37 protein-coding genes are annotated in these 40,914 nt (G+C 68.3%); 22 read left to right on the plus strand and 15 right to left on the minus strand.

Going from position 1 to position 40,914, the window contains the following annotated elements:
• The first annotated feature begins 236 nt into the window (after window positions 1-236).
• Together FXO19_RS16785 and tkt are read left to right on the plus strand one after the other, a co-directional pair.
• Window positions 237-1,544 (plus strand): dicarboxylate/amino acid:cation symporter, encoded by a 1,308-nt coding sequence (locus FXO19_RS16785; RefSeq protein WP_223115531.1) that lies wholly within the window; start codon window positions 237-239, stop codon window positions 1,542-1,544.
• 224 nt (window positions 1,545-1,768) lie between these two features.
• Window positions 1,769-3,772: a transketolase gene (gene tkt / locus FXO19_RS16790; RefSeq protein WP_149196266.1), complete on the plus strand. Its 2,004-nt coding sequence runs from the start codon at window positions 1,769-1,771 to the stop codon at window positions 3,770-3,772.
• 60 nt (window positions 3,773-3,832) lie between these two features.
• Here the strand turns inward: tkt and FXO19_RS16795 are convergent, their stop codons facing one another.
• The 4 genes from FXO19_RS16795 to FXO19_RS16805 form a co-directional block, all read right to left on the minus strand.
• Window positions 3,833-5,788 (minus strand): acetyl-CoA hydrolase/transferase C-terminal domain-containing protein, encoded by a 1,956-nt coding sequence (locus FXO19_RS16795; protein ID WP_149196267.1) that lies wholly within the window; start codon window positions 5,786-5,788, stop codon window positions 3,833-3,835.
• A gap of 87 nt (window positions 5,789-5,875) precedes the next feature.
• A complete protein-coding gene (locus tag FXO19_RS16800) occupies window positions 5,876-6,628 on the minus strand; it encodes a sulfite exporter TauE/SafE family protein (protein WP_187775822.1) in 753 nt (250 codons plus the stop codon).
• A gap of 87 nt (window positions 6,629-6,715) precedes the next feature.
• Window positions 6,716-6,880: a hypothetical protein gene (locus tag FXO19_RS19320; protein WP_187775823.1), complete on the minus strand. Its 165-nt coding sequence runs from the start codon at window positions 6,878-6,880 to the stop codon at window positions 6,716-6,718.
• A gap of 135 nt (window positions 6,881-7,015) precedes the next feature.
• Window positions 7,016-7,813 (minus strand): S1/P1 nuclease, encoded by a 798-nt coding sequence (locus FXO19_RS16805; RefSeq protein WP_149196269.1) that lies wholly within the window; start codon window positions 7,811-7,813, stop codon window positions 7,016-7,018.
• A 203-nt stretch (window positions 7,814-8,016) separates the two neighbouring features.
• On the opposite strand from FXO19_RS16805, the gene gap reads away from it, so the two are divergent.
• The 5 genes from gap (at window position 8,017) to FXO19_RS16830 (ending at window position 13,524) form a co-directional block, all read left to right on the plus strand.
• Window positions 8,017-9,021 carry a type I glyceraldehyde-3-phosphate dehydrogenase gene (gap, locus tag FXO19_RS16810; RefSeq protein WP_149196270.1) on the plus strand — a complete coding sequence of 335 codons (1,005 nt, stop codon included), beginning with the start codon at window positions 8,017-8,019 and terminating at the stop codon, window positions 9,019-9,021.
• 191 nt (window positions 9,022-9,212) lie between these two features.
• On the plus strand, window positions 9,213-9,710 hold the full coding sequence (locus FXO19_RS16815; RefSeq protein ID WP_149196271.1) for a Cif family virulence factor: 498 nt from the start codon (window positions 9,213-9,215) through the stop codon (window positions 9,708-9,710).
• A gap of 168 nt (window positions 9,711-9,878) precedes the next feature.
• Window positions 9,879-11,876: a protein-L-isoaspartate(D-aspartate) O-methyltransferase gene (locus tag FXO19_RS16820; RefSeq protein ID WP_149196272.1), complete on the plus strand. Its 1,998-nt coding sequence runs from the start codon at window positions 9,879-9,881 to the stop codon at window positions 11,874-11,876.
• 503 nt (window positions 11,877-12,379) lie between these two features.
• Window positions 12,380-13,102, plus strand: a complete 723-nt coding sequence (locus FXO19_RS16825; RefSeq protein WP_149196273.1) for a Crp/Fnr family transcriptional regulator — start codon at window positions 12,380-12,382, stop codon at window positions 13,100-13,102.
• 152 nt (window positions 13,103-13,254) lie between these two features.
• A complete protein-coding gene (locus FXO19_RS16830) occupies window positions 13,255-13,524 on the plus strand; it encodes a hypothetical protein (protein WP_149196274.1) in 270 nt (89 codons plus the stop codon).
• A gap of 40 nt (window positions 13,525-13,564) precedes the next feature.
• On the opposite strand, the gene FXO19_RS16835 is transcribed toward FXO19_RS16830, so the two are convergent.
• The 3 genes from FXO19_RS16835 to FXO19_RS16845 all read right to left on the minus strand — a co-directional run bounded on the left by FXO19_RS16835 (window position 13,565) and on the right by FXO19_RS16845 (window position 17,456).
• Window positions 13,565-16,459, minus strand: a complete 2,895-nt coding sequence (locus FXO19_RS16835; protein ID WP_149196275.1) for a type 2 lanthipeptide synthetase LanM family protein — start codon at window positions 16,457-16,459, stop codon at window positions 13,565-13,567.
• Between the two features lie 12 nt (window positions 16,460-16,471).
• Window positions 16,472-16,672, minus strand: a complete 201-nt coding sequence (locus FXO19_RS16840; RefSeq protein ID WP_149196276.1) for a DUF6229 family protein — start codon at window positions 16,670-16,672, stop codon at window positions 16,472-16,474.
• Window positions 16,673-16,946: 274 nt separating this feature from the next.
• Window positions 16,947-17,456, minus strand: a complete 510-nt coding sequence (locus tag FXO19_RS16845) for a DUF1697 domain-containing protein (protein ID WP_149196277.1) — start codon at window positions 17,454-17,456, stop codon at window positions 16,947-16,949.
• Window positions 17,457-17,682: 226 nt separating this feature from the next.
• Between FXO19_RS16845 and FXO19_RS16850 the strand changes: the two genes are divergently transcribed.
• The 5 genes from FXO19_RS16850 (at window position 17,683) to FXO19_RS16870 (ending at window position 22,613) form a co-directional block, all read left to right on the plus strand.
• Window positions 17,683-17,871, plus strand: a complete 189-nt coding sequence (locus FXO19_RS16850) for a hypothetical protein (RefSeq protein WP_149196278.1) — start codon at window positions 17,683-17,685, stop codon at window positions 17,869-17,871.
• Window positions 17,872-17,958: 87 nt separating this feature from the next.
• Window positions 17,959-18,213 (plus strand): hypothetical protein, encoded by a 255-nt coding sequence (locus FXO19_RS16855; RefSeq protein WP_149196279.1) that lies wholly within the window; start codon window positions 17,959-17,961, stop codon window positions 18,211-18,213.
• Between the two features lie 593 nt (window positions 18,214-18,806).
• On the plus strand, window positions 18,807-19,289 hold the full coding sequence (locus FXO19_RS16860; protein ID WP_187775824.1) for an Hsp20/alpha crystallin family protein: 483 nt from the start codon (window positions 18,807-18,809) through the stop codon (window positions 19,287-19,289).
• A gap of 52 nt (window positions 19,290-19,341) precedes the next feature.
• Entirely contained in the window at window positions 19,342-20,505 is a 1,164-nt protein-coding gene (locus FXO19_RS16865; protein ID WP_149196280.1) for a glycosyltransferase family 4 protein, read from the plus strand.
• Window positions 20,502-22,613 carry an amylo-alpha-1,6-glucosidase gene (locus tag FXO19_RS16870; RefSeq protein ID WP_149196281.1) on the plus strand — a complete coding sequence of 704 codons (2,112 nt, stop codon included), beginning with the start codon at window positions 20,502-20,504 and terminating at the stop codon, window positions 22,611-22,613. The genes FXO19_RS16865 and FXO19_RS16870 overlap by 4 nt, the downstream gene beginning before the upstream one ends.
• 29 nt (window positions 22,614-22,642) lie before the next feature.
• Here FXO19_RS16870 and FXO19_RS16875 read toward each other — a convergent pair whose 3' ends face one another.
• Complete coding sequence (locus tag FXO19_RS16875) at window positions 22,643-23,122, minus strand: GNAT family N-acetyltransferase (protein WP_223115532.1); 480 nt, start codon at window positions 23,120-23,122, stop codon at window positions 22,643-22,645.
• A gap of 183 nt (window positions 23,123-23,305) precedes the next feature.
• A complete protein-coding gene (locus FXO19_RS16880) occupies window positions 23,306-25,537 on the minus strand; it encodes a DUF5916 domain-containing protein (RefSeq protein ID WP_149196282.1) in 2,232 nt (743 codons plus the stop codon).
• A 541-nt stretch (window positions 25,538-26,078) separates the two neighbouring features.
• Between FXO19_RS16880 and ada the strand changes: the two genes are divergently transcribed.
• The 6 genes from ada (at window position 26,079) to FXO19_RS16905 (ending at window position 32,428) form a co-directional block, all read left to right on the plus strand.
• Window positions 26,079-27,167 (plus strand): bifunctional DNA-binding transcriptional regulator/O6-methylguanine-DNA methyltransferase Ada, encoded by a 1,089-nt coding sequence (gene ada, locus FXO19_RS16885; RefSeq protein WP_149196283.1) that lies wholly within the window; start codon window positions 26,079-26,081, stop codon window positions 27,165-27,167.
• A complete protein-coding gene (locus FXO19_RS16890; RefSeq protein ID WP_149196284.1) occupies window positions 27,164-27,862 on the plus strand; it encodes a 2OG-Fe(II) oxygenase in 699 nt (232 codons plus the stop codon). The genes ada and FXO19_RS16890 overlap by 4 nt, the downstream gene beginning before the upstream one ends.
• A 328-nt stretch (window positions 27,863-28,190) precedes the next feature.
• The gene (gene htpG, locus FXO19_RS16895; protein WP_149196285.1) at window positions 28,191-30,083 is read left to right on the plus strand and encodes a molecular chaperone HtpG; all 1,893 of its coding nucleotides are present in this window, start codon (window positions 28,191-28,193) and stop codon (window positions 30,081-30,083) included.
• Window positions 30,084-30,130: 47 nt separating this feature from the next.
• Complete coding sequence (locus FXO19_RS19325; protein WP_187775825.1) at window positions 30,131-30,304, plus strand: hypothetical protein; 174 nt, start codon at window positions 30,131-30,133, stop codon at window positions 30,302-30,304.
• Between the two features lie 102 nt (window positions 30,305-30,406).
• Window positions 30,407-31,756 carry a DHA2 family efflux MFS transporter permease subunit gene (locus FXO19_RS16900; RefSeq protein ID WP_149196286.1) on the plus strand — a complete coding sequence of 450 codons (1,350 nt, stop codon included), beginning with the start codon at window positions 30,407-30,409 and terminating at the stop codon, window positions 31,754-31,756.
• 306 nt (window positions 31,757-32,062) lie between these two features.
• Window positions 32,063-32,428, plus strand: a complete 366-nt coding sequence (locus tag FXO19_RS16905) for a DUF1428 domain-containing protein (RefSeq protein ID WP_149196287.1) — start codon at window positions 32,063-32,065, stop codon at window positions 32,426-32,428.
• A gap of 105 nt (window positions 32,429-32,533) precedes the next feature.
• On the opposite strand, the gene FXO19_RS16910 is transcribed toward FXO19_RS16905, so the two are convergent.
• From FXO19_RS16910 to FXO19_RS16920, 3 genes are all read right to left on the minus strand, one after another.
• On the minus strand, window positions 32,534-33,112 hold the full coding sequence (locus FXO19_RS16910) for an OmpA family protein (RefSeq protein ID WP_149196288.1): 579 nt from the start codon (window positions 33,110-33,112) through the stop codon (window positions 32,534-32,536).
• 253 nt (window positions 33,113-33,365) lie between these two features.
• A complete protein-coding gene (locus FXO19_RS16915) occupies window positions 33,366-34,133 on the minus strand; it encodes a MauE/DoxX family redox-associated membrane protein (RefSeq protein ID WP_223115533.1) in 768 nt (255 codons plus the stop codon).
• Between the two features lie 192 nt (window positions 34,134-34,325).
• Entirely contained in the window at window positions 34,326-35,228 is a 903-nt protein-coding gene (locus tag FXO19_RS16920) for a hypothetical protein (protein WP_149196289.1), read from the minus strand.
• 132 nt (window positions 35,229-35,360) lie between these two features.
• Here FXO19_RS16920 and FXO19_RS16925 point away from each other — a divergent pair, with 132 nt between their 5' ends.
• On the plus strand, window positions 35,361-35,879 hold the full coding sequence (locus FXO19_RS16925) for a hypothetical protein (RefSeq protein WP_149196290.1): 519 nt from the start codon (window positions 35,361-35,363) through the stop codon (window positions 35,877-35,879).
• Between the two features lie 9 nt (window positions 35,880-35,888).
• On the opposite strand, the gene FXO19_RS16930 is transcribed toward FXO19_RS16925, so the two are convergent.
• Window positions 35,889-37,328, minus strand: coding sequence for an MATE family efflux transporter (locus FXO19_RS16930; protein ID WP_149196291.1), 1,440 nt, complete (start codon window positions 37,326-37,328; stop codon window positions 35,889-35,891).
• A gap of 353 nt (window positions 37,329-37,681) precedes the next feature.
• Between FXO19_RS16930 and FXO19_RS16935 the strand changes: the two genes are divergently transcribed.
• The 3 genes from FXO19_RS16935 (at window position 37,682) to FXO19_RS16945 (ending at window position 39,540) form a co-directional block, all read left to right on the plus strand.
• Window positions 37,682-38,086, plus strand: a complete 405-nt coding sequence (locus tag FXO19_RS16935; protein WP_149196292.1) for a GFA family protein — start codon at window positions 37,682-37,684, stop codon at window positions 38,084-38,086.
• A gap of 72 nt (window positions 38,087-38,158) precedes the next feature.
• Window positions 38,159-38,860, plus strand: coding sequence for a hypothetical protein (locus tag FXO19_RS16940; RefSeq protein ID WP_149196293.1), 702 nt, complete (start codon window positions 38,159-38,161; stop codon window positions 38,858-38,860).
• 83 nt (window positions 38,861-38,943) lie between these two features.
• Window positions 38,944-39,540, plus strand: a complete 597-nt coding sequence (locus FXO19_RS16945) for a YceI family protein (RefSeq protein WP_149196294.1) — start codon at window positions 38,944-38,946, stop codon at window positions 39,538-39,540.
• Between the two features lie 55 nt (window positions 39,541-39,595).
• Here FXO19_RS16945 and FXO19_RS16950 read toward each other — a convergent pair whose 3' ends face one another.
• Window positions 39,596-40,003, minus strand: coding sequence for a putative quinol monooxygenase (locus FXO19_RS16950; RefSeq protein WP_223115535.1), 408 nt, complete (start codon window positions 40,001-40,003; stop codon window positions 39,596-39,598).
• A gap of 281 nt (window positions 40,004-40,284) precedes the next feature.
• Window positions 40,285-40,605, minus strand: a complete 321-nt coding sequence (gene sugE, locus FXO19_RS16955; RefSeq protein ID WP_149196295.1) for a quaternary ammonium compound efflux SMR transporter SugE — start codon at window positions 40,603-40,605, stop codon at window positions 40,285-40,287.
• Window positions 40,606-40,914 lie beyond the last annotated feature (309 nt).

Below are 40,914 nucleotides of genomic sequence, written 5' to 3' on the forward strand. Positions count from 1 at the left end.
CCAGGGCGGTCGTAGGAGCGCGCCATGCGCGCGATACCGCGGGCATCGCGCCGCCCAGAAATGCCGGTGACCGGCGCGCCTGCCGGTCCAGAATCGCGGCGTCCACCGGATCCTGCCGGCACCCGCGGCATCGCGCGCATGGCGCGCTCCTACGGGAGAGGTGGCCGCGGCGCCACGGCGCCGGTCCGGCCGGGGCGCTTTGCTAAGCTGCGCGCTGTCCCACCGGAACCGCCCGCATGACCGAGCCGACCGTGACCGCTCCGCGCCGGATGCCGCTGCATACCAAGATGCTGATCGGCTTCGTCGTCGGCACCACTGCCGGCATCGCCGCCAACCTGCTGGTCGGCGAGGCGGCCTGGCTCGAGGGCCTGATCGCCTACGTCACCGACCCGATCGGCCAGCTGTTCCTGCGCCTGCTGTTCATGCTGGTCATGCCGCTGGTGTTCTCGGCGCTGGTGCTGGGCGTGGTGGAGATCGGCGATCCGCGCTCGCTCGGCCGCATCGGCATCAAGACCCTGCTGTGGGTGCTGACGGTCACCGCGATCGCCGTCACCATCGGCCTGGTGCTGGTGAACCTGCTGCAGCCGGGCACCGGCCTGCCGCCGGAAGTCGGGGAGGGGCTGCTTGCCGCATCGTCGGATCGCGCCGTCGAGATCGCCAACGCGCGCCAGGGGGTGTCCGGCATCGACGTCCTGCTCAATATCGTGCCGCGCAATCCGGTCCAGGCCGCCGCCAATGGCGACCTGATCGCGGTGATGTTCTTCGCGCTGATGTTTGGTATCGCCGCCACCGTGATCCGCAGCGATGGCACTCGCAGCTTCGTCGACGCGGTGCAGGGCGTGTACGACATCTGCCTGAAGCTGATCGGCTGGGTGATCGCGCTGGCGCCGTACGCGGTAGCCGCGCTGCTGTTCTCGATCACCGCCAAGCTCGGTATCGACGTGCTGTTGCAGCTGGCGCGCTTCGTCGGCACCGTGCTGGCGGCGTTGGCGATCCATTTCTTCGTGGTGTTTCCGCTGCTGCTGCGCCTGTTCGGCGGCATGGGGCCGATGACGTTCCTCCGCGGCGCGGAACCGGCGCTGCTGACCGCGTTCTCCACCTCGTCCTCGAGCGCGACGTTGCCGACCACGCTCAAGGTCACGGTGGACAACCTCGGCGTGCCAAGCCGCGTCGCCCGCTTCGTCTGTACCCTCGGCGCCACCGCCAACATGAACGGCACCGCGCTGTTCGAGGGCATCACCGTGCTGTTCCTGGCGCAGTTCTTCGGCGTGGAGCTCAGCCTCGTGCAGCAGGTGACGATCCTGGTGCTGTGCATCCTCGGTTCGGTCGGCGCCGCCGGCGTGCCCGGCGGTTCGCTGCCGGTGATCGCGATGATCCTGGCGATGTTCGGCATTCCGCCCGAGGGCATCGGCCTGATCCTGGGCGTCGACCGCTTGCTCGACATGTGCCGCACCGTGGTCAACGTCGGCGGCGACATGGCCGGTTCGGTGGTGATCGGGCGCAGCGAGACGAAAGCCGAGGCCCTGCGGGAGGCGGCCCGGTAGGAGGGGCTTCAGCCCCGGCATGCAGCGCAACCGGAACGAGCCTGGCGCCCCTCATCGCTACCCGTGGCGGCGGTGTTCGTATTCGCGGCTTCCTGGGATGCGTCTGGCGCGGTCGGGACTGAAGCCCCTCCTGCAGGGGAGACGGATGTTGGGGCTCCGGCAAACCGCCGGCGCTCATGGGACAATGCGCATCCCGCCCGCTGCCGCCAACGCCCCCGGACTCCATGACCAAGCCGACCCGTCGCGACCTCGCCAACGCCATCCGCTTCCTCGCCGCCGACGCGGTGGAAGCCGCCAAATCCGGGCATCCGGGCATGCCGATGGGCATGGCCGACATCGCCGAGGTGCTGTGGAACGACTATCTGAGCCATAACCCCGGCAACCCGAAGTGGTTCAACCGCGATCGCTTCCTGCTGTCCAACGGCCATGGCTCGATGCTGCAGTACGCGCTGCTGCATCTGTCCGGCTACGACCTGCCGCTGGAGGACCTGAAGCACTTCCGCCAGCTCGGCTACAAGACCCCGGGCCATCCGGAGAACTTCGTCACCACCGGCGTCGAGACCACCACCGGCCCGCTCGGCCAGGGTTTCGCCAATGCGGTCGGGTTCGCCCTGGCGGAGAAGCTGCTGGCACAGCGCTACAACCGTCCGGAATATGCCGTCGTCGACCATCGCACCTGGGTGTTCATGGGCGACGGCTGCATGATGGAGGGCATTTCGCACGAGGCCGCCTCGCTCGCCGGCACCCTCAAGCTGGGCAAGCTGGTGGCGTTCTGGGACGACAACGGCATTTCGATCGACGGCGAAGTCGCCGGCTGGTTCACCGACGACACCCCGGCGCGCTTCGAGGCCTACGGCTGGCAGGTGATCCGCGGCGTCGACGGCCATGACGCGGACGAGGTCCGGACCGCGATCGACACCGCGTTGGCGCAGGACGAGCGGCCCACGCTGATCTGCTGCCGCACCACGATCGGCTTCGGCGCGCCGACTAAGGCCGGCAAGGAGTCCTCGCACGGCGCGCCGCTCGGCGCCGACGAGATCGCCGCCGCGCGCAAGGCGCTGGACTGGCCGCACGGCGCGTTCGAGATCCCGCAGGAGATCTACGACGGCTGGCGCGCCAACAGCGCCGGTACCGTGCGCGAGGACCAGTGGAACCGGCTGTTCGACGGCTACGCACAGCGCCATCCGCAGCTGGCCGACGAACTGACGCGACGCTCGCACGGTGAGCTGCCGGGCGACTTCGCCGCCGCCGCCGATGCCTATATCGCCAAGCTGCAGACCGACGGCCCGAGCATCGCATCGCGCAAGGCCTCGCAGATGGCGATCGAGGCGTTCGCGCCGCAGCTGCCGGAACTGCTCGGCGGTTCCGCCGACCTCGCCGGCTCCAATCTGACGCTATGGAGCGGCAGCAAGACCGCGGCCAGCGATGATCCGGACGCGAACTACGTCTATTACGGCGTACGCGAGTTCGCGATGACCGCGATCGGCAACGGCTTGGCGTTGCACGGCGGCTTCATCCCCTACGACGCGACCTTCCTGGTGTTCAGCGACTACGCCCGCAACGCCGTGCGCATGGGTGCGCTGATGGGCGCGCACGTGATCCATGTCTACACCCACGATTCGATCGGCCTGGGTGAGGACGGCCCGACCCACCAGCCGGTCGAGCATCTGGCGAGCCTGCGTTACATCCCGCACAACGACGTCTGGCGCCCCTGCGACGCGGTCGAGTCGGCGGTGGCGTGGAAAGCCGCGATCGAGCGCAACGACGGCCCCAGCTGCCTGGTGTTCTCGCGCCAGAGCTTGCCGCACCAGGCGCGCGACGAAGCACAGGTGGCCGCGATCGCGCGCGGCGGCTACGTGCTGGCCGACGCCGAGGGCGGCGTGCCCGACGCGATCCTGATCGCCACCGGCTCCGAGGTCGGCCTCGCGATGGAGGCGAAGACGGCGCTGGATGCCGATGGCGTGCGCACGCGCGTGGTGTCGATGCCCTCGACCGACGTGTTCGACCGCCAGGATGCGGACTATCGCGAGTCGGTCCTGCCCGATGCCTGCCGTCGGCGCGTGGCGGTCGAGGCCGGCGTCACCGACTTCTGGCGCAAATATGTCGGCCTGGATGGCGCCGTGGTCGGCCTCGACCGTTTCGGTGCGTCGGCGCCGGCAGGCGTGCTGTTCGAGCACTTCGGGTTCACCGCCGACAAGGTCGCCGCCGCTGTGAAGGCGATCGTCTGATCGGCTGGCGGGGTCGGGGCTGAAGCCCCTCCTACAGCCGTCCTCATTGTAGGAGGGGCTTCAGCCCCGACCCGACGCGCGCAGCGCGTACCCCAGCAGCCGCGCCTGGATCCATTCGCCGGCGCCTTGTGGAGCCTCCAGGTCCATCCGCTGCAACGCGCCACGGTCGTCGCTGTCGCCGGCCAGCGACGCGCGGACCAGGATGCCGAGTTTGCCGCTCGTGGTCCCGGTCCGTTCCTTCAACCAGGCCAGCGCCTTGACCAGCCGCTGCTCGACCTCGGTGAAGTCGCTGCCGAGCGGATAGTCGGGCAAGGTGCCGTCGGTACGCAGCGGCGCCAGCGCCTCGCGCAACCGCTGCGGCGTGTTGCGCCGCCAGGCCTCCGGCGCGGCGAAGTCCCCACGCAGCTTCTTCGATCGTTTCGCTTCCTCCAGCAGCGCCTGCTGGAAGCGTGCGTCGGCGATGCCGGCCATCGCGACCACGCAACCCTCGTCGACCTTGCCGCGCACATCGGCGATGCCGTATTCGGTGATGTAGAGGTCGCGCAGGTGGCGGGGGATGGTGACGTGGCCGTAGTTCCAGCGGATGTTCGATGCGGTCTTGCCGCCGCTGTCGCGCGCCGCGCGCAGCAGCAGCGCGGAACGGCCGTCCGGCAGCGCGTGCGCCATCGCCACGAAGTTGTACTGGCCGCCGACGCCGGAAACCACGCGCCCGTCTTCCAGCCCGTCCGAAACCGCTGCGCCGAGCGCCGTGGCCATCATGCAGGTGTTGAAGAAGCGGCCGTCGCGGCGCTGCAGCTGTTCCAGGCCCTCGTCCAGGCCGTACAGCTCGTTGACCTCGCCGACGCGCTTCATGCCGATGCCGCGGCGGGTGTCGTCGTCGAGCGTGCGCAGCCAGGCGTAGAAATCGGGCGAGCCGAGATAGAACGCGCCGTGCAGGAACTCGCCGTCGCGCTCGAGCAGTTCCCGATCCAGGTCACTGGCGTCGCCGTCGTTGATCCGCCGCATCAGCGCCGCCTTGTCGACCACCTTGCGCCGGATCACCCCGGCTTCGACCAGGCGCTTGAAGCCCTCGTTGAGCATTTCGCTGCAGCCGTACAGCCCCTGCGCGAACGGCGCCAGCCCGCCGGAGGCGCGCACCGCGGGATGCGATTCCAGCTCCGGATCGAGCGCCGCCAGCACCCGGCGGTAGGCGGCGTTGTCGGTATGTCGCAATGCCAGCGCGTGGCACAGCGCATCGGCCAGGGCGCCGATGCCGATCTGCAGGGTGCCGCCGTCGCGCACCAGCGCGCTGGCATAAAAGCCGATCGCGTACTCGGCATCGCCCACCGGCTGCCGTGGCAGTCCGAACAGCTGCGGGTACGGCGGCGGCGGTGCGATCACAGCGTCGAAGTACGACGCGTCCACCGCGGCGGTGCCGTCCAGCCACGGCAGCCGCGGATCGATCTCCGCCACCAGCAGCGGGCGCGGCAATCCACGCGCCATCACCGCGTCCACGGCGTCGAACGTCAGGTCGGTATTCGACGACAGCGACAGCCGCGTGCCGTCGTCGTTCGCCGCCACTTTCTGCACGATGCAGTTGAGGCCGCGCTCGGCCAGCGCGCGGGCGACGTGGGTGTAGTTGAGGCTGGCGTAGCGCCGCTGCGCCTGCGCCGAGCCGAGCAGGGCGCCGGACTGCAGGTAGAACTCCTCGATGCTGACATGCACCGGCAGGGCGTCGCGGCGCATCGCGGCGACGTAGGCCAGGCGCGGGAAATCCTCGCCGAAATGCCGGGCGACGAACGGCGCCAGGAAGCGCTTCTCCAGCCCGGCGCCGCCCGGCGGCGGATCCAGCGACAGCGCCGTGTACAGCGTCAGCGGATGCGATGGGTCCTGCTCCACCCGCGCGTACAGCGCGTTGAGCAGCCGGTGCGGCTTGCCGAGGCCGAGCGGGGCGCCCACGTGCAACGGGCCGGGAATGCGTTCGAGCAGGAAATCGACGGCGCTTTCGAGATCCTCGAACAGACGTGGCGTATTCATGGCATGAGTATCGCACTGGCGGCGATTGCAGCTCGACAATGGCGATGATTAGCCGATTCGTGGCGGCCCGCCGGGCTTCCGGCCCGCCTACGCCGCGAACAGCAGTTTGCCGGCCGCGACCAGCAGCACCACGCCCAGCGCGTGCCGCAGCCCCTTGGCCGGCAACCATTTCAGCCCGAGTTGGGTGCCGATCAGGGCGCCGACGGCCACGGCACAGAGCCACAGCGGCAGCGCCGTGGGCAGGGTGCCGGTGGCGCGCAGCAGGCCGGCCAGGGCGGTGAGCGAGTTGATCCATACAAAGGCGACCGAGGTGCCGCTGGCCTCACGGGTGGGCATCCAGCGGGCGAACAGCAGCAGTGGAGTGAGGAAGATCGCGCCGCCGGTGCCCGTCAGGCCGGACAGGACGCCGATCGCGCCACCGGTGAGCAAGCCGGGAATCCAGGGCACGCGGCGGTCGACGGCGACCGCATCTTCCTCCTCGGCATGCGCGGCGTGGCGGAACACGCCGGCGGCGGCGGCCAGCAGCACCAGGCCGAGCAGGACCGAATAACTTTCCTTCGGCAGGGTGACGCCGGCGGCCAGGAACGCGGCCGGCGCCGAGGCGACCACGAACGGCAGCACGTTGCGCCAGCGCACGTGGCCGGCGCGCCAGAAGCGGAACAGGCCGATGCCGCCGACCAGCAGGTTGAGCGCGAGCGCGGTGGGCCGGATCTGTTCCGGCGCCAGGCTCAGCAACGCCATCGCCGCGATATAGCCGCTGGCGCCGGCGTGGCCGACCGAGGAATACAGCGTGGCGACCAGCAGGAACAGCAGCGCCAGCAGCAATATGGTTTCGTTCATCGCGCCGAATGGTAGCGGGTCCGACCTTCCGTCGCGGCTTCCCGCGTGGCGCATGCGACGATCCGGCCGGCGTCGCGGGCATTCCCTTCAGTGAGTGTCGAGCGAGATCTCCAGATAGCGGCTGCCATTGCTTTCCGGTTCCGGAAGCGCACCGGCGCCGATGCTGGTCTGCACCGCGGGGAGGATCAGCGTCGGCGTCGCCAGGATGGCGTCGCGTGCCTCACGCAGCTGCACGAGCTGCGCCTCGTCCATGCTCTCGCGCAATGGATGTCGTGGCGCTTGTGTGCGCGATGGCGTGCGGCTGCGCGGATGGCCGCGTGATGAATGCGCCGGAGCGATACTCGCTTGCTGTGGACGCAATGACCGGAGGCAACCGGCCGGTTGCGTTCAGTCGCCCAGCGCGTCGTTGAGCAGCGCCGCCAGGCGCCGGCCGCCCAGCGCGATCTGCCGTTCGGCGACCGGCCGCCACGTGTCGACGTAGCCCGGATCCAGCTTGGCGCGCGGTGGGTAGACGCCCGGCTGCAGCACGATCGCGCAGGATTCCCGTGCCCAGTCGGTGGGATCGGCGCTGCCGGCGGTGATCCCCGGCAGCGCCTGCAGGCGTGCCGCATGCCGGGCTTCCGATTCGCCCAGGTCGCGGAACAGGCCGCTGTCCCAGAGCGCGTGCAGGTTGCTGCCGCGGCCGCCGCGACTGCCGCCGGGAATGGCGAGCTGCACGGTATTGCCGCCCTTGTCGTGGGCATGGCCGGCATGCATCGGTTGGTGCACGTCGCCGACGAAATGCACCACGAACTTCAGCGCCTGCCGCCGGACAGGCAGTGGCTGCGTGCGGTCGCCAAGGATCGCCGCCTGGGTGCGGATCGCCTCGATCACGCAGTCGCCATTCGGGCAGTCGCGCGTGGCGCTGTATTCGCAGCCGGACTCGCCGATGTTGACGTAGTGCCACTTCGCGCTTCTGCGGCCGAGATCGGGATCGTTCGCGCGCAGTTCGTCGGCCCAGTTGGCGACGCCGGCCAGGGTCGGCTCCGCCTCGCCCCGCAGCAGCAGGTCGACCTGCGCGCGCGCCGCGGGCGTGAGCGCGGCGGCCGCCAGTTCGGCCACCAGGCGATGCCCGCGCGGGCCCCAGGCGGAGGCCGGTGCGGCGACGAAGACAAGCGCGAGGACAAGCAGAAACGATCGGGTCATGCGGCAATTCTAGCGGTGCGGCGCGGCTGTCGTTCGATCGCCACGCGCCGGACGGGGGCGATCCGGCGCTGCGCGGCCGGCATGCGGCCCGGACGCCGGGTGCCGATCAAGGCCGCGTCGGCGGCTCCGGGCCGCTGCCTGCTAAAATCATCGGCCCGTCCCCACCACCGCGCCCCCCCGGCGCGCCTGCAGGAGTCCGATTCATGGCGATCAAGGTTGGCATCAACGGTTTCGGCCGCATCGGCCGCAACGTGCTGCGCTCGGCGTTCCAGAACTTCGGCGACGATATCGAGATCGTGGCCATCAACGACCTGCTGGAGCCGGACTACCTGGCCTACATGCTGCGCTACGATTCGGTGCACGGCCGCTTCAAGGGCGAGGTGTCGGTCGACGGAGCCACGCTGGTGGTGAACGGCAAGCGTATCCGCCTGACTCAGGAGCGCGATCCTGCCAGCCTCAAGTGGGACGAAGTGGGCGCCGAGGTGGTGATCGAATCCACCGGCCTGTTCCTGACCAAGGACACCTGCCAGAAGCACCTCGACGCGGGCGCGAAGAAGGTCATCCAGTCGGCGCCGTCGAAGGACGACACGCCGATGTTCGTGTTCGGCGTCAATCACGACAAGTACGCCGGCGAGGCGATCATCTCGAATGCCAGCTGCACCACCAATTGCCTGGCGCCGCTGGCCAAGGTGCTCAACGACAAGTGGGGCATCAAGCGCGGCCTGATGACCACCGTGCACGCGACCACCGCCACCCAGAAGACCGTCGACGGCCCTTCCAACAAGGACTGGCGCGGCGGCCGCGGCATCCTGGAGAACATCATTCCGTCCTCCACCGGCGCCGCCAAGGCGGTCGGCAAGGTGATCCCGGAGCTCAACAAGAAGCTGACCGGCATGTCGTTCCGCGTGCCGACCTCGGACGTGTCGGTGGTCGACCTCACCGTCGAGTTGGAGAAGGACGCCAGTTACGAGGAGATCTGTGCCGAGATGAAGGCGCAGTCCGAGGGCGCACTGAAGGGCATCCTCGGCTACACCGAGGATAAGGTGGTCGCCACCGACTTTCGTGGCGAGACCTGCACGTCGGTATTCGACGCCGAGGCCGGCATCCAGCTCGATCCGACCTTCGTCAAGCTGGTGAGCTGGTACGACAACGAGTGGGGCTACTCCAGCAAGTGCCTGGAGATGGTGCGCGTGGTGGCGGCGAAGTAGGCCCATCGCTCAGACGCCCCGCAAGGCCCCGCCCCGCCCAGGCGGGGCCTTTTCATTGTGCGCGGCATCGGCATCGGCACGCCGTCGCATCTCGACGCCTGGATTGGCTCCGGCCCGGCAACGTGGATTGGCGCTTCCGGGCGCCTCGCCGCGTGGTTACGGTCGATGGGCATTTTCCCGGGAGAGACACGATGACGACTATCGGTTGCGAATCGCCGCGAACATTGTCCGCGCTGGCATGGGTTCTCGTATTGGGGGCGTCGGTTGCGCCGGCCTTCGCCAGCGACGTCGAGAGCGCGCACGCGAATCGACACTGCGAACGCCAGTTCGAGGTCGCGCAGCGGATCGACATGGAGTCTTTCCGCGACTACGACGCCGAGACGTTCCGCGCCGTCCACACCGATGATGCGGTCACCGTCTTCGCCAGCGGCGCCGCGTTCTATGGCATCGACGCGATCATGGGCGCGCTGGCCAGCCATTTCGAGAACCGGGAAGCGGTCTGGGAATGGACCGAACGCTATCGCAAGGTGGAGGGCTGCAGGACGGCCTTCATCCTGTACGAGACCACGTACACGATTCCCTCCGTCGGCTTCTCCCAGCGCGCACTCACCGGTGTCAGCTACACACGCCATCGCGGCGTCTGGCTGGCGAACGCCGACCAGGGCACGTTGCTGCCGCCGGCGCCGTAACGGAGCGGGAATCCGCCGGAGCCCGCCGGACCAGAGCCGCAATATTCCGGGAGATTCCCCGGAAAACGCGTTCGCGCGTAGAGAGCGCACACCCTGATGCGGGCGTCGTGACGCCACATGGACGCCGTACCTGATAGAAGGGGCGCGTCGCCCGCTCGTACGGCAGGTATGCGCGATCTGGAACGCGCCCGCGAACGCATGGTCGAAACGCACATCGCGGGCCGCGGCGTGCGCGACCGCGCCTTGCTCGACGCGATGCGCACGGTGCCACGCGAGCGGTTCGTGGACGCGGGCATGGCCGAGTTCGCCTACGAGGACAGTCCGCTGCCGATCGGCGCCGGACAGACCATCTCGCAGCCCTACATCGTCGCGCTGATGATCGAGGCGGGCGGGATCGCCGCCGGCGATCGCGTGCTCGAAGTCGGCGCCGGTTCCGGCTATGCGGCCGCGGTGATGAGCCGGATCGCCGGACACGTGCATGCCATCGAGCGCCATGCCTCGCTCGCCGAAGCGGCGCAGCGCCGTTTCGATGCGCTCGGCTACGACAACATCGAGCTGCGCACCGGCGACGGCAGCCGCGGCTGGCCGGAGGCGGCGCCGTTCGACGCGATCCTGGTGGCCGCCGGCGCACCGGAACCGCCGCGCGCGCTGCGCGAGCAGCTGACGACCGGCGGCCGGCTGGTGGTGCCGGTCGGCGACGACGAGTACGGGCAGCGGCTGCGCCGGATCACCCGCGTCGGCGAGGACGACTACGACGAGGAGGACCTGGGCGGGGTGCGGTTCGTGCCCTTGATCGGCGAGCAGGGCTGGGCCGAGGACGGTAGCCGCGCCGCCAGCAACCACAGTGCCGGCCATGCCTGCGGGCGTTCGCTGCCGCAGCTGATCGCCGAGGCCGCCGAGCCTCTGCCGGCGCCGGACGCACCGGCGTTCTCCGCCGCCTTCGACCGCTTCGCCGACTGCCGCGTGGTGCTGCTGGGCGAATGCAGTCACGGCACGTCCGAGTTCTACCGCGCGCGCGACGCCATCACCCGGCACCTGATCGCGCATCACGGCTTCCGCTTCGTCGCCGTGGAGGCGGATTGGCCTGACGCCGTGGCGGTCAACCGCCACGTGCGGCACCTGCCACAGCCGGCCGATGCCGAGCCGGTGTTCCGGCGCTTTCCGACCTGGATGTGGCGCAACGCCGAGGTGGCCGCGTTGGTCGACTGGCTGCGCACGCACAACCGCGGCCGCGACGCGGCCCGGCAGGCGGGCTTCTATGGCCTGGACATCTACAACATGAGCGCCTCGATCGCCGCGGTGCTCGCCTACCTCGACGAGGTCGATCCGGAGGCCGCGGCGATCGCGCGCGAACGCTACGGCTGCCTGACGCCGTGGCAGAACGATCCCGCCACCTACGGCCGCGCCGTGCTGCGCGAGGGCCATCGCAAGTGCGAGCAGGCGGTGGTGCGGCAGTGTCGCGACCTGCTGGAGAGCCGCCTGCGATACGCCGCCGCCGATGGCGAGCGTTTCCTCGATGCGGCGCAGAGCGCGCGCCTGGTCGCATCCGCGGAGCGCTACTACCGGGTGATGTACTACGGCGGCGCCGAAAGCTGGAACCTGCGCGACACCCACATGTTCGAGACGCTGGAGCATCTGTTGCACGCGCACGGCGACGGTGCCAAGGCCGTGGTCTGGGCGCACAACTCCCACATCGGCGATGCGCGCCATACCGAGATGGGCGCCGCGCGCGACGAACTGAATATCGGCCAGCTGTGCCGCGAACGCTTCGGCGGTGCGGCGGCGCTGATCGGGTTCGGCACCCATGCCGGCAGCGTGGCCGCGGCCGACGACTGGGGGGGTGACATGCAGGTCAAGCGTGTGCGTCCCTCGCGCCGCGACAGCGTCGAGCGTCTGTGCCACGACGCCGGCGTGCCGCGCTGCCTGCTCGACCTGCGTGCCGGGCGCCACGAAGCGTTGCGGCGCGGCCTGTTGCCGCCCAGGCTGGAGCGCTTCATCGGCGTCATCTACCGCCCGGAGTCCGAACTGCAAAGCCACTACGCGCAGGTCTCGTTGCCGCAGCAGTTCGACGCCTACGTGTGGTTCGACGAGACCAGCGCGGTCACCCCGCTCGGCCCGCAGCACCCTGCGCCCGGCGCACCGGAAACCTTCCCGTTCGGCGTGTAGGGCGCGACCGCATAGCGCGTGTCTCGCCGGGAACTCGCGACCTGTGGAGCCGAATCCGGCTTGGGGTGGCCCAACTTCGGTGACAATCAGTCGCGACTTCCATCGCTCCCATCGGCGCCGGACAAAATCGTCTCCAGGTCGGGCGACGTGTCGACGTGCCCGCCATCGCTGCGCGACGGCTCTGTCTAGGGCGATCTCAACCGCCTGTCCGTACATGAACGAATGGCTTGATATGGCGCTTTGCAGGTATCGCGCCAGTGATAGGGGCGAATAACCGGCGACTGGCCTTGTATATCCCGCAGATTGCGCGCAGGCTGTCCGTGGACCGCTCCCTGATGGCGACCCGGTAGCGCCTGATCAGGCAATGCCGGTCCTTCTTCCCGCGCGGTTTTCGGGCGAAATCGTACCGGTGCGTGGCGGATCATCGCCAATGTGCGTTTCCGTACATACGTACCCGGAGCTGCGGCCGACAATGTCCGGCTGGACGGAGGCCGCCTACCCGAATGAAGAGTCCCACGCCTTGGCGGCCTAACAATGGCCTGCTGGCCGATCTGCCCGCGGATGTCTGCGAGCGCCTTTCGCCCGATCTGCACCCGGTGGAGTTGCCGGTCGGCAAGGTGCTGTACGAATCGCACGCGCAGCAGCACCTCATGTACTTTCCGCGCAGCGGCATCGTATCGCTGCTGCATGTCACCAAGAGCGGCGACAGCGCCGAGATCGCCATGGTCGGCAACGAAGGCATGGTCGGGACGGCAGTGCTGGTCGACAGCAGGAGCACGCCGTCGACCGCCATGGTGCAGGTCGCCGGAGAAGCGCTGGTGCTGAAGGCCGACGCGGTCGATCGCGAGTTCAAGCGCGCCGGTGCCTTCCAGTTCGTGATCCTGCGCTACACGCAGGCGGTCATCGCGCAGATGGCGCAGATGGCGATCTGCAACCGACACCATACCGTCGAGCAGCAACTCTCGCGCCGCCTGCTGCTGTGCGTGGACCGGCTCGGCAGCAACGAACTGCGGATGACGCAGGAAGCGATCGCCCACATGCTCGGGGTACGCCGCGAGGGCGTGACCGAGGCGGCCGGGCGACTGCAGGAGGCTGGGCTCATCCGCTACAGTCGCGGCAGGATCATGGTGGTCGACCGCAAGGGACTGGAGCGGCGCTCCTGCGAGTGCTACGAGACGATCAAGGAAGAGTACGACCGCTTGTTGACCAAGCCGATTCCGCAATAGCTTCGGAGACGCAGCGTCCGGAACGATTCCTTCACTAAGATGAAGTTATTCATGTTCGTCGTGCTTGCGCGGTCGTATGTACGGCAGCGAACTGAATTGGTACCTCCCCGGACGTAGCGTTTGAGCCTTCCAGCCAACTACGGCGTATACCGATGGATATCACGGTTTATAGCTGCGGGGAGAACGAGCTGGTCATTGTGCCGAAGTGCGTGCAGCCGTCCGTGGAGGCACTTTCCCGCTTCGGCCCGCTGATGCCCTGCGGATCGGCGACGGTGGCAGACGATGCGACGACGTGGGCGCGAGTGGTCGCCGACATGGAGCGGCACACCTATGCGGTCGTCAGCCTCTCCGATGCCCGGCAGCTGCTCGGGTTGATGCACCCGGCCCTGCGTTCGCGGCGTCGTGTCGTGAGCGGCGGCTGAGCCGGGCGAGGGTCGCCGGCGTTGCGCGCGGCAGGGCGCGTCATTCCCACCGGCCAGGCAGCATGACCGACGGCAAGCCGCTGTCAGGGTGTGCCCGAAGCAGCTGATAGGCGATCCCGCCGACGCCGGGCAGCAGGCCAGGGACAAAAGCGTCTCGCGTGATTCCGCAGGATGCTCCGTGCGTTTCCAGGCTGGTCAGGATCCGGTCGAGCAGCTGACGCGGGTCGAGGCCGCCCGGAGCTTCGCCGGCGGTCGCCGCTCGGCTTAGCAACTCCCAGGCCCCCAGGTCGCCATGGCAGATGCAGTGATTCCAGCCGAGTCCGCGCCGGTAGGTTGCCGCGGCGGCCCGGCGGAGTGTTTGCCGCGTCGAGGACAATTCCGCCTCCGGATCCAGGTCCAGGTGCGCAAGGCCGATACCGACCGACCCGTGGCACCAGGCGGCCGACGTCGTCTGCCCGCCGGGGAGGTTGCGCAGATCGCGCCAGTTCTGCTCTTGCGCATCGAACAGGGCCTCCTCGAAAGCGAAGGCGGCTTCCGCAGTCTGTCGATGACGCGTTTCACTGGTCTGCCGGGCAAGCCTGGCCAGCGCCCAGCCGATACCGGTGACGCCATGCGCGAAGCCGCCGATGCCGTCCGGCCATCGGTCCTGAGGCCAGCACGCACGCCCTTCCCGAAGCTTGGCGCTCTCGCACAAACGATCGCCGAGCGTGGCGGCCATGTCGATGAAGCCCGCCTGGCCGCTTCTTTCGGACAGGGCAAGCAACGGCGCGATCGCGCCCGCCGCACCGGAGAGCAGGTCCAGCGCGCCATCGGCTTGCACTGCGCCAGGCACGTGTCCAGCGAGCGCCAGGGCGCGGGCAAGCCCTTCCCCATCGTCCATGCCCCAATCCGCCAGCAGCAGATATGTCCAGATCTGCGAGCCAAGCCCGATGAATCCTCCAAGGGCGGGCGGACGGATCTTCATTCCTTCCGCCGATCGCGCCGAGCGTTCCAGTTCCCTGTCGAACATCCCCAAGGAACGAAATGTCGCCGCGAACGTTTCCTCGAGCCCGGCCACGGGATCGGCACGCCCGGCGGCCGACTCGCGCAGATAGGCGGCCGTCAGTAGCGCTATGCCGGAAAGGCCGGTATAGAGATCGGGCGGCAGGGGCTGCACCGTCCAGCCACTCGGGCCCAGGACAGGAGCAATCCAGCTGATGCTGCCGTCCTCGCCGCGAATCGCGCTGGACACGAGTTCTCCGACGATCAGGGCAGCCTGCCGTCTGCGGCGCGCGTCCAGATCACCGCCGCTTCCGTGCCGAGGCAGCAGGGACGTGTCCTCGGGCCTCCATCCGTCGTTGATGTAGGCACTCACCAGCGATGCGCGGATCATGCTGCGGTCCAGGGCGTGGTCCGCCGAACGCCAGCGCGCCAACGCGCCCTCGATCGGGTCGGGCAAGGCCCTCCAGGTCGTTTCCCGCGGGCCTTCGATCGCGCCTTCCCGGACCCGCGCCGAGAAGAAGGGAACGTCTCCCGTCAGCAGGTCGTCTATCTCGGCTTCAATCGTCTCCGCCTCGTCCGGGGCGAAGGCGATGTTGGCCGCCATCTTCTGCAGAAGGTCGAATGCGCGCCGCCTTGCGGGTTCCGGATTGTGCAGCGACACCGGATGCCACAGCATGCGGCCGATCTCCGCGTAGGTCTCCGAGGCCCTGGGAACGATGCGGACGTGGCAGCCTGAGAACACCTCCATGCGGACGCGCAACTGCCCGTCCGCATCGAGGCGTCGCAGTGCGCCGGTCAGATCCTCAAAGCCGCGCAGGACTTCCGGCCAGTAGTCGGCCAGGGCCGGATGCCGGCTCGGATGGTTCTGCGCCTCGGGCACTGCTTTCAACGATGTTCCGATACGGGCCTCGTCCGTGCCGATGTCGAGGATGTCGGGGTGCGGAAGAACGGGTTGCTGATCCGACAACATGCCGACGGCGGAGCTGTCGATGCCGCGCCAGCCCAGGCCGATCCCGCGCCCCGGAAGCAATCCCATGTTGAGCACCGTTCCGGCCAGCAGTTCGGCGGCGCGATCCAGCGCCCGGCCGAAGCCGAACTCGACCGCGGGAGCAGCGGGCGTAAACAGCGTCTCGCAGTCGACGATGACCGGACTGCCGCCATGGGCGATCAGGTTCTCGGCATGCAGGTCGCTCCCGCCCAGCAAGCGCATGATCGCGAGCCAATGTCCGATTCCCCGGTAGAAATCACGAAGCTCGGCCTTTCCGGCCGCATGGCGGTGTTCTACGAATTCGCTCCAGCCGTGATGGGCGAGTCCCGCCGCCTTCGGCACGCCGATCGTCATGTCGTCGCGATCCCTGGCAATTTCGTCGACGAAGTGCCGCAGGGCGACATCGATTCCGAGCGGGCGCGGTTTGTAGACGATCCGCCCGTGCTTGCCTTGCGCGATCGCCACGGTACGTCCGTGGCGGTGGCTGTCTCCGGCTCCGAAGCTCAATCCCTCGAGGTCGCCGAGTTTCCGCCCATGCAGCGCGTCGATATGCTCGCGATCCGAAGCCCAGTGTCCCGCGAACTCCAGCGAGGCGGCGCAGCGATTGCGGACGATGGTTTCGACGCGGTCAAGCAGCGGGGGATAGTGCACCGCGAGTCCCGCCCAGAACTCTCTCCGGGACGACATCGAGACGAACTGGATCCACCGGTGCTTCGGATCGTTCCCGCTCAAGCGTCCGGTGACACGCGCCGCGTTGAGCTCCAGCACGAGCAGCCGGCTGAGTTTCGCGTGCAGGACGAAACAGAGCGACGTCTCGGTAGCGGAGAGTACGACGTCGCGTTCCTTGGGATTCAATCGGGGGATGGAAACGAGCTGGGTTGCCAATTCCTCCAAAAACGGAGAGATCAGGCAACCCAGCGACGCTTTGAAATTACCGGCATCCAATTGGCTTTCCGCGGATGCCATCGCGTAACGGCATCAGCAGCAATGGAGCGTCTGGGAACCCGTGCACGCCGTACCGCATCCGCAAAGCGTAAAGATCGTAGCCCGTTGCTTGTCCGAAACGATATCGGCCTCGGCATAGTCGCCGGAGACGAACAGCGGCCCGGCCGGGTTGTCGGCGTCCGCGCTGTTGCGCCACTTCGCCACGACGTCCGCTTGTTGCGTTGCACCGTTCATTTTCCTCTCCTTATTCAACGATTGAGGTAAACCGCGTACCGGAGCGCGGGAACGACGGCGCATCACGAACGATAATGGTCAGGCGCGTCTGCGGACTCCTGGTACCTGGCCGAATCTAGTGGGCCGCCAAACTGGATTCAGGAACCTGCATCACGTTTCTTGGAAGGGGATCGGCTGGAAGCGCGGATATGTACGGGTAGAGGGAATGAAGCTCTCGGCGGAAACGGCCGAAACGGAGGAGCGATCACGACCATCACCGCATGGCCGTGACCGGTCAGCCGTCCGCAATCTCGAGAAGCCTGGTGATGGTGTTGATGTTGCGTGCGGTGCCGTTTTTTGCCGCCGGGATCTTGAGTTTCGAGTCGGCCATGCCGTCGCCGTAGTGCACGTAGATCTCGCGCTTGCCCAGGGCGAGCCGTTCGCTCTTGCGGCCGGTGACGCTCTCCAGTGCGTCGGAGGGCGGCGCCCCGCCCAGGAAAATCGCCACCACCCGGTTGGGCGCTGCCTTCGGGAACGGATTGTCGGCAAGCACCTGTCTCAATTCCGCGGCACTGCGCACCAGCACGCCGACCTGCCTGCCGGTGTGGCGCGCCAGCGCTTCCTGCAGCGTTTCCTGTACCTGCCGCGCCGTGGATGCGCTGCTCAGCACCACGTTGCCGCTGGCGATATAGGTGCGCATCCGGGCGAAGCCCGCGCTCCCGCAAAGCGCGCGCAACTCCGCCATCGGCAGCTTTCCCGTGCCGCCGACGTTGACGGCACGCAGCAGGACGATCCAGGCCTTCATGGGTGCAGCATAGCGCCACGGCCTGGCGCGGGCTGCCGGCTACCCGCGCGCGATGCGCCACACGCCTGGCTCCGGGGCCGTCACGGATGCCGTCTTCATCCGCGGCGGCAATCCAAGGTCCTCCCGCGTCGCCCCGGAATGGGTCCGGGCGGGGCGACAGGCGTTCACGCGGCCGCACGATGCTGCTTCGTAGCGTGTGCAGGATCCGGCTGGCAGGAGAACCACCATGGTCACGCAGCACCCGCAGGACCCCGGCCCGCGCGACCGGCCCGACCGCGGCGGGCAAGATAACCCGCCCGACATCAATAATCCCGACCGCAACCCCGACGATCCTTCCCGGCAGCCGCCCGACCACCCGGGTCGCGACGACGACCGGGAGCGGGACGCGCCCGGCGTGGACCACCCGCACCGATGAGCCGGGCGTGCGTGCGAACGTCCGGCGGCCGGAGAGTCGGCGGTATGGCGTCCGGTCGCGCGGTTTCCGCCAGGCGCGTGCGGTGCCATGTCGCCTGACGTTCTCGGTTGGAGCGCATCTGCGGTGCTTCTGCTGACGCTGTCGCGCCAGATCGTCATCCAGGCGCGCGACCCGGATCCGAAGGGCGTGTCGAAATGGCTGTTCGCCGGACAGATGCTGGCGTCCGGCGGATTCATCGCCTACAGCTGGCTGCTCGACAATTGGGTCTTCATCGTGACCAACACTGCGATTCTGTTGACCGCGATCGTCGGGCAGGTGGTCATCATGGTGAAGAAGCGCTGATCGAATGCCGCGAAGTCGCCCCGCACTGCCGCTGCGACGGACATGGCACGTGCCCGTTTCCAAGCTGTCAGGGTGTCTCCGGGGAGCGAAGATGCGGCACCGGCAACGGCCCCGGGCTGCTGCGCGACTTCATCAGCTCTCGCGCAGATCGCCGAGCCAGCAAGGCTGGAGACGTCGGCGCGACGCTCCTGCGTTTCGCGAAGCCAGCCCGTGGAGCCACCCAGCGCGAGCACGATTTTCAGGCTCATACGGTCCGCATGCGCCTGCCTGGCGAGACCGGGCCGTCTGCCAGCCGGTCGAGGCGTGAAGTAGCCGGAGACAGTACTTCACCGGCGCTTCCCCGCCGCGGGCCTATGCTCCAGGCATCGCTTTTTTCGAAGACCACCGCGGCGGTGGAGGTGCCGGAGCCGGACCCGGAGCGGTTACGCGGAAGGCCGGTGTCAAGACTCGCTGAACGACCGGTTGGCCGCCTCTTGAAACCGGTTCGGAGAATTCCATCGTGCCTGTCCCGATGCCGCACGGCGTGCGCCGGGCCGGATGACCAGCCGGCCGGCCGACGGCGGCTCGGTCATCGAGACTTAGGAGGAAAAATCATGAGCCTGATGAACGACCTGATTCCCTGGTCCCGGTCTCGTGGCACGGACCTGGAGCGCCAGGGACGCGATCCTTTCTTCAACCTGCAGCGCGAGGTCAACCGGATCTTCGACGACACCCTGCGTGGCATGGGGACGCCGTTCGACGGCGGCCGCGGCGACTATGGCTGGCCGAATATCGAGGTGCGCCAGGAGGACCGGCAGTTGACGGTGATGGCCGACCTGCCCGGCATGAGCGAGAAGGAGATCGAAGTGCTGCTCGAGGAAGACGCGCTCGTGCTTCGCGGCGAGCGCGAGGGCCGGCGCGAACGTGGCCAGTTCAGCGAGCGTTTCTACGGCCGTTTCGAACGCCGCATCCCGCTGCCGCCGATCCAGGCGGACGGCGTGTCGGCGACGTTCAAGGACGGGCTGCTCACGGTGACGCTGCCGAAGGAACCCGAGGCAGCGCCACGCGGACGTCGCATCACCGTCAACCATCGATGACCCCCGGCACCGGCGGCAAGTCCGCCGGTGCTTTCCTTTAGAGAGCCTCCTCATGCATATCGCCCAGATCGCGCCGCTTTACGAGACGGTGCCGCCGCGCCTGTACGGCGGTACCGAGCGCGTCGTCGCCCATCTGACGGATGCGTTGGTCGAACTCGGTCACGACGTGACGCTGTTCGCCGCAGGCCAGACCGATACCCGCGCCCGCGTCGTTTCGGTGCGGCGGCAGGCCATCCGGCTCGACCCGGCGCCGCTCAAGTCCGACCTCGCCGCCCACCTGGTGCAGCTCGAGGAGGTGCGGCGCAGCGCGCATCTGTTCGATGTGCTGCATTTCCATCTCGACCTGCTGCACTTTCCGATGTTCGAGTCACTGGCCGCGCGCACGCTGACCACGCTGCACGGCCGCCTCGACCTGGTGGACCTGCCGATGTGCTATCGGCGCTGGTCGCAGTTCCCGCTGGTGTCGATCTCCGACGACCAGCGCCGGCCGCTGCCTGCGGCCAATTGGCTCGGCACGGTGCATCACGGCCTGCCGCCGTCGCTGTACCGGTTCTCGCCGCGCGCCGAAAGCGACTATCTGGCGTTCCTCGGTCGCATCTCTCCGGAGAAGCGGCCCGACCGCGCCATCGCCATCGCCCGCGCCGCCGGACTGCCGCTGAAGATCGCGGCCAAGGTGGACACTGTCGACCGCGCCTACTTCCAGGACTGCATTGCGCCGTTGCTGGACGATCCGTCGATCGAGTTCATCGGCGAGATCGGCGATCACCAGAAATCGGAATTCCTGGGGAATGCGCGTGCGCTGCTGTTCCCGATCGACTGGCCCGAGCCGTTCGGACTGGTCATGATCGAGGCGATGGCCTGCGGAACCCCGGTGATCGCCTGGCGTTGCGGCGCGGTGCCGGAGATCATCGACGACGGCATCACCGGGCGCATCGTCGACAGCGAGGCGGAAGCGGTGGCGGCGGTGTCCGAGGTCGCGACGTTCGATCGCGCCCGGATCCGTGCCACCTTCGAGCGCCGCTTCTCGTCGAGGGCGATGGCCGAGGCCTACGTTGCCCTGTACCAGCGACTGACCGGCGGCGTGGTCAGGCACCTGCCGACGGCCGTCGCGCCGTGTCCGCGGCCCGGGCTGGCGCCGGCAATCGCCGGTGACAACATGCCGCTCCCGCAGTCGACACACGGAGCGGCCGTGACAGCCGGTCGGGACATGCGGTGAATGGGCCAAAGCAGCCTGCTGCGCGGCAGGTGCTCAAGGATGGCGACAGCTACCTGGTCGCTGATACCGCGGGCGATATCCACGGCGGCGCCGACGGCCTGTTCCACAACGATACCCGCCTGCTGTCGGTTTTCCGGCTGTCGTTGAACGAAGGCCGCCCGGAGCTGCTCAGCGGTTCCATCGTCAGCGACAACGTGCGGTTCATCGCGCACCTGGGCAGCCGGCCGTTGCCCGAGATCGGGAATGCGGCGTCCACGCGCCCCGGCGTCCACGTCGAGCGCATGCGGCTGCTGTTCGGCGAGCGCCTGTACGAGCGGCTGGTGTGCACCAACTATGGCCAGCAGGACGAGCCGCTGCTGCTGCGCCTGGAGTACGCGGCGGATTTCCGCGACATGTTTGAGGTCCGTGGCAGCGTGCGCGCGGCGCGCGGACAGATCCTGCCGCCGCGGATGCTGGACGAACCCGGCGTGGCGCTGCGTTACCGCGGCCTCGACGGCGGCCTGCGCGAATCGCTCATCGCCTTCTCGCGTGCGCCGCAGCGGCTGGCGCCCGATCACGCCGAGTTCGAGTTCGTGTTGCCGGCGGGCGGGAACGAGACCATCTACCTCGAAGTGGGACCGACATCCGGGAACCCTTCGAAACAAGGCTTCGACGAGGCGCTGGTGCGCGCCCGCCTGGGGATGCGCGCGCGTCGTCGTCGCGGCGCGCACGCGCGCAGCAGCGCGCGCTCGTTCAACGACTGGCTGGAGCAGTCGCGCAGCGACCTGGCGCTGCTGACCAGCGAACTCGACAGCGGCCCGTATCCGTTCGCGGGCATTCCGTGGTTCTCCACGCCGTTCGGCCGCGACGCGGTGATCACGGCGCTGCAGACGTTGTGGCTGGATCCGGCGCTGTCGCGCGGCGTGCTCGAGTTCCTGGCGCGCCACCAGGCGCAGGAGGAGTCGACGTTCCGCGACGCGGTGCCGGGCAAAATCATGCACGAAACCCGCAAGGGCGAGATGGCGGCGCTGCGGGAGCTGCCGTTCGGGCTGTACTACGGCGGCGTCGACACCACGCCGCTGTTCGTCGTGCTGGCCGGCGCATACGCCGACCGCACCGGCGACCTTGAATTCATCGAGCACCTGTGGCCCGCGCTGCTGGCGGCGACGGCGCTGATGGAGCGCGTCTGCGACAGCCATCCGGCGAGTCTGCTGGATTACGCGCGCGGCGAGTCCAGTGGCCTGTCCAACCAGGGATGGAAGGACAGTGACGACTCGGTGTTCCATGCCGATGGCCGCATGCCGGACGGGCCGATCGCGCTGGTCGAGGTGCAGGGCTATGTCTTCGCCGGATTGCGCATGATGGCCGGATTGGCGCTGCGGTTCGGCGACAACGCGCTCGCTGAGCGACTGCGGCAACGCGCGCAGACGCTGCGCCGCACCGTGGAGAAGCGCTTCTGGATGCCGGAGCACGGGTTCTACGGCCTGGCGCTTGACGGCGAGCAGGCGCTGTGCCGCGTTCGCGCCAGCAATGCCGGCCATCTGCTGTACGTCGGGTTGCCCGGCCGCAGGCGTGCCGAGGCGGTGGCCCGGACGCTGCTGTCGCCGGCCTTCGACACCGGATGGGGGATCCGCACCCTTGCCGAGGGCGAGGCGCGCTACAACCCGATGTCCTACCACAACGGTTCGATCTGGCCGCACGATACCGCGCTGGTTGCCGCCGGCATTGCCCGCTACGGCCATCGCGAAGGGGCCGAGCGCCTGTTGCAGGGCATGTTCGCAGCGGCCACCCACTTCGATTTCCGCCTGCCGGAGCTGTTCTGCGGCTTCGCCCGTACCGGCGGCATCGCGCCGGTGCCGTATCCGGTCGCCTGTCTGCCGCAGGCATGGGCCGCGGGCTCGGTGTTCATGCTGCTGCAGAGTTGCCTCGGCCTGAGCATCGATGCCCGGCGCGGACGCGTCATCGTCGACCGTCCGCGATTGCCGTCCGGTGTCGACCAGGTCCTGATCCGCGGGCTGGCCCTGGGCCCGCGCAAGGTCGACCTGCGGGTGCAGCGCGTCGGCGACCGGATCGGGGTGTTCAGCGAAGGCCGCGATGCCGAGGCGGTGCCGGTGCTGTTGCGCGGGTAGGGTGCCGCGCGCGTCGCGGACCTAGGCCCTCAGAGGGCGCGGGTCATGAACACGCTGTACGGATCTTCGACGTAGTCGGCGAACGGACCACACGGCTCGAATCCGAAGCGTGTGTACAGCGTCCGCGCCGGTGCGAACACCGCCATCGAGCCCGTTTCCAGGCTGAGCCGGCGGTATCCGCGGTGGGTTGCCTGCTCCAGCACATGGCGCATCAGCGCTGCAGCGACGCCCTGGCGCAGATGCGCCGCCGCCGTGCGCATCGACTTGACCTCGCCGTGCCGCAGATCGAGTTCGCGGAGGGCGACACAGCCGGCCAGTGCGCCGTCCAGCCGCGCGCTCCAGAAGGTGATGGCGGGGTGCCGCAGTTTCGCCAGGTCGAGCGCGTGCACGCTTTCGGGCGGCGAGTGCCGGGCCACGTCGTCCAGGTGTGCGCGCAGCAGGTCGGCGATCTCGGGACCGGTCAGGGGATCGACGTGGATCTGCAGGGCGGGTTCGGGCCGGCGGTTCATGGGCGTGCAGTTTACCGGCGTGGAGGTCTCCCGTAGGAGCGCGCCATGCGCGCGATGCCGCGGGTGCTGGCAGGATCCGGTGGATGCCACGATTCTGGACCGGCAGGCGCGCCGGTCACCGAATTCGCGGGCGGCGGAATGCCCGCGGCATCGCGCGCATGGCGCGCTCCTACGGGAGAATCGTCAGAGCTCGAAGCGATAGCTGAGCTTGACCAGCAACTGCTCGTCGTCGCGCAGCCGGAAGCTGTCGCGGAGCAGGCGGCCGGTGCCGTCGGCGAGTGGTTCCTCCTCGTAGCCGCCGCGGCCGTAGACGACGTACAGGTACGACAGCGGCGCCAGCTCGTAGCGGTAGCGCACCTGGACACCGAGGTTGCGCACGCTGAAATCGTCGACCGGCTCCTCGCTGGCGACGGCATTGCCCGCCGGATCGATGCGGTAGCCCTGGCGCAGGCGCGCGTTGATCGCGATGGCCTGCAGCTTGAGCCGCAGCTCCTGGCGGCTGCCGATCGCCCAGTTGAACCCGGTATTGAGGTTCACCTCGCGCCCGTCGAAGCTGCCGATCAGGTTGTCGCGCTGCCACACCAGCCAGTCCGGCGTGCGTTCGGCGTACAGCCCGACATAGACATTGAAGGCGTCGCTGACGAAGTAGCTGGGTTCGAACTCGACGCTGTAGCCGATCCGGTCGTTGCCGGAAAGGCCGCCGCTGAACGCTTCCGCTTCCAGCTGGTAGGCCCAGTTGCCCTTGCGCGGCCGCTCGTATTCCGCATAGGCGCCGAAGTTGGGCGGTAGCTTCACCACGCCGTTGCCGCGGGTCAGCAGGTCGTCGATGCGGGCGCTGTTGACGTTGATCTGCGCGTATTCGACGCTGCCGTTGCGCAGCCTGCTGTCCCGGCTCATGCGGAACTGGTGGTTGAGCCGTTGTCCATGATCGTTGTAGTTGCCGCTGACGCGCCAGCGCCAGTCCTTGGAGGCGTAGCGCGATCCGGCCGGCAGGTCGGTGAAGCGGCGCTGCAGCTGCCAGTGCCCGTAGTTGGTGCTGTTGCGCGACAGGAAACCGGCGTCGTTGATCTGCAGCTCGTCGCCGAAGTGCATGCCGATCCATTGCTGGCGCCAGCCATTGTCCATTTCGTAGTCGGCCCAGACGGTGGCGCCGGTATCGCTGCTGCGCTCGCCCGCCTGCGTGATCCGGCTACCGAGCAGCCGCGTGCGCACGTTCCAGCGTGCGGTCGGGCGCCAGTTGTGGTCGACGCCGAGCACGGTCGCTTCGCGATCCAGGAACGGCCGCTCCACCTGGGTCAACATGGCGCCGAGGTTCTGGGTGCTGAAATCGTGCACCAGGCGCAGCGCGCGAAACGAACGCCCGACCTCGTCGGCCTCCTCGGCGGCGAAAATCCCGTACTGGGTCGCGCCCAGGCTGCCGTTGAGCTTGATCGCCGCGTCGATGTCGCCGGAACCGTCGCCGTCGTCGGCCGGGCCGCCAATGCGGCGGGTATACAGCAGCTGGCTGTAGTCGGACGGCGTGGTGAACTCGAACAGGCCCTGGTTCTCGGTGAAGAATGGGCGCTTGTCGCTGACGAAGGTCTCGGTGGCGTCGAAATTGACCACCAGGTCGTCGCTTTCCACTTGGCCGAAATCCGGGTTCACGGTGGCGGTCAGCTGGAACTGGCCGTTGGGTTTCCAGAACACGTCCAGTCCGCCGTCGGCCTCGCCGCGCCCGTCGACGTTGTCGTACAGCCCGGAAACGTACGGCGTCAACGCCAGCAGTGACTGGCTGTACACGGCGACCTCGATCGGCGCGAACTCGGACAGGAAGCGCGGACGCTCGTAGCTCGCCAGCGGCCAGGCGGCGCGTTCGCCGGTGGCGCCGACCACGCGGTCGAGATAGATCCGGAGGGTGCGGGTATCGCCGCCGGCCTCGCGCATCGGCGCGATGTGCCAGGGGATCAACAGCTCCGCCGTCCAGCCGGCGTCGTCCTCGCCCACGGCATGGCGCCAGTTGCCGTCCCAGTCGTCGTTGAACTCGGACTCGTTGCTGATGATCGCGTCGTAGATGCCGTCGGTGGAGCTGACGGTGAAGTTGTAGCCGGTGCGGCCGCCGCCGTCGAAGTCGACCATCACGTTGACGCGGTCGACCTGGGCATCGAAATCCCGCTGCACGCGCTGGCGGGTGCGCGGGACCGAGGGCGGCTGGGTGTTGCGGAAAGCCACCGCCAGGCCGTCCGGCGTGGCCAGGATCCAGGCCTCGGTGGGCAGCGACGCCGGCTCGCCGTTGAGCGGCTGCACCTTGCGAAACTCGGTGACCGTGCGCGCGTCCTGCCACTCCTCCGGATCGATGCGGCCGTCGATCTCGACCGCGTGTGCAGGCGCGGCGGCGGCAGCGAGGAGGGTCGGAAGCAGGCAGGAGAGGGGACGCATCGGTGATTCCGGCTGGCGGGGAGTGTGCCCGGTGCCTGGCACGGTAGCGGCGACCATGGCCATCTCCGACTGCCATCGGTCATTGCAACCATTTCACGCCGATGTGCAACGACGGCGTCGGCCTGGCGCCGCCGATCCGCGGCCTGGATCAGCTGTGTGAAGTGGCGCCCCTTGTGCGGGTAGCACCTTTGTAGAAGCGATACCGTGATGGAGCAACCTCATGTGGGAGCGACGGAAGTCGCGACCCCACGTGCCGGAAAGGCCCAACCACGTCGGCGCCGATAGTCCTGTCGCGACTTCCATCGCTCCCACAAGGGCCAGTGCGTCGTGGTTTTCCGGCGGCACGCCGCCGCCACTTCTGAGTGGCGGGAATACTGAATCCGGGGCGACGACGGGATCATTTCCTGCCCCCGACTGGCCATACGTCGGTGCCGTAGCTGACTGCCCGCAGCATGGCCGGATTTGAAAGCAAGCACCGGAGTGTGGTGCCCAGAGGGTTGCGGCATGGTGACTCCACACCCATTTCACAGGAGTCCCGGTGATGACCATGACCCAGAAGCACAGAGCAGACTACGCGACACCGCCCGCACGGCGCGACCCGCGCTGGGCGCGCATCGTGGCGCGCGACCGCAGCGCCGACGGCCAGTTCTGGTACTCGGTGGCGACCACCGGCGTCTATTGCCGGCCGTCCTGCCCGTCCAGGACCGCCAATCCGGGAAACGTCGCCATCCACGACACCCTGGAGGCGGCGCGGGCGACCGGCTTCCGACCGTGCCGGCGCTGCAATCCGGAAGGCGCCTCGACCGAAGCGGAGAACGCGGCGATCGTCGCCAAGGCCTGCCGCCTGATCGAACAGGCCGAACGACCGCCGTCGCTGGCGGAGCTGGCCGGTGCGGTGGAGCTGAGTCCCGGCTATTTCCACCGCATGTTCAAGGCCGCTACCGGCCTCACGCCGAGGGCCTATGCCGCCGCGCACCGGGCGAGTCGGGTGCGCGATGGACTGGCCAGCGGGCAGACGGTGACTAACGCGATCTACGACGCCGGTTTCGGCTCCAATGGCCGCTTCTACGAGACAGCCAACGCCATGCTCGGCATGACGCCGACGCGCTACCGCGCCGGCGGCGCCGAGGAGGCGATCCGTTTCGCCGTCGGCCAGTGCTCGCTGGGCGCGATCCTGGTCGCCTCGAGCGAGAAGGGCATCGCGGCGATCCTGCTCGGCGACGCCCCGGAGACGCTGCTGCACAACCTGCAGGACCAGTTTCCCAAGGCGCAGCTCATCGGCGGCGATCGCGCATACGAATCGCTGGTCGCCCGCGTGGTCGGTGTCGTCGAGGCGCCGGGTCTGGGCCTGGACCTGCCGCTCGACATCCGCGGCACGGCGTTCCAGCAGCGGGTGTGGCAGGCGTTGCGGGACATTCCCGCCGGCCGCACCGCCACCTATGCCGAAGTCGCCCGCCGGATCGGCACGCCCAAGTCGGTCCGGGCCGTTGCCGGCGCCTGCGCCGCCAACGCGCTCGCGGTGGCGATTCCCTGCCATCGGGTGGTGCGCAGCGACGGCGCACTCTCCGGCTATCGCTGGGGCGTGGAGCGCAAGCGCGCCCTGCTCGAGCGCGAGGCGGCGGCGACATGAGCGGCGTGGACCGGATCGACTGGCCGACGGTCGCCGCCGACCTGGATGCACGGGGCTGGGCACGCCTGCCGCGACTGTTGACCGCAGCCCAGTGCGATGCCACCGCCCGGCTCTATGGTCGCGATGCGGGTTTCCGCAGTCGCGTCGTCATGGCCCGGCACGGCTTCGGGCGCGGCGAGTACCGTTACTTCGCCTATCCGCTGCCGCCGCTGGTCGAGCGTCTGCGCACCGCGTTGTATCCGCCGCTGGTCCCGATCGCCAACCGCTGGCACGAGCGGATGGCGATCGACGTCCGCTTCCCGGCCGAGCATGCCGACTTCGTCGACCGCTGCCACCGCGCCGGCCAGACGCGTCCGACGCCCCTGCTGCTGCAATATGGCGAGGGCGACTACAACTGCCTGCATCAGGACCTCTACGGCGAGCACGTCTTCCCGCTGCAGGTGGCGGTGCTGTTGTCGGAGCCAGGTGTCGACTTCGAGGGCGGCGAGTTCGTGCTGACCGAGCAGCGGCCGCGGATGCAGTCGCGCGCCGAGGTGGTGCCGCTGCGCAAGGGCGACGCGGTGGTGTTCGCCGTCAACATGCGGCCGGTGCAGGGAACCCGTGGCGATTACCGGGTGAAACTGCGCCACGGCGTCGGCACGGTGCGCGCCGGGCATCGGCACACGCTTGGGGTGATCTTCCACGAGGCGGCTTGACGCGGACCTGTGCCGCGTGGACGCCGGCTTGTCCTTCGGCACGCCTTTCTCGACCGCACGGACCGCCGCGTCGGTGCGATCCGCGGCATCGCGCGCATGGCGCGCTCCTACGAAAATCCGGTGCCGCCCACGGGCCCCTCCGTAGGAGCGCGCCATGCGCGCGATGCCCCCGCCGCCGCCGACAGCGCGAACCCCGATCTTCGCCGCGGCCCCGTCCGCGCCGGCACCACGCGGATGGCGCCCCCCGGGCCGGGCGGGCTTGAATTCCCGCCACCCACACCCATAGTCGACGTTCGCATCCAGCCCCAGCGCGGAACAAAACGCCCGTATGAATACCTCTCCCGAAACCCGCAAGTTCGAAGCCGAAGTCGCCCAGGTCCTGCACCTGGTCACCCATTCGCTGTACTCGCACAAGGAGATCTTCCTGCGCGAGCTGGTCTCCAACGCCTCCGATGCCTGCGACAAGCTGCGTTTCGAGGCCATCGCCCATCCGGAGCTGATGGCCGACGACGGTGAGTTGCGCATCGACGTCAGCTGGGACAAGGACGCGCGTACCGTGACCGTGCGCGACAACGGCATCGGCATGAGCCGCGACGAGGTCGTCGCCAACATCGGCTCCATCGCCAGCTCCGGCACGCGCCGCTTCCTGGAGGCGATGAGCGGTGAACAGAAGGCCGATGCGCGCCTGATCGGGCAGTTCGGCGTCGGCTTCTATTCGGCCTTCGTCGTGGCCGACCGGGTCACGGTGCTCAGCCGCCGCGCCGGCGCGCCGGCCGGCGAGGGCGTGAAGTGGGAGAGCGACGGCAAGGGCGAGTACACCCTCGAGGCGGCCGAACTGACCGAGCGCGGCACCACGGTGGTGCTGCACCTCAAGCCCGAGGAGGACACCTTCCTTGAAGGCTGGCATCTGCGCTCGCTGATCAACCGCTATTCCGACCACGTCGCTTTCCCGATCCGGATGCCGAAAGAGGCTGCGGACAAGGAAGACGACGACAAGGCCGCGCCCGCGGACGAGTGGGAGACCGTCAACGCCGCCTCCGCGCTGTGGACCAAGCCGAAGGCGGAGATCTCCGACGAGGACTACCAGGGCTTCTACAAGTCGCTCGGCCACGACTTCAACGACGCGCTGGCCTGGAGCCACAACCGCGTCGAGGGCAGCCAGAGCTTCACCACGCTGCTGTACCTGCCCTCGCGCCCGCCGTTCGACCTGATGATGGGCGGCCGCGACGAGCGCAAGGGGCTCAAGCTCTACATCAAGCGCGTGTTCGTGATGGACGCCGCCGAGGAGCTGCTGCCCAACTACCTGCGCTTCGTGCGCGGCGTTGTCGATGCCGACGACCTGCCGCTCAACGTCAGCCGCGAACTGCTGCAGCAGAACCGCCAGCTCGAGCGCATCAAGGGCGCTTGCGTCAAGCGCGTGCTCGACCTGATCGAAAAACTCGCGCGCGACGAGCCCGACAAGTTCGCCACCTTCTACAAGGCCTTCGGCAGTACCCTGAAGGAAGGCGTGGCCGAGGACGTCGGCAACCGCGAGCGCATCGCCAAGCTGCTGCGCTTCGCCTCGACCAAGGGCGAGGGCGCGAAGCAGGCCGTCTCGCTCGACGACTACATCGGCCGCATGGCTGTGGGCCAGGACACCATCTGGTACGTCACCGCGGACAGCTACGCCGCCGCGGCCGGCAGTCCGCAGCTGGAGGCGTTCAAGGCCAAGGACATCGAAGTGCTGCTGATGTCCGACCGCATCGACGAGTGGATGCTGGGATCGCTGCGCGAATACGGCGGCAAGAGCCTGCAGCACGTGGCCAAGGGCGAATTGCCGCTGGACGCGGCCGACAAGCAGAAGCAGGACGAGGCGACCCAGGCCGCCAAGCCGCTGCTGGAGAAGCTCAAGAGCCTGCTGGGCGACCGCGTCGCCGACGTACGTGTTTCCGCGCGCCTCACCGATTCGCCGTCGTGCCTGGCCCTGGCCGATTACGACATGGCCCCGCATTTTGCCCGATTGCTGCGCGAAGCCGGCCAGGAGATCCCCGAGAGCAAGCCCACCCTGGAGGTCAACCCGCAGCACGCACTGCTCAAGCGGGTGGAGGCGGAGAGCGACGAGGCGAAGTCGAAGGATCTGGCCACGTTGCTGCTGGAGCAGGCCGAGATCGCCGCCGGCGCCCCGCTGCCGGATCCTGCGGCCTTCGTGCGGCGCATGAACCGGGTGCTGCTGGGCGCATAGGTACCGCCCGGAGGGCCGGGCGTATGCATCCTCCGTAGGAGCGCGCCATGCGCGCGATACCGGCGCGGCTTGACGAGGGAAGCGCGCCGCGGCTGATCCTCGGCTTCGCGGGCTTCGCGGGCTTCGCGGGCATGGCGCGCTCCTACGAAGAGCCGACGGCGTCGCAACGTCAGGGCCAGCACGCACCCTCCGCAGGAACGTGCGATACCGGCGTGGCTTGAGCGTGGTGAGGAGACCGCCTTCAGCCAACGCCGGATTCGCAAGCATCGCGTGCGAGCCGGGCAAGGCCAGCGGACGCCGTGGGCATCGGCGAGAATGCCCCCATGCCATCGTCAGCCCCGCCAAGAATTCCCGGCCGCATCTGGGCGCTGGCGGCGATCACCGGCGCCGGGGCCTTCATGGCGATGCTGGACGCCACCGTCGCCAACCTGGCGCTGGAATCGATCCGACGCGACCTCGACACCACGCTCCCGCGCATCCAGTGGGTGGTCACCGGCTACCTGGTGGCGCTGGCGGTCTCGCTGCCGGCGCAGGGATTCCTGGTCGCCCGTTTCGGCGCCGGTCGCGTGTGGCGCGCGAGCACGCTCGCCTTCGCCGCAGCATCGGTGTTGTGCGCGATGGCGCCCGGGCCGGGCTGGCTGATCGCCGCGCGCGTGCTGCAGGGCCTGGCCGGAGGTTTGATGGTGCCGGCGGGGCAGACGGTGATCGCGCAGGCGGCCGATCGTCGGCAACTGGGGCGGCTGATGGGCGTGCTGGGCCTGGTGGTCGCGTTGGGGCCGGCGATTGGACCGGCGGTCGGCGGCCTGCTGCTGGAAGTCGCCTCCTGGCGCTGGCTGTTCTGGATCAACGTGCCGGTCGCAGTCGCCGCGCTCGCGCTCGCGCCCGGTCGGGTGCCGCCCGGCGAACCCGATGGCACACGCCGTCTCGATGTGGGCGGCCTGTTGCTGGCCGGATTGGGCCTGCCGTTGCTGCTGCTCGGCGCCACCGAGGCGGGCGCCAGCGGGCCCGGCACCAGTGGCAGTGGCTTGGCCGCCTGCGCCGCAGGCGCGGCGCTGTTGGGGACATTCGCCTGGCGCAGTCTGCGGCGGCTGCAGCCGTTGATCGATCTCCGTCTGCTGCGTAACCGCGTCTTCACCCGCGCCACGCTCGTGACCGGCCTCGCCGGCGCCAACCTGTATGCCGGATTGTTGCTGCTGCCCCTGTACCTGCGGGCACTGGGCATGCAGTTGGGCGTGATCGGCGGGATGTTGCTGGCCATGGGCCTGGGCAGCGCGCTGGCACTGCCGCTCGCCGGCAGGTTGACCGATCGGCATGGCGCCGGCCCCGTGGTGCTCGCCGGTGCCGGCCTGCTGGTGGCGACCACGTTGGCCCTGTTGACGTCCGTCGTCCACGACCCGCGCCTGCTCGCCTTCGTGCTTGCCGTGCGCGGCGTCGGCCTGGCCTGGGCGCAGATGCCGGCGATGACCGCCGCTTACGGCGCCACCGACGCGGCGCGCATGGGAGACGCGACCACGCTGGTCAATATCGTGCAGCGGACCGGCGGCGCGCTGGGCGCGGTGGCGGTGGTGGTGGCGCTGGTGCGGAGCGAGGAGGGAGGATACGCGCCGGCGATCGTGGTGCTGCTCGCGCTCTCGGCACTGGCGCTCTGGCCGGCGCGGGGAATGCGGCCGTAATTGGGGGCGGTCGCCTTCCCCGGGTTGAAGCGATTCCGGTCGGCCAGCGGGTCGGGATCGTCGAGCGTAATCTCGTGTCCGGGCGCATACAGCTCCATGGCGGCGCCACTCCGTGCGGGGTCGAACACGGTGGCGGCGCATGTCGATTTCCGGTGCGCTGATTCGTCGCTCGACAGGACCACCGCAGTGGCTGTCCGGCAATGTCCTCTCCCCGGTTGATCCGCGGGTTTCCGGCACCCGGAGCGGCCCGGGCAGTGCCGGCCACTGCAGGTCCGATCGATCCAGACCACCGACAGGAGACATGTGATGCCCTATATCGACGGTTTCATCATGGCAGTCCCCACTGCCAACAAGCAGAAGTTCATCGACCACGCCAACCAGGGCGACTCGGTGTTCGTGGAATACGGTGCCACCCGCGTCCTCGAGTGTTGGGGCGACGACGTGCCCAAGGGCGAGCAGACCGATTTTCACCGCGCCGTGCAGGCGAAGGACGACGAGACCGTCGTCTTCTCCTGGATCGAATGGCCGGACAAGGCGACCCGCGACGCCGGCATGGAGAAGGTGATGAAGGATCCGCGGCTCTCGCCCGAATCCAACCCCATGCCCTTTGATGGCAAGCGTTTGATCTATGGCGGCTTCACGCCGGTGGTGGAAGTGGGCGCGAAATCCTGACCTGCGCGGCGCGTGCTGCCGCAGCAAGCACGCCGAAGGTAATTCCGCACGGAAGCGGGCCGCTAGCCAGCGGCCCGCTGCCCGGCCGGTCGTCTCCTGCGCGGGTTAGGTCGCCGGAGCGGCGGTCGATGGGCCCGCATAGTCGACGATCAGGCCGACGCGGCGATTATCCCGACCTGCCTCGCCGGAGGCATCCTGGCGCACCAGGCGGTTCTCGTCCTCGCCGTAGCTGACGGCGCGGACCTGTTCGGCCGGCAGGCCGGCGGTGGTGACCAGATAGTCGCGCACGGCATCGGCGCGCGCCTGGCCCAGGCGCTTGTTGTAGGAAGCCGGGCCGGCCGGGTCGGTGAAGCCCTCCACCGTGATCAGGGCCTGCGAGTGGCTGCTGCGGATGACGTTGGCGAAGTCGTCCAGCAGCGGCTTGGCCTGTTCGTCCAGGGTCGCGTCGTCGAAGCCGAAGTAGGCGGCGGTATCGAGGCGGGTCCGGCCCGCGAGCTGGGTCACCAAGGCATCGTGCTTGTCGGACAGCGCCTGGATCTGCGAGGCAAGCTGCTGGTCGGCGGCGCGGAGCTCGGCAACGGTGGCGTCGAATTCGTCACGCTTGATGTATTGAGTGCAGCCCGCGAGCGTCGCCGTCAGCACGAGAGCCGCGAGACCGGCGTGGCGCGAAAGTTGTGATGCCATGGGGCAATCTCCTACAGGGAAGGCAAATTGGATAGCAGCCTGTTCAGACGCAAAAGCGCAGAACCGGGGGATGGCCGCCGGTCGACGCTAACCGAACATTTCTTGCCTCCCCGTGAACGACAGGAGCCCAAACGGGTGTGTTTTGTGATATTGGAACCCCGGTACATGCCGGCGAAGCACGACGTCCCGGCGGTCCGGACCTCGACTTCCGGCGCATGAGAACGGGCGCCTCGCGAACGAAGCGCAACGGCGTTCAGAACGTGTCCACCATCCCCGTCGCCTTCAGCGACATCCAGATCCCCATCGCCACCATCATCAGGTTCTCGGTGAGCGACACGGACCCCAGCGGCACCCGGCTGGCGCCGCCCACGCAGGCGCACTTCACGTCGCGCCGGTCGATGTAGACCGTCTTGAACACCGAGACCGCACCCACGCTGCCGATGAACAGCGCCACCGGCACCGACAGCCACACCCACGCGTTCGCGACCATCAGCACGCCCGCCAATCCCTCGCCGTACGGGTACAGGTACGCGTAGGGCACCCAGCGCTTCGCCAGCAGGTCGTAGTTGAGAAACATGCTGGAGAAGCTCTCCACGTCCTGCAGCTTCAACAGCGCGAGCACACACATGCTCAGCGCGACGAACCACTCCGCCGCGCGCACCGTCAGCATCGTGCTGAACACGGCGTAGCTCAGTGCCGCGGCCAGCAGTGCCGTCATCGTGAACAGCACCGCCACCGGGCGGTAGGTGGTTGCTTCGGGATCGTGCACCTTCAGGCCGAAATGGCGGCGCAGGTCGTCGTAGCCGCCGATGCGTTTGCCGCCGATGAAGGCCTGCGGCGTGGTTTCGACATCGTGCTCGGCCTGGAACCGGTCGGTCTCGGCGCGCGTGGTCAGCCAGTGGTCATCGACCTCGAAACCCTTGCGCTTGAGCAGATGGCGGGCCTTGAGCCCGAACGGGCAGACGTGTTCGGGCATCACCATGCGATACAGGGCGGCGCGCGGATGCACATCGGTGTTCATGCTGCCTCCGAATCCGGATCGGGCGACCCCTTTATAGACGTCGGCCCCGTAATCCGGAGTCAAGACGCATGCGGGTTCCGCAGCCTTTACCGCCGCGTCACTCCAGGCCACTCGCCGCGGCGAGCAACGGCAGCAGAAGGCCGGCGAAGGTTCGACGGCGTGATCCGATCTCGCCGCGGCTTCCGCGCAACCTCAATAAAACGCGATGCCCGGCCGCAGCACCAGCTGGAACACTGCGAGAAGCGCGATCACCGCCGCCAGCAACGCAGCGATCGGCCAACCGCCAGCGCCCTCCAGCGGCCGGACCGCGCGGATCCGCCACGCGCCGGCCTGCATCCACGCCAGCCCGGCCACCGTCACGATTACCGGCAACAGCAGCACCTCCACCCACTCCCGCGGTACCCGGAAGGGCACGATCAGCGCGATCGCGCACAGCGCCGGCAGCGCGGCCGCCAGCAAGACGAAGCGCATGCGTGCGCCGGCGCCGGCGACCTGCACCGGGTCCTCGGCCAGCTCCAGCAACGGCCGCAGCAGCCACAGCGCGAACGGCGGCATCGCGACCAGTGCCAACAGCGCCACCGTAGCTTTCGCGGCAGGCCCCAGCCCGAAATACGTCATCGCCATGCCGACGTCGCCCTGCGGGACGAGTGCGCCGATGACGGCCTGCGGCAATGCCATGAACACGCCGCTGAAGGCGATCCAGAACATCAGCAGCCGCCACCATGCCGGTCCTGTTCGGGTGCGCCGCAGCCACAGGCCGGCGGCGATACCGACCAGCAGCGTCGCCAGTGCGCCGGTCCCCTGGAACAGGGAAGCCAGCGGATGCGTGCCTTCCCAGCCGTGATTGTTGTGGAACAGCGTGGGGCGCAGACCCGGCGTAAGTGCCTTGGGCAGCACCAGGAACAACTCCTGCACGAAGAACGTCACGTTGAACGCCAGCGTGTACAGCAGCATCGAGGCCAGGCTCATGCGCCAGCGCCAGGGGCGCAAGGCTTCTTGCGGAGCCGGTGATTCGCCGCGCGTGCGCACCATGCCGATGACGGCGAACGCCAGCGGCGCGACAACGAGAACGAGCAGGGCGGCAATCGGAAGCATGGTGGATCTTGTGGGCCAGTGGAGGGATGCGCGGTGGGTCGATGGCGGGCCGCCATCGTCGCCTGGCGCAGTATCCTACTGGCGGGCAGGTGCGGCGACACCTGTCGATCGACACGGGGCTGGGGCAGGGCGATGACGCAGAGCAACCGGACGGCCACTACAGCGGCCCGCCATGGATTGGCCGCGGAGGCCGGCCGGTTCGTCTATCCATTCTTCATGTTGCACATGCTGGGATTCGGGCTGTCGGGCTTCTTTCTGGCCTACGGCGGCGACGCGCCCGATCTCGGCTTCCTCTACGCCCACGGCGGCATCGCCATCCTCGTCTATCTGGTCTTTTACCTGGTGCTGTTCGGGGTCGATCAGGTCAAATGGATGCTGATCAATGCCGGGCTCGGGATCCTGGGCATCTATGCCCAGATCGGCTGGATTCTCGGCCGTTTCGGCAAGCGGGCGGAGGACTATCCCTGGTTCGTGCACGTGGTGCCGTTCCTGTACTACATCCTCTATACGTTCCTGCTCCGCCAGTTCCTGCTGGACATCACCCGCTCGCGCACCGACGCCCGGCGGCGGGCATGGGTGGAGTCGGGCTACGTCGTCGTTTCGCTTCTGGCGTACGCATACCTGCTCTGGCGCACCGGCCCGCAGCAGTAGATGTCTCCCCTACACCTGCTTCGCCTTCCATTTGCCGCGCGTAAACAGCCACAGGGTGAACAAGCCCACCGTGGTCTCGGACACGAACACGCCCCAGAACACGCCGGTGTGCTGCCAGTCCAGCTGGATGGCAAGCACGTAGGACAGCGGGATCTGGATCAGCCAGAAGAACACCAGGTTGATCCAGGTGGGCGTGGCGGTGTCGCCGGCGCCGTTGAAGGCCTGCACGGACACCATCCACCAGCCGTAGACGAAGAAGGAATACGAGAGGATCCGCAGCCATTCCCCACCGATGGCGATCACCGTCGGGTCGTCGGTGAAGATCGCGACCAGCTGGTCGTGCAGCAGGAAGAACGCCGCCGACACGGCCACCATGTAGACCATGTTGTAGCAGCCGGTCCGCCACACCGAAGCCTCGGCGCGATCCGGATGGCCGGCGCCGAGGTTCTGGCCCACCAGGGTCGCCGCGGCGTTGGACATGCCCCATGCCGGCATCATCGTGAACATCATGATGCGGATGGCGATGGTCGCGCCGGCGACCGCCTCGCTGCCGATGCTGGCGAGAATCCGCACCAGGAAGATCCACGAAGTCATCGCCACGATCATCTGGCCGACCCCGCCCAGCGACGTGCGCACGATGTTGAGCAGGATCGCGCCGCGCCAGACCAGCTGGGCGGCCGTGACCTTGATGTGGCGGCCGCCACGGAACAGGATCCACAGCTGCATCAGCACGCCCGCACCGCGCCCGATATTGGTGGCGATGGCGGCGCCCTCGATGCCCATCGCCGGGATCGGGCCGAAGCCGAAGATCAGGATCGGGTCCAGCACGATGTTCAGGCCATTGGCCACCCACAGCACGCGCATGGCGATGGCCGCATCGCCGGCGCCGCGATAGATCGCGTTGATCACGAACAGCAGCATGATGACCGCGTTGCCGCCGAGCATCCACTGCATGTAGCGGTAGCCGTGTTCGAGCGTCCACGCGTCGGCGCCCATCAGGCGCAGCAGGTCCTGGGCATAGACGATGCCCGCCAGCGCGAACGGCGCCGACACCAGCAGTCCGAGGAAGATGGCCTGCACGGCCGTGACCGCGGCCTCCTCCGGCTTGTGCTCGCCGATGCGTCGGGCCACGACCGCGGTCACCGCCATCGCCAGCCCCATCGCGACCGAGTACAGCAGGAACAGGTAGCTTTCGGTCAGGCCCACGGTGGCCACCGCCGACGAGCCCAGCTTGCCGACGAAATAGATGTCCACCACCGCGAACGTGGACTCCAGCACCAGCTCCAGCACCATCGGCACCGCCAGCAGGAACACCGCCTTGCGCAGCGGGATCTTCGTGTAGTCGGCGCCGGTGCCGCGGATCGCCTCGCGCAGGGCCGCCCAGACCGACGGCGGGGGCGGCGGGGGAGCGGTGCCCGCCTCGGCGACGGGATTCGGTTCGTTCGTCATGTGTTGCAACTCGGTTCACGGAAGGGCAGGAGCCAGGGCCTCGGCGGACCTAGCCGGCGATACCGACACCATGAGACGACGGATCAGGCTTCGCGAAATCGACACGGCGCACCGGAATCGCGCCCTCGGATCCGCGACGTCGCGACCACGAAACGCGGACGGCCGAACTTACCAGTCCCGCCGCCATCGTTCCAAGGCCCGGAAGTTTACCGGGGCCGTGCCGCGGATGCGGCGCCCGGAGGGCTGGTCGTCCGTTGTCCTGTCCGGCCGGGCCTGTCCGTCGCAAGGCATGGCAGCGCAAGCGGGGCAGGGGGTAGAGTGGTTATCGACTCCATCCACGCGAGGTATGTCCAATGACGCGAACCGGCGGATGCAGGTGTGGCGCGGTGCGCTACACGATCAGCGCGGAGCCGATGGCCGCGCGCCTGTGCTGGTGCCGCGACTGCCAGTACTGGGCGACCGGCAATGCGGCGGTCAACATCATCGTCCCGCGCGCTGCGGTGGCGGTGGAAGGCGACCTGCGCACGTGGGACAGCCTGGCCGACAGCGGTCGCCACATGCGCCGTTCGTTCTGCGGCACCTGCGGCACGCAGGTGTTCAGCGAGGCACGCGAGAACGCCGACGCCATGGTGGTGCGCGTCGGCACGCTGGATGCCACCGGCGACATCCAGCCGCAAAGCGTCATCTGGACGGAATCCGCGCCACCATGGGCGCAGATCGATCCGGCGCTGAAGGCATCTCCCCGCCAGCCGACGTGATGCCCTCGAGCGTGACCGCACGCCTCGTGCTGCAAGACCAGACGCGTCCATCCATCGCTTTGGGAGATCCAGATGCTCACGTTTCCACACCTGTGGCCGCGATCGTGGCGGCGGCTACCGCTGCCCCTGGCCTTCGCCTGTCTGCTTGCCGCCTGTAGTGCGGAGCCGCCGGCCGTCCCGGCGCCCGCGGATCAGGGCGAGCCGGCCGCACGACCGTCGCCTCCGCAAGATGCCGGAGCGACGCCGGATGCCGGGCCCGGCACGCAGCCCGTCACGCAGCCGCTGCCACCGGAGCGGCAACTGCAGGTCACCGTCGAGGGACAGACCGAGCTGCGCTCGGCAACCCTGTTCGAGAGTCCGCAGGGTTACGCGCTCTACGTGCTGCCGCAGATCGCCATGACCCAGGAGGAGCCTTGCTGCGACCTGGCCTACGCCCGCGTCGACGATGGATTCTTCATGCGCATCGAACGGATCGATCCGGAACAGGACCTGGGCACCCTGCGCGAGAACATGGAGCTGGCGCTGTCCGGTGTGGGCACAGCGGAAGACGTGCCCGCCGGGCAGGCCGGTGCCGACAACGTCCGCGACGCCGAACTGTTCCTGCGCGCCCGCGGTGACGACCTCACAGTGAACATGCTGGTGGCGAGGATCGACGGCGGCCGTTATCGCATCACTCTGCACCTGCCGCATCGCGAGGCCGCGGAAGGCATCAATCCGAGCCTGTGGGCGATGCTGGAAAGCCTGAGGACCACGGGCCCGCGTCCGGAGATCTGATCGGTTTCCGGAAAGTGTGGGCGCTTCCAGCGCCGTTGCCCATCGTCGTACCGGCAAGTGCCCCCTTGTCACCGGAGCTCACTATGCATATGCCTCGTTCGTTCGCCCTGCTGGTCCTGTCCCTCGCCACCGCCGGCGCTTCCGCCGCGGAGGTGGTGTACGAGCTTGATCCGCAGCACACGTTTCCCAGCTTCGAGGCCGACCACGTGGGCATGTCCACCTGGCGCGGCAAGTTCAACGCCAGCCGCGGCGAGGTGCGGCTGGACCGCGAGCGCGGTACCGGCAGCGTCGAGGTCGTGGTCGACGCACGCAGCATCGACTTCGGCCTGGACGGGCTCAATGACTGGGCCGTCGGTGAAGACCTGCTGGACACCGACCGCTACCCGGAAGCCACCTATCGCGGCAAACTGGCCGATTTCCGCGACGGCGCACCCACCCGGGTCGAGGGCGAGTTCACCCTGCACGGCGTCACCCGCCCGCTCACACTCGCCATCGACCGCTTCAACTGCCAGCCGCACCCGATGTTCAAGCGGGACTGGTGTGGCGCCGACGCCCACGCCACCTTCGACCGCAGCGAGTTCGGCCTGGATGCCGGCAAGGAGCACGGTTTCGACATGGACGTGACCCTGCGCATCCAAGTGGAAGCGATTCTCAAGGCCGACGACGCCAACGCCGGCTAGGGCGCGGCAAGGGGAAGGCAGGGGCGTTCTATCGCCCCTGCGTTTTCTCCGTACTTCAGAACGGAGGGCCCGAACTGGACACGATGTGCTTCTGCACCTCCACGCGAATCATGGGCGCGACGTCCGTCGGTGGGCTGGCCACGGCGCGCCAGGCGGCGAGGTCCTGCTCGGAGCGCCAGAACTCGAAGTTGTTGATCCGGCCCGGATCGACCGGATCGGCGGTGATGGCCAGGTCCAGACACCCGGGCGCACGCCGGGCGCGCTGGACGAGATCCCGGAAGCGCGCGACCGTCGCGTCGCGTCGCGCGGGATCACGGTTATCCAGCCGGCAATGATGATTTTCGGTTCTTCCAAGAGAGCCTCCTGTCGAGTGTCGTCGATGAACGCAGCCGTCGATCTTTCGAGCGACGCCACGCTTACGGAACCGACGAACTCGGAACGCCGGAATCGACAGCAAAGTCATGCAGCAGCATGACCAGTCCGCCGTTCCAGTCGGCTGGTACGTTCTGGTCCGCTGTTACGATGGACTCCGGAGCTCCCGCTGCCATGGAACCGGAAAGCAGGAATGAAGTGCCGGGCAATGGCCGTGCCCGCCAGGCGCCGTACATCCGTCATGGGAATCCCCTCGATCGGCCGGAGCGCGATCGTACCTGGCTTCGCTGTTGGAGCAGTCTGCCGCTGGCCTTCCTGGCGCCGCATGAGTGCGCGACCCGTAGGAACGAGAATGGGTGGCCTGGAAGGCTCTCAGGCCGGCGTGGCAAGCTTCAAACCGACGATGCCCGCAAGGATGAGCGCAAGGCTCACCATTCGACCCGCATTCGCGGGCTCTCCCAGCAGGATGATGCCGAGAATCGCCGTACCTACCGCGCCTACGCCCACCCATATCGCATAAGCGGTACCAACCGGCAACGACTTCATCGCAATACCGAGAAGGCCGAGGCTTATCGCCATGGCAAGCACGGTGCCTACCGTCGGCCAAAGCCGTGTAAAGCCCTCCGTATACTTGAGCCCGATCGCCCAGCCGATTTCGAACAAGCCCGCAACGATGAGAATGAACCAGTTCATGCTTTTTCCTTGTCAATACGAGTCGTCCCGGACACGGGGTGCGACGTGAGGTCGTCCTCAGGTCGCAACAGGCATACAACCAATAGTTTACCGGTCGGCAGTTCCTGGTCCTGAGAAGGCTCGTCGGCAAGACATGCCGCCGAGGATCCCGTGCTGTCGAAGCTGAGTCGCTTCCCAGTCGCTCCTGCGGAAGCAATGCCAGCCGAAGCTGTCCTGCTGGGCAACGCCCGGATCAAGCCGCGCTGCGAATCGGATGGGACTTCCTACGCAAAAGTGGACACCTACGGGTTAGGTGCATTGCTCGTACTC

This window comes from Luteimonas suaedae, from assembly GCF_008312895.1.
Classification (GTDB): Bacteria; Pseudomonadota; Gammaproteobacteria; order Xanthomonadales; family Xanthomonadaceae; genus Luteimonas; species Luteimonas suaedae.

Coding starts and splice junctions, on each gene's coding strand:
- FXO19_RS16890 (WP_149196284.1), top strand. CDS start 27,164: ATGAGCGGCGTGGACCGGATCGACTGGCCGACGGTCGCCGCCGACCTG.
- FXO19_RS16855 (WP_149196279.1), top strand. CDS start 17,959: ATGTCGCCTGACGTTCTCGGTTGGAGCGCATCTGCGGTGCTTCTGCTG.
- FXO19_RS16915 (WP_223115533.1), bottom strand. CDS start 34,133: ATGAACACCGATGTGCATCCGCGCGCCGCCCTGTATCGCATGGTGATG.
- FXO19_RS16835 (WP_149196275.1), bottom strand. CDS start 16,459: ATGGCATCCGCGGAAAGCCAATTGGATGCCGGTAATTTCAAAGCGTCG.
- FXO19_RS16865 (WP_149196280.1), top strand. CDS start 19,342: ATGCATATCGCCCAGATCGCGCCGCTTTACGAGACGGTGCCGCCGCGC.
- FXO19_RS16950 (WP_223115535.1), bottom strand. CDS start 40,003: ATGACTTTGCTGTCGATTCCGGCGTTCCGAGTTCGTCGGTTCCGTAAG.
- FXO19_RS16795 (WP_149196267.1), bottom strand. CDS start 5,788: ATGAATACGCCACGTCTGTTCGAGGATCTCGAAAGCGCCGTCGATTTC.
- tkt (WP_149196266.1), top strand. CDS start 1,769: ATGACCAAGCCGACCCGTCGCGACCTCGCCAACGCCATCCGCTTCCTC.
- FXO19_RS16900 (WP_149196286.1), top strand. CDS start 30,407: ATGCCATCGTCAGCCCCGCCAAGAATTCCCGGCCGCATCTGGGCGCTG.
- ada (WP_149196283.1), top strand. CDS start 26,079: ATGACCATGACCCAGAAGCACAGAGCAGACTACGCGACACCGCCCGCA.
- FXO19_RS16860 (WP_187775824.1), top strand. CDS start 18,807: ATGAGCCTGATGAACGACCTGATTCCCTGGTCCCGGTCTCGTGGCACG.
- FXO19_RS16845 (WP_149196277.1), bottom strand. CDS start 17,456: ATGAAGGCCTGGATCGTCCTGCTGCGTGCCGTCAACGTCGGCGGCACG.
- FXO19_RS16800 (WP_187775822.1), bottom strand. CDS start 6,628: ATGAACGAAACCATATTGCTGCTGGCGCTGCTGTTCCTGCTGGTCGCC.
- FXO19_RS16875 (WP_223115532.1), bottom strand. CDS start 23,122: ATGAACCGCCGGCCCGAACCCGCCCTGCAGATCCACGTCGATCCCCTG.
- gap (WP_149196270.1), top strand. CDS start 8,017: ATGGCGATCAAGGTTGGCATCAACGGTTTCGGCCGCATCGGCCGCAAC.
- FXO19_RS16785 (WP_223115531.1), top strand. CDS start 237: ATGACCGAGCCGACCGTGACCGCTCCGCGCCGGATGCCGCTGCATACC.
- FXO19_RS16805 (WP_149196269.1), bottom strand. CDS start 7,813: ATGACCCGATCGTTTCTGCTTGTCCTCGCGCTTGTCTTCGTCGCCGCA.
- FXO19_RS16920 (WP_149196289.1), bottom strand. CDS start 35,228: ATGCTTCCGATTGCCGCCCTGCTCGTTCTCGTTGTCGCGCCGCTGGCG.
- FXO19_RS16840 (WP_149196276.1), bottom strand. CDS start 16,672: ATGAACGGTGCAACGCAACAAGCGGACGTCGTGGCGAAGTGGCGCAAC.
- htpG (WP_149196285.1), top strand. CDS start 28,191: ATGAATACCTCTCCCGAAACCCGCAAGTTCGAAGCCGAAGTCGCCCAG.
- FXO19_RS16825 (WP_149196273.1), top strand. CDS start 12,380: ATGAAGAGTCCCACGCCTTGGCGGCCTAACAATGGCCTGCTGGCCGAT.
- FXO19_RS16905 (WP_149196287.1), top strand. CDS start 32,063: ATGCCCTATATCGACGGTTTCATCATGGCAGTCCCCACTGCCAACAAG.
- FXO19_RS16935 (WP_149196292.1), top strand. CDS start 37,682: ATGACGCGAACCGGCGGATGCAGGTGTGGCGCGGTGCGCTACACGATC.
- FXO19_RS16880 (WP_149196282.1), bottom strand. CDS start 25,537: ATGCGTCCCCTCTCCTGCCTGCTTCCGACCCTCCTCGCTGCCGCCGCC.
- FXO19_RS16925 (WP_149196290.1), top strand. CDS start 35,361: ATGACGCAGAGCAACCGGACGGCCACTACAGCGGCCCGCCATGGATTG.
- FXO19_RS16910 (WP_149196288.1), bottom strand. CDS start 33,112: ATGGCATCACAACTTTCGCGCCACGCCGGTCTCGCGGCTCTCGTGCTG.
- FXO19_RS16820 (WP_149196272.1), top strand. CDS start 9,879: ATGCGCGATCTGGAACGCGCCCGCGAACGCATGGTCGAAACGCACATC.
- sugE (WP_149196295.1), bottom strand. CDS start 40,605: ATGAACTGGTTCATTCTCATCGTTGCGGGCTTGTTCGAAATCGGCTGG.
- FXO19_RS16940 (WP_149196293.1), top strand. CDS start 38,159: ATGCTCACGTTTCCACACCTGTGGCCGCGATCGTGGCGGCGGCTACCG.
- FXO19_RS16945 (WP_149196294.1), top strand. CDS start 38,944: ATGCATATGCCTCGTTCGTTCGCCCTGCTGGTCCTGTCCCTCGCCACC.
- FXO19_RS16830 (WP_149196274.1), top strand. CDS start 13,255: ATGGATATCACGGTTTATAGCTGCGGGGAGAACGAGCTGGTCATTGTG.
- FXO19_RS16930 (WP_149196291.1), bottom strand. CDS start 37,328: ATGACGAACGAACCGAATCCCGTCGCCGAGGCGGGCACCGCTCCCCCG.
- FXO19_RS16850 (WP_149196278.1), top strand. CDS start 17,683: ATGGTCACGCAGCACCCGCAGGACCCCGGCCCGCGCGACCGGCCCGAC.
- FXO19_RS16815 (WP_149196271.1), top strand. CDS start 9,213: ATGACGACTATCGGTTGCGAATCGCCGCGAACATTGTCCGCGCTGGCA.
- FXO19_RS19320 (WP_187775823.1), bottom strand. CDS start 6,880: ATGGACGAGGCGCAGCTCGTGCAGCTGCGTGAGGCACGCGACGCCATC.
- FXO19_RS19325 (WP_187775825.1), top strand. CDS start 30,131: ATGCGCGCGATACCGGCGCGGCTTGACGAGGGAAGCGCGCCGCGGCTG.